Genomic DNA, 57,671 nt, shown 5'->3' with positions numbered 1-57,671 from the left:
GACGTTCGACCGGCGATGCCCCGCATCACTGCGATCGCGGCCTGCGAGCCGCGGCGTGTGGCGATCGATCATTTTTCTACCCCGTTTTCAGTCTGATGCTTGTTCCGGCAACCGGACGATGCCGGTGCCCCGACGATCAGGCGACAACGTTCCATGCTCGCCGGAACGCGGCTGCTGCGCCGCGCTCCGCCGCCGCATCCCCGCGGACTGCGTCCTGGCCGGTACTGACAGGATTCGCTGCAGAACCGGCCGGACCTCGCGTCGTCGACTTTCGTACGTTCATATCCGCAAGGAGCGGGCCAGCTTCGCGCGAGCCCATCCGCACAAGGGGTTCGGCGCGCGGGACGACGGCCGGAACGGGCGCGGAATGCCGGAAGTTGCGAATCTGAAACATGCGGCGCGCGGCATGTGCCGGCGCGTGGCGGTCGAGCCTTGCGGGATAAGGCTGAACAATCGACATGAAATTTTTACCGGCCGGCACCGTTCCGATCGGCCCGATTCGCCGCGGAAATTCGCCCGGTTGCCGACGCGAAACGTTTCATGCGCTTTACATGCCGTCGGCGGCATCGGAGCCGCCGGTCGTGCGCGGGCCGGCCTCGTCGTCACGATGCTGCTCGCGCACGGCACCGCGATGCTCGGGCTTGCGCGCATGGAGCGTCGTCGCGGTCGTGCTGTGCGTGCCGCCCGTCACGTTCGTGCTGCATCGGCTCCGGACGTATCGCTGAACCCCGACACCGAACCGGTTCACGCGCTTGACGCGCCGCTCACCCGACGCGCTGATGCCCCGCGTCGCCGGACGGCGCGCCGTCGTGCCCGCCGTTGTTGTCGTGATCGTTCAGCCCGTGCTCGATCATCATCCGGTAGAGCGTCACGCGCGAAATGCCGAGTTCGGCGGCAGCCTTGTTGATCCGGTGATCGTTGCGCAGCAGCGCATTCTCGATCGCGGTGCGCTCGGCGAGCGCCCTCGCCTGTTCGAGCGTCACGGGTTCGGTTTCGCCCGGCGTCTCGAGCCCGAGATCGTGCGGCGTCAGCAGACGGCTCTCGGCCATCACGATCGCGCGCCGCACGCGGTTGATCAACTCGCGCACATTGCCGGGCCACTCGTAGCGGCGCATCGCGTCGAGCGCGGCCGACGTGAAGCCGCTGATCTTGCGGCCGCTGTCGGCCTTGAACTTCTGCAGCACGTAATGCGCGAGGATGTCGATGTCCTTGCCGCGCGCGCGCAGCGGCGGTTCGTGAATGCGCAGCACGCACAGGCGGTGATAGAGATCCGCGCGGAAGCGCCCGGTCTCGACCGCGCCGTCGAGATCCACGTGCGTCGCCGAGATGATCCGCACGTCGACCGAGATCGATTCCTGTCCGCCGAGCCGCTCGATCTTCCCTCCCTGCAGGAAGCGCAGCAGGCTCGCCTGGCTCTCGACCGGCATGTCGCCGATCTCGTCGAGAAACAGCGTGCCGCCGTTCGCCGATTCGATCCGGCCCACGCGCCGCTGGTTCGCGCCGGTGAACGCGCCGCGCTCATAGCCGAACAGCTCCGACTGCAGCAGGTGATGCGGAATCGCCCCGCAGTTGATCGCGACGAATGGCCCCTTGCCGCGGCCGGAGCGCTCGTGAATCGCGAGCGCCGTCAGTTCCTTGCCGGTGCCCGACTCGCCGGAGATGAATACGCTCGCGTCGGTCTTCGCGACCTTGCGGATCGTGCTGAACAGCTGCTGCATCGCCTCGCAGTTGCCGATCATGCCGTGCTCGCCGATCGACGCCGCATAGGCTGCGCCGTCGACGCGGTCGAGCGCGGCCATCCCGCGCGCATGGCCGAGCACATGCGAAATCCATTCGTAGGGCAGCGGCAGCGTCACGTAATCGAAACAATAGCTGCGGATCAGTTCGCGCACGGCGGGACCGATCGTGATGCCGGCCTGCGCGATCGAAATCCAGCCGATCGCAGGCTGGCTCAGACACGCTTTCAGCGCCGGATAGTCGCGCGACGTGAACCCGGTGAAATCGACCAGCCCGGCGGCCACGATTACGCCGGACGTCATGTTCTGCGCGGCGCCGGCTGTCTTCGCGACCGTGATCTCCCAGCCGAGCCCCCGCAGTTGCGCAAGCAGCGGCTCGTCGGGCGTACGCATGATCACGAACAGCTTGCGGCCGGCCTCTGGAGCGGTGACGGACACGGGCGTCGTCTCGGGCGCCGCATTCCCGTTTGCGTCGGGTGACCTTGCAACCATCGTTGTTCCCCGCTTGGCGTTGGTATCGTGCGCCGGCTCGCCGACGCATACGACGGACCACGATCAAACTGACATATTGGCCGCATTTCCGTCCGAATAAAATCCCCCTGCGCATGAATCGTGCATGAGATTGAGGTTGTCATGAACGGTATATCGACGCGGCCGGCCTGCGGCTAGATGGGTGTTATCCCGGTGGCGGGCGCGGCGCGAACCCGGAACGGGCAGGCGCGCTGTGCGCAAAGCCGCGCCGGTGCTGGCGCGCGGCGTTAGGGTGCGATGCGGCGCACGCAGAATCGGTACGCCGGCGGGGGTGTGCACCGCCGGTCGGCCGGACAGCCGGATGCCCGCGCAACCGGTTCCGGTTGATTTCGGTCAATCGTCGGAGGAAGCCGGCATGATGCAGGAACGCAACATGCGCGGCCCGACGCCGTCCATGGCAGCGCGACGGCTCGTGTCAGAAACGGATTGTGTCAGCGGCCCGATGCGACCGGCGCCAGCGCGTTCGCGCGGCCGCGGCCGACCGGCGTGCCGCCGTGTTCGCCGTAGGTGGCGACGAGCGCGTCGACCCGCGCGAGATGGTGATGGTTGTCGTGATCCCACGGATGGAAGCCCGGCCGGAAAAAGCTCAGCCATTCGCCCGCGATGCGCGGGAACAGCCCGCGGCGCGGCCCGTACAGGAACGCGATCGTCCGCAGCATCCCGTGCACCTGATGTCCGGCGCCGCGATCGCGCCACAACAGCGTCGCGTGCATCAGGAACACGGCCGGCCAGAACGTCAGCGTCGTCAGCAGATACACGCCGATGCGGATCAGGTAACGCCGCAGTCCCGGCTTCATCACGGCATTCCACACGTCGAACGACACGGCCTTGTGCTCGGTTTCCTCGAGCGCGTGCCATATCCACATCTGCCGGTAGCCTTCGACCGAGCCTTCGAGGCGCGTCGGGTCGCGCAGCAGCCATTCGGCGAGCATCGCCGTATAGTGCTCCGCCGCGACCGTCTGCGCGAGCTGCACCGAATGCGGCAGCTTGCGCTTCATGTAGCCGAGCACCGCCCACACGCGCTTGTCGAGCTTGCGCGCGGGCAAACGGTTCGCCTGCATCAGCTCGTTGTATTCGACGTGCTCGCGCGTATGCATCGCTTCCTGGCCGATGAAGCCGAGCACCTGCTGCTTCAGCACGGGATCGTCGATCCGGTCACGGTAATGGCGCACCGAGTCCATGAAGAAGCGCTCGCCGGCCGGAAACAGCAGCGACAGCGCGTTGAAGAAATGGGTCACGTGCGACCCGAGGCCATGCCAGTCCTTCGCGCGTTCGACCGGCAGATCGAAGCGCAGGTCGCGGCGCACCGGCATGATCCCGGCTGCGGTAGCGGAAGCGGCTGACTTCATGTTCATCGTTCTCCTGTTCCGGAGCGGCCCGGCGCGTCGTCCGACGCGGCCGGCGCAGGCCCCGGCGGCGCATCGCGCACCGCCAAAATCTTGACATCGATAAATGTAAAGATAGGCCGCCCGCGCCGACGCGCGCAAGCCGCGCGGTAGATGCCCGCTTCCAAACAGGGCACGGTCGGAAAGGCGGGAAAAACGACGTTCGAACAGCGCCCGGGCGGGCCGCGATTCGAACGGCCTGCAAGCGACGCGAGGCGCTCGGCGCCGCGACTCGCCATCTGCCCGAACGCCCCGCGCGACGGGCGTTTCGACGAATCCGGCGGCGGCGCGCGGCATATGGCATACCGCCCCGGTAGCACCGATTCATACGCGCGGCGCACTCGCACGATGCAACCTCGGTCGCGCGGCCCGCGAAAAATTCAAACGCGCGTTCCATTTGCATTTTCGGCGATCGCGGGCGCGGCGCCTCGCAGCCGTCCGCGACACGCGTGCCGGCGGGTGAAAGCCACGTGCGACGGCCCGCTGCGGGCTCGCCTACAATAGCGGTCTTACGCAACCCTCTTTCAGGAGTAGTCATGTCTGTCATCACGACCGAATCGGGCCTCAAATACGAAGACCTGACCGAAGGCACCGGCGCGGAAGCGCAAGCCGGCAAGACCGTCAGCGTCCACTACACGGGCTGGCTGACCGACGGTCAGAAATTCGATTCGAGCAAGGACCGCAACGACCCGTTCGCGTTCGTGCTCGGCGGCGGCATGGTCATCAAGGGCTGGGACGAAGGCGTTCAGGGCATGAAGGTCGGCGGCGTGCGCCGCCTGACGATCCCGCCGCAACTCGGCTACGGCCCGCGCGGCGCAGGCGGCGTGATTCCGCCGAATGCGACGCTCGTGTTCGAAGTCGAACTGCTCGACGTCTGACGACGCACCCGGCCGTCTCCTTCCGATGGAACGCATCGCCTCCCCCGCCATCGCGCTGCGCCGCTACGACACGTGCGAAGCGTCGGACGTGCACGACTTCCACCAGGTCGTGCTCGGCGTCGATGGCGCGATGGTGATGGCGGTGGACGGGATCGGCCGGCGCATCGACCGGCACGCGGCGTGGCTGATTCCGGCCGGCGCGCGCCACGACTATGCGGGCCTCGGCGACAATCGCCAGCTCGTGATCGACCTGCCCGCGGCATCGCTCGCGGTGCCGCAGCGGTTGTTCGACCGCGCACGCGCCGTGTCGATCGATCCGGCCCTGACGTCGCTCGTCGCGCAGGTCGCAGCGGCCGCCGCGCAACTCGATGCGCCGGCCGGCGACGCACGGCAGGCAGCCGCGCACCGTTTCCAGTGGCAGGCCGCGGCACGCCTGTGCGGCGCGCTCATCGACGATGCCGGCATCGCCGCGCCCGCGTCTGGCCTCGATTTCGCGCGCATCGACCGCTGGCTGCGCGCGCGGCTCGCCGAGCCGCTGCGCATCGCCGATCTCGCCGCGCACTGCGGCTACGGGATGCGCCGGTTTCATCAACTGTTCGTCGACGCGTTCGGCGAAACGCCGCATCGCTATTTGCAGCGGCTGCGGCTCGACGCGGCGGTCGTACTGCTCGCAGATGGCCGGCATCCGCTCGTCGACATCGCGGGCATGGTCGGCTTTGCGGATCAAAGCACGTTCACGCATGCGTTCACGAAGCGCTTCGGCGTTGCGCCGGGACGCTGGCGCGGCGAGCGGCATTGAGCGCGAATCCGTCGCCCTGAACACGCGTCAATCCACGTAGCCGCACGGTTCGGCAAACCGCGTTCGAGCCGGTCCGGCCGCAACCTTCGTCGCCCCCGCTTCGTTTCCGCTCGCCATCCGCGCCATAGCGCGTCGTGCTCACCGCCGCGTCGCGCCCGCTTCGTCGCCGACCTTCCTCACGACCGTCTCGGCCGCCTTCACGGGCCGACCATCGTCGTGCCGCAGCGCGAGCTTGCGGATCGCGCGCCCCGTATTGCGGTCGACCAGCACCGAATGCGGCTCGCCGCGCGCGAACAGGTTCGCCTCGCCCCACTGCCGCAGCATCACGATGACCGGAAACAGCCCCTCGCCCTTTTTGGTCAGCGCGTACTCCTGATACGCGGTGCCGTCCGACGCCGGCACGACGTCGAACACGCCGGCGTCCACCAGCATCCTGAGCCGGTCGGACAGGATGTTGCTCGCGACGCCGAGGCTCGCGCGGAAATCGCCGAAGCGGCGCACGCCGTCGAACGCATCGCGCACGATCAGCAGCGCCCAGCGATCACCGACGATATCGGTCGCCCGCGCCACCGGGCACGGCGAATCCGCAAGACTTTTCTGCCTGGCCATGTTCCTCTCCGCAGTCTAGCCGGCCGCCCTCGCGGCAGTGCCGGCCGTCCGTGCGCGGGCCCGTCGCCCGCCGCACAACAGGTTGCATTTTAAAACTACTTTTCCTACACTCATACAAGTTTCAAATTGCAACTACTTTGCGTAAGGAAACCGATGGCGCCTTCCTGTCATTCAAGCACCGTTGCGTCGAATGCAGCGAATGCATCGCACACGGCGCATCCGGCCGGCGACGGCCGCCTGTCCGCGGCCCGCGTCTCGCTGCTGGCCGTCTGCTGCGCGGCGAGCGTCGCGAACGTCTACTACGCGCAGCCGCTGCTCGATTCGATCGCGCGGGATTTCGGCGTGTCGCAAGCCGCGGTCGGCGCCGTCATCACCGCCACGCAGCTCGGCTGCGCGCTCGCGCTGCTGTTCGTCGTGCCGCTCGGCGATCTGCTGAACCGCAAACGCCTGATCGCCGTGCAGCTTCTGCTGCTGACGGCGGCCTGCATCGGCGTGGCGGCGGCATCGACGCGCATCGCGCTGCTGGCGGGGATGGTCGCGGTCGGGCTGCTCGGCACCGCGATGACGCAAGGGCTGATCGCGTGCTCGGCCGCGCTCGCGGGCGCCGGCGAACGCGGGCGCGTGGTGGGCGCCGCGCAGGGCGGCGTCGTGATCGGGCTGCTGGCCGCGCGCTCGGTGGCCGGCGTCGTCACCGATCTTGCCGGCTGGCGCGCGGTCTATCTCGTCTCGGGTGCGCTCGCGATCGCGATGCTCGCCGTGCTGTCGCGGCTGTTGCCCGACACGAACGGGCCGCGCGAACGCATCGGTTACGCGGCGCTGCTGCGATCGATGGTGTCGCTGCTGCGCGACGAACGCGTGCTGCGCGTGCGCGGCGCGATCGCGTTGCTGATGTTCGCGGCGTTCAGCATCTTCTGGAGCGCGCTGGTGCTGCCGCTGAGCACACCGCCGCATTCGATGTCGCATACGCAGATCGGTGCGTTCGGCCTCGTCGGCGCACTGGGCGCGGCGGCGGCCACGCGCGCGGGCCGGCTTGCCGATCGCGGGCGCGGCGAAGCGACGACCGGCGCCGCGCTCGCGCTGCTCGCGTGCTCGTGGCTGCCGCTCGCGTTCGGCAATACGTCGATTGCTCCGCTGATCGTCGGCATCGTGCTGCTCGACGTCGGCGGGCAGGCCGTCCACGTCGTCAACCAGAGCATGATTCTCGGCACGCGGCCCGACGCGCATGCACGGCTCGTCGGCTGCTACATGCTGTTCTACTCGGCCGGCAGCGGGCTCGGCGCGATTGCGTCGACGATGATGTATGCGCGCGCCGGATGGACGGGCGTCTGCGCGCTCGGCGCGGTCGTCAGCGTGGCCGCGCTCGGCGTGTGGGCCGCGACGCTCAGGCGCGCGTGACGCGTGCCGGCGATGTGGATCGGAAGGGGAAAGCCGGCGCGCCCGTAGCGGGCGGCCGGTGCGCGAACCGGCCGCGCACGCGCACCGGTTCGACCTTCGGTACGGCACGCACGGTGCGCGCCGCGGGCGCTCAACCTGCCGCCTGGATCGCCTCTTCGTACACGCCGGCGACGCGCCGCGCGATCACCGCGTTGTCGAAATGATCGCGCGCATAACGCTTGCACGCGGCCTCGTCGGGCAGCGCGATCGCACCCGACAGCGCGCCGCCGAGCCCTTCCGCGATCGCGTCCGCGCCGGTCGACGGCAGCACGAGATCGTTGGACAGCCCGGCCACCGCCTCCGGCAGCCCGCCGACCGGCGTGACCAGCACGGGCGTGCCGGACGCGAGCGATTCGACGGTGATCAGCCCGAAGCCTTCGAGCGCGACCGTCGGCACGACACTGACCGTCGCCGCGCGGTACAGCGCCGCGAGATGATGGTCGGGCACGAAGCCGAGCAGCTTCACGTTGTCCTGCAGCCCCGCCGCGTCGATACGCTGCTGCAGTTCCTCGCCGATCTTGCCCTTGCCGGCGATCAGCAGCAGCACGTCCGGGTGACGGTGCTTGACGAGGCCGATCGCGTCGATCAGGTCCTCCAGCCCCATGCGCCGCACCAGCCGGCGCACGGCCAGCACGATCGGCCGGTCCTGCGGCAGTTGCAGCTTGTGCCGCGCCTCGGCGGGCGTGAGCGGCGTGTCGAACTGCGCGGTATCGACGCAGCCGGGAATCACGCGCACGCGCGACGGTTCGATCCCGTAGCGATTCGTCAGGATCTGGCCGAACGCCTGCGACAGCACGATCAGCCGCGACGAGCGCGTATAGACGGCCTGCTCGAGATAGCGCTTCGCGCGCTGCCCGAGCGACGCGGCGCCCTCGACCTGGCTTTCGTCGGCCCACGGCCCCTGGAAGTGCGACACCTGCGGAATCCCGCGCGTCACGTCGAGGCCCGGGAACGTATACAGCGCAAAGTGCGAAGAAATCACGTCCGGCCGCTCGCTGCGGATCTCCTCGCGCAGCGCGCGCCGCGCGGCGAGCATCCGGCGCGCGAGCGTCTGCGACGCGGGACCGAAGCCCTGGATCGCGCCGCCCGTGTCGTCGGCGACCTTCGGCGAGCCCGCGACGAGCCCGCGCACCTCCACGCCCGCGCCCGGCAGCGCGCCGACGAGCGAGTAGTACATCCGGTCGAGGCCGCCCGCACGTTCGGGGAACCAGTGCATGCCGATCTGCAACGATTTGATCGGCCGGGAAGATTGGGACATCACGATTGCTCCTGCGTGACTGCATGCTCGACCCGCTCGAACGCGGACGGCTGCGTGGGTTGGCCGATGCGCCGGTAGAGCGCGACATACTGGGCACCCATGTGCGCCCAGCCGAAACGGGTCATCAGTTCGCGAGCCGCGTCGCCCATCGCGCGGCAGGTGTCGCGCGACGCCGCGAGCGAACCGATCGCCTGCGCGAGCGCGGCCGGATCGTCCGGATCCTCCAGCACGATCCCGCATTCGCGCGTGATGATTTCCGCGCCGCCCGCGGTGCGCGCGGTGACGACCGGCAGTCCGGCCGCCATCGCCTCGAGCAGCGACAGGCTCATCGCTTCGTAGCGCGACGGGAATACATATGCATCGACCGAGCGCATCAGCGTCGGCATGTTTTTCACGAGGCCGAGGAAATGCACGCGCGAATCGATGCCGAGCGCGCGCGCCTCGTCCGGATACGGGCTGCCGGGCAGATAGCCTGCCACCGCCAGATGGACGTTCGCCGGCAGCTTCGTCAGCGCCTTCAGTACGGTGCCGAGGTTCTTGCGCGGCGTGCGCAGGTCGCCGACGAACAGCAGCAGGAACGCGTCGTCCGGCAGCTTGAACGCCGCGCGGTCGGCCTGCGCACCCGCGAACGCACTGCCGTCGACGCCGTTGTAGATCACGCTGATCTTGCGGCTGTCGATGCCGAGCGCGGCGATCTCGTCGGCCACCTTCTGCGACACCGCGGTGATCGCACGCGAACGCCGGTATGCCCAGCGCTCGAGCGCGGTGTTCACACGCGTATAGACGTACTGGTAAGCCGACCACATCCCCTTCGTGAGCCCGAACGGATAGTACGGGCTCCTGAACCAGCCGCCGTGCACGAAGTGCGCGGTATTCACGTCGGCCTTGATCCACGAGATGAAGCCGTTCACGTGCAGCACGTCGTACTCGCCGCGATGCGCGCGCAGCCACCACGCGCTCTTCAGCGCGAACACCTGCTGCTTGACGAGATTCGACGGCCAGAAGCGCCCGACCTTCACCGGCACCCAGCGCACGCGCGGATCGGCCAGCAGCTCGGGCGCGACGTGCGACGCGACCAGCGTGACTTCGTAGTTCTCGGCCAGCGCCGCGCGCGCGATTTCGTAATTGACGCGGCCCTGCCCGTCGTTATGCCGCACGACATGCGTGACGATCGCGATTCTCAAAGGTCGCCTCCCCGTGAACGCGCGGCGGCCAGCAGGCGTTGCGCCTTCTGCCAGTGCGCCGCGGAAAGTATCGAAAAAATGGCTGTAAACATCAGCAGGCCGCCCGTGCCGATCAGCGAGTTCGTGAACACGAGCATCGCGAACGTCGACAGGCACAGGCTCAGGCACGCGCCGACGAACTTGTCCTTGCGCAGCTTGAACGCCGCGCGCAGCGTGCGGCCGAACAGCATCACGACGCCGGCGAGATACAGCAGCGTGCCGGGCCAGCCGAGCACGAACGGCACGTTCATCACGCCGCTGTCGAAGCTGCCGTACTTGCCGAGCTCGCCGCTGTCGCTCGACAGCTTCGTCGATGCGCCCGTCGCGCCCATCCCCTCACCGGCGACGTCGGTAAACGCCGTCTGCGCGAAGGTTGCGTAGAACTTGTTGCGGTCGTCGTAGCTGCGGTCGTCCTTCAGGTTCACGATCGACTGGAGACGCTGGCCGAGACGATCGGCCACCGGCCCGACGGTCAGCAGCGGCACGCATAACCCGACCAGCACGACGCCGCTGATGAGGATCCGCATCCGCACGCGGTTGTTCGACTGCGCGAGCTGGATCGCGAGCGCGATCACCCAGCCGCCCCACGTCGAACGCACGAGACACAGCGCGAACGACACGAACCCGGCCGCGCCCGCGAACCAGCGGATCTTCTGCGGCGCCGCGAGCACGAACACCAGCGCGCCCATCATCGCGAACGCGAACGGCCCCGACGAGTTCATCGTGCTGAATACCCGCACGCCGTACGGCACGGGCTCGCCCTGCGAACCCATGTCCGAACCGATCATCCACAACACGTCCCACTGCGGCATCACGAAGTACTGCACGACGCCGTACACGCCCATCACGAGCATGCCCCACATGAACGTGGACAGCAGCACGTCGCGGTACTCGGGATAGTCGCGCGCGTTGACCATGATGTGAAAGCCGATCAGCACCGGGTACACCCAGTTCGCGAGGTCGTAGGTCGCAGCCATCACGCCGCTCGACACGATCCCGACGAGATAGGCGTACGCGAGCCCGAACAGCATCAGCAGCACCGGAATCCCGCGCCGCTGCGCGAGCACGCGGTAATGCCGGATCAGCCCGAAGCCGGCGATCATCGTCACCGCGAGCGGCGCGACCTGGATCAGGCTGGTCGGCGTGAACGCGCCCTTCGACCAGTCGGCGAGACGCCGCACTTCCGGGCTCAGGAACCACACCCACCACATGAAGCCGACATAGCGCGCCGGGCTCTTGAAATACAGCCAGATGCCCACCGCGATCGCCAGCACCGGAAACGCGAGCGTCAGCACCTTGCCCTGGTGCGCGGCGATCAGCACGGCGGTGAACGACCACAGCCCGGCCTGCCCGGCCCAGTGCTTCGGTTCGGCAAACCAGCTGCGGTTGCGCGACGGTGCGCGTTCGGCGGCAATCGTACTCATCGATCCGCTCTCACCGCGACGACGGACGCGAATCCGCAAGCGGCATCGCCAGGCCCGCGGCGGCCGGCGTGCGGCGCCGTCGCAGCAGGTCGCGCGTGATCCGCACGTGCTGCTCGGCGAACGCCTGCGTGGTCAGGTCGCGCTCGCGCAGGCACGCGGCGGCGGCCCGCGCGCAGCCGAGCGCCGCGACCGGATCGGCGACGAAGCGATCGGCGGCCTGGCGCATCGCCTGCGCGTCGAACGCCGGCACATAGGCGGCCGTATCGTGCGGGAAGTAGTCGCTGAGGCCGCCGACGTCGGACACGATCATCGGCTTGCCGACGGCCGCCGCCTCGAGCATCACGGTGATGCCCGACGCGTGGAAGTTCGGCCGCAGCGGCACGACGATCACGTCGGCCCATGCGTACAGCTCGTGCTGCTTCGCGAGCCCCGACGCCGAGCCGATCTTCACGTTCGGCGCATGCCACTCGCGCGGCACGCGGCGCCGCGTCGCGAGCCGTACGTCGTAGCGTTCGTCGCCGCCGAACGCGGCGAGGAACGTGCGCCAGTCGCGGTCGCGGTCGTTGCCGATCGCCGCGATCCGCAGCGGCCGGTTCGGTTGCCACTGCTGCGGCTCGGTAAGCGGGAAATCCTGCGTGTTCAGCCCGTAATAGACGAACTCGGCATCGCGCCCGAGGTAGCGGCGGCACAGCTCGGCGTTGTCGCGGGCGAGCGTGGTCAGCGCGTCGGCGCGCGCGAGCAGCTTGCGGTACAGCCAGCGGCGCGCGCCGCCGAAACTGCCCCACTTGTCGAACAACCACACGCTCTGCGCGAGCAGCAGCGGGCGCTTGCCCTGCGCGCCGGCGAGCTTCAGGATCAGCGCAGCGGCGAGATGCTCCTGCTCGGTGTGCGTCCAGATCACGTCGGTGTTCAGCAGCGCGGCGCGGTTGCGCCATGCATGCACGACGTCGAAGCCGAGCGCCGCCTTCAGCGCGCGGCGCGCGAGGCTGGCGACCCGGCTCTCGCCGCCGTCCTGCGAATAGGTCAGCCGGAATTCGTCGGATTCGGCATGGTGATAGCCGTACAGGCAGCCGATGTTCTCGCCTTTCCGGTAGGTACGCGGATCGGCGCCGTAAAACAGGTGGACGTGGACTTTCGTTGTGGTCATGTCAGCCTCCGCCGGGCCGCCCCAAGGAGGCTGACCGCCCCCTCGGGGGGCAGCGCGCAAAGCGCGCGTGGGGGTTGTTTCATTTCGAGCCCTCCGGGGGTGGCCGCGCGCGATGCGCGCAGCCCGTTCAAGACGTCACCGGCGGCATCGCCGCACGGTGGGGGGCAAGGTTCGCGCGGCGTGCGTCGCGCGCGCCGCGGCGCACCGCGCGCCAGTGCTCGCGGATCCGGCTGCGCTGCGCCGTATGCAGCGACAGCAGCACGTGCGCGAAACCCGGATAGACGCGCGTACCGACCAGCGTCCACCACCACCACGCGATCTCGCGCCGGACCGGCGGCAGATGCTCGCGCAGGATCAGATGCAGGTTGTACGCGCCGTTGCTGATCGCATTCAGCGAAGCGGCGTCGCGCCGGTCGTCGTCGAAGCGCTCGGCCGGGAAATGATCGACCGCGATCGCCGGGTCGTAGACGAGCTTCCAGCCGTCGCGCTGCACGCGCATGCTGAACGCCATGTCGTTGTGCACCTGCGCACCCGCGCCGCGCAGCCGCGTATCGAAACGCAGCCGTTCGATCGCGGTGCGGCGGTAGCTCATGTTCGCGCCTTTCAGCATGTCGACTTCGCGCGCGCCGCCGACGCCGAGGTGATGATTGCCGACGATCTTGCCGGACAGCGTGAGCTGGCCGACGAGTTCGCGCGATTCGTCGAGCACGCGGCCTTTCTCGTGCACCCAGTCGCGCCCGCCGACCGCGCCCACGCGCGGATCGGCCTGGAATGCCGACTCGACGCGCGCCAGCCAGTCGGGGTGCGGCGCCGCATCGTCATCGGTGATCGCGACGATGTCGCCGTTCGCCGAGTCGAGCCCCTTGTTCAGCGCGGCGACCTGCCCCGGCACGTCGACCGGCACGATGCGCAGCGGCAGCGCGCCGCCGACCGCCGGATCGGCGAGCCGTTCGTGCGTGGCGTCGTCCTCCGGGCGCGCGACGACGATCACCTCGTCGGGCAGCCGCTGCTGCCGCTGCAGCGCCAGCAGGCAGCGCGCGAGGTCGGCTGGGCGCCGGTAGGTCGGGACGAGCACGGAAATTTTCATCGATGGTTCTCCAGTCGGCCGGGCTGGCGCGCTGCGCGCCGGCCCGGTTTCGCACACTGCACTCAGGCGCTCAGGTATTCGTGCACGGCCGCGTAGCCGCGGCCGTAGCCGCGCGCCTTCGGCGGCACGCCGTTGAAGATCCCGCCTTCCAGATCGACGCCCGCGGTGCGCAGGCGCTTGATCGCGTCGGCGATCTCGCCTTCGGTGTGCATGCCCGAGCGCAGCACGAGGAACGTCGAGCCGGCCATGCGGCCGATGATGGTCGCGTCGGTCACCGCCAGCACCGGCGGCGAATCGATCAGCACGACGTCGTAGCGCTTGCTGAGCCCTTCGAGGTATTGCGGCAGACGCGTCGACATCAGCAGTTCCGACGGGTTCGGCGGACGCGTGCCGGCCGCGATGAACGACAGGCCCTGCACCGGCGTTTCGCGCACGGCATCCTCGAGCGGCGACTGGTCGCTCAGCAGTTCCGACAAGCCCGGCTGCGCGGTGAGGCCGAAGTAGCGGTCGAGCAGGCCGCGACGCATGTCGGCGTCGATCAGCAGCACACGCTTGCCCGAATGCGCGAGCAGCACCGCGAGGTTGACCGTCAGGAAGCTCTTGCCGATGCCGGGCGTCGGGCCCGTCAGCACGATCACGCGGTTCTTCGCGTCCATCATCGCGAACTGCATCGCGGTGCGCAGGCTGCGCAGGCTCTCGACGCTGAGATCCTTCGGACGCAGGCTCGCGAGAATCGGCCGCGCGCGGCCGCCGCCCTTCTCGGCCGCGGCGTCGAGCTTCACCTGCTCGGCGCTTTGCGGCACCAGCCCGTACAGCGGCAGGTTGAACGCGCGCTCGATGCGGTCGGGATCCTCGATGCCCTGGAACAGGTTGCGGCGCAGGAACACGACGCCCGTGCCGAGGATCAGCCCCAGGAACACGGCAGCCGACAGGATCAGCACCTTCTTCGGCTTGACCGGATCGCCCGGGCGCAGCGCCGAATCGACGAGGTGGATGTTGCCGCCCGTGCCGGCCTTCTGCACCGACAGCTCCTGCACGCGGTTCAGCAGCAGCACGTAGATGTCCTCGGCGACCTTCGCGTCGCGCTGGAGCTGGACGGCCTTCACTTCGGTCGCCGGCAGGCTGCGGAAGCGGTTGCTGAACTTGTCCTTCTCGCCCTGCAGCTCCGAGAGCTGCTGCTTCGCGGCGATCACCATCGGGTGCGAATCGGTGAAGCGCTGCGCGAGCGACGCGAGCTGCAGGCGCTGCGCGGCGATCTGCTGCTCGTACTGCACGCTGCCCTCGAGGTAGACCTTCGCCTCTTCGCTCGCGTTGATCGAGCCCGACGTGCGCTGGTACTGCGTCAGCGCGGCTTCCGCGCGTTCGAGGTCGGCCTTCAGGCGCGGTTCCTCGCCCTTCAGGAAGTCGAGCATCTTGGTCGCTTCGGCCTGCTTCGCGACCACGTGCTGGTTCAGGTACGACTGCGCGAGCGCGTTCGCGATCGCGGCGGTTTGATCCGGGTCCTTGCCTTCGAGCGAGATCTGCACGACGCCCGTCTGCTTGCCCTGCTCGCTCACCTGGATGCCGGCCTGGAAGCCGCCGATCGCGTCGAGATCGTTGTAGCGGACCACCGTGAACTGCGTGCCGGGGCGCGCGACGAGCTTCTTCACGAGCAGCGTCACGCCGCCGCCCTGCGCCGATTCGCCGACCTGGCCCGACAGCAGCCGGGTGCCGTTCTGGTCGACGAGCGAATAGGTGTCGTTCGGACCGGCCGTCAGCGTCAGCTTCTTGCCTTCGAGCGCGGGCACGACGCTGATCGAATCGACGTCGGCGACTTCACCGCCCCACGCGTACGACTTCAGGCCGAGCCACGGCCGCGCCGGCGTGCCCGGCGTCGCGACGCGCGCGGCGAGGCTGCCGATCACGGGCAGCGTCTTCGGCACGACCGAGAAGTTCAGCTTGAACTGCTCGACGACCGGCGCGACGACGCCGCGGCTCTTGATGATCTCGATTTCCGCATCGGTCTGCGCCTGCTGCGGACCGGTGTTGATCGTCGCGCCGGTCTGCGTCTGCGTGAGCGCCTGCGACGTGTTGTCGTTGCTCTCGACCCGCACGTGCACGTCGGCCTGATACACCGGCTTCGCGACGTAGCAGTAAAGGCCGGCGAGCGCGACGACCGTCACCGCGATGCCGAGCAGCAGCCAGATGTCGTCCATGATTACCTGGAGCAACTGGCCGAGGACGACGTCCTCTTCCTCGGTTTTCACGGACAGATCCGCGTAGGAGTGTTTCGCTTGCGTGTTCACCATTCGTTCCCGCTTGAGTGGTGCCGGGGGGCAGGCGCCGCCCCGGCGGGCTATCAGCGCGTGATTTGCCGCATGTAGAAGATCGTCTGGATCGTCGGCAGCACCTGCTGCAGCACCCGGTTGAACTGCACCGAGCTGGCCGTGCTGACGTAGACCACGTCGAGCGGCTGAAGCGGGAAGCGGCTCGACAGCATCAACGCATCGGGCTGCGTCATGTCGAGGCGGAACACTTCAGGCTTCGTCGGGTTGTCGCGCATGCCGCGCATCACATAGATCTTGCGCGGGTTCGCATCGGTGTCGAGGATGCCGCCGCCCGCCGTCAGCGCGTCGGCGATGGTCAGCCTGCCCTTGAGCATCGGCACCGTGACCGGCGTCTTGACCTCGCCCATGATGAACACGCGGCTGTCGCTGCGATCCGGCACGTTGACGATGTCGCCCTGCTGCAGCATCACGTTCTGCCGCACTTCGCCGCGATCGAGCACGCCGTTCGCGTCGAGCGTGTACAGCTTGCCGTCGCGCGTCAGGCGCACGCGCTGCAGGTCGGCCTCGTTGGTCGAGCCGCCCGAGCGCGAGATCGCGTCGACCAGCGTCAGCGGCACGTCGCTCATCGCGAGCGGGCCCGGCGTCTTCACCTCGCCCGTCACCTGCACCTTCTGGCTGCGGAACGACAGCACGCGCACGTCGAGCTGCGGGTTCTTCACATAGCGCGCGAGACGCGTGGCCAGCTCGTCGCGGGTCTGCGCGATCGTCTTGCCCGCCACGTGGATGCGGCCGACGAACGGGAAGAAGATCGTGCCGTCGGCGGCCACCGTCTGGCCGTAAGGATCGGCCTGGCCCGGCAGCGACGACGAATAGGGCTGCTGCAGCGCGCCCGCGATCGTCTGCGTCGTGTTGCCGCCGCTGGAGAACGACTGGCCCTGCGGCGTCGTCAGTTCGGGGTGGTCCCAGACGGTGACGCCGAGGATGTCCTGCGGGCCGATGCGGTACACGTACTGCGACGGATCGGTATAACGTCCCGGCGGCAGCGGATGGTCGACCTGCTGCTTCTGCAACTGGTCCATCACCACTTTGGCGTCGATGTAATGAACCGGATAGGTCTCGGCCGCTTGCTGGCGGCCGTCGTCCTTCAGGTTCGACGAGTCGAGGTAGTTGCCGGGCGCGGTTGCACAGGCTGACAGGAAAGTCGTCAGCGCGACGGCAAGCGCCACCGGGCGCATCGGGCGTTTCAGCATAGTTTCTGTAGCCATCCTTGAACCAGACGTTCGATCTGCGAGTAGCTCTCGCGGTATTCGGCCTCGGGGCCGCCGTGCGGATCGGCAATCTCGGCCCCTTCCCACTTGCCGAGCAGGTGGACCTTGCCGCGCGCGAACGGATCGACCGATTCGACGGCCGCGATCTGTCCGCGCTCGCTGACGAGAATCAGGTCGGCGTCGCGCACGATCCGGCGCGACAGCCGCCGCGAGCGGTGGGTCGTCGCATCGACGCCGCGCTCCGCGAGCAACTGCCGCATCACCGGATCGATGCCGTCGCCGTCGTTCGCATGAACGCCGGCCGAATGAAACGTCGCGCGCGGGCCGCCGCGCGACGCGGCGTGCGACTTGAACAGCATTTCCGCCGCCGGGCTGCGGCAGACGTTCGCGTGGCAGACGATCAGGATGTTCCGGAACATGGCGTCTCGTAGCGGGTGACGGGAAACAGGGTTACGCGCTCGCGCGCGCGGCGCCCGGCACGCGCGCGGCGACGGCCTGGCGCGAGCCCGGCCGGCCGATCGGGTGGTATTCGATGCCCTGCTCGCTCATCGTCTCCGGCTCGTACAGGTTGCGGCCGTCGAAGATCACCGGCGTCTTCCACAGGCGGCCGAGCGCGACGAAGTCGGGGCTCTTGAACGCCTTCCATTCGGTGACGATCACGAGCGCATCGGCGTCGCGCGCGGCCTGCGCTTCGTCGTCGACGAAACTCAGGCGCTCGAGCCAGCTCGGGTGATCGGCGAGATCGAGCGCGATCACGCGGCGCGCCTCCTGCTGCGCGACCGGGTCGTACGCGGCGATGCGCGCGCCGCGCGACAGCAGCTCGGCGATCAGCTCGCGGCTCGGCGCCTCGCGCATGTCGTCGGTGTTCGGCTTGAATGCCAGGCCCCAGATCGCGAACGTGCGGCCCGTCAGGTCCTCGCCGAAGCGCGCGACGATCTTGTCGGCAAGCACGCGCTTTTGCGTCGCGTTGACCGACGACACGGCCTTCAGGATCTGCAGCGATTGCCCGTGCTCGTCGGCCGTGCGGATCAGCGCCTCGACGTCCTTCGGGAAGCACGAGCCGCCGTAGCCGCAGCCGGCGTACAGGAAGTGATAGCCGATGCGCGGATCGGAGCCGATCCCGCGGCGCACGGCCTCGATGTCCGCGCCGAAGCGGTCGGCGAGGTTCGCCAGCTCGTTCATGAACGAGATGCGCGTCGCGAGCATCGCGTTCGCCGCGTATTTCGTGAACTCGGCCGAGCGCACGTCCATGTACAGCGTGCGTTCGTGGTTGCGGTTGAACGGCGCGTACAGCTTCTTCATCAGCTCGCGGGCGCGCTCGCCCGGCACGTCGTCGTCGCAGCCGATCACGATGCGGTCCGGCCGCGTGAAATCGTCGACCGCCGCGCCCTCCTTCAGGAATTCCGGATTCGACACGACCGAGAACATCTGGTCGCCGCCGCGCTTCGCGAGCTCCTCGGCGACCGCCGCGCGCACGCGCTCGGCCGTGCCGACCGGCACCGTCGACTTGTCGACGATCACCTTGAAGCCCGTCATGTAGCGGCCGATGTTGCGCGCCGCCGCGAGCACGTATTGCAGGTCGGCCGAGCCGTCCTCGTCGGGCGGCGTGCCGACCGCGATGAACTGCACGTCGCCGTGCGCGACCGCGGCCTCGATGTCGGTCGAGAAACGCAGGCGGCCGGCCGAGCGGTTGCGCGCGATGACTTCCTTCAGGCCCGGCTCGTGGATCGGCACGCCGCCGTTGTTCAGGATGTCGATCTTCGCCTGGTCGACGTCGAGACAGAACACGTCGTGCCCGATGTCGGCGAGGCATGCGCCGGTGACAAGACCTACGTAACCGCTGCCGATGATAGTCAGATTCATGATGTGTCGACCTCTTGACCAATGATTCGAAATTCGTAAAACCGGAATGCCCGCGGGCACTGTGTCAGTACGCGTTGCTGCCTGTGAAGCCTTTCCACAGCGTCAGCGCGACGATCTTGATGTCGAGCCAGAACGACCAGTTCTGCATGTAGTACAGATCGAGCTTCACGCGTCCCATCATCTTCTCGATCTGGTCGGTCTCGCCGCGAAAGCCGTTGATCTGCGCCCACCCGGTGATGCCGGGCTTGATCCGGTAGCGGAACATGTAGCCCTTGACCAGATCCTTGTAGATGTCGTCGTGCGCGAGCGCATGCGGGCGCGGGCCGACGACCGACATCTCGCCCTTCAGCACGTTGATGAACTGCGGCAGCTCGTCGAGGCTGGTGCGGCGCAGGAACCGGCCGACCGGCGTCACGCGCGTGTCGTTCTTGGTCGCCTGCGTCACCGTGCCCGCGGCTTCCTGGTGCACCTTCATCGAGCGGAACTTGTAGATCTCGAACTCGTGCCCGTCGATGCCCTTGCGTTTCTGGCGGAAGAACACCGGCCCGCGCGACGTCAGCTTGATCAGGCCCGCGATCAGCAGCATCACCGGCGCGAGCGCCGTGAGCGCCGCCAGCGCGAACAGCCGGTCGAACACGAACTTCGGCAGGATCCGCACGTCGGTGATCGGCGACGCCGCGAGGTTGATCGCCGGCACGCCGAGCACCTCGACCACTTCCTGGTTGAAGAACGACAGCGTGCGCACGTCCGGAATGAAACGGATGTTCACGAAATCGTGGCGGAACACCGTCACGATCTGGTGAATCCTCGGTTCCTCCGAGATCGGCAGCGTGAGCCACAGCTCGCGGATCGCGCGGCTGCGCACGAGCCACACCAGCGATTCGAACTGCCGCTCGATGCGCACGTCGTCGAGTGCGACATCGCCCGGCGCTTCGCTTTCGTCGTACACGCATACCGGGTTGAAGCCCGCTTCCGGCCGCGCCCGCATCTGCGCGATCAGCCGCCGCGCCGCCGGCGTACCGCCGACGATCGCGACCGCCTTCAGGTTGTAGCCGCCGCGGCGCAGTTGCCGCAGCACGACGTGCACGCAGGCCTTCGAGCCGGCGAGCAGCGCCATCGTCACGAGCGCCCAGTAACCAAGCCACAGCCGCGACAGGTCGCCCGACTGGTGAAAACTGAAGCTCATCAGGATGCCCGCGAGCTCGACCACGAGCCACGCGAACGCGACGCGCCCCATCAGCCCGACGAGACGCTTGCCTCGCCACGACTGGTAGATGCCGATGGCCGGAAAGAACACCACGACCAGCAGGCAGTCGAACAGCACCGTCGTGCGCTGCAGGTCGTTGAGCCAGATGCTGCCGTCGTGCAGCGCAGCGGCGATCAGCGCCCCTGCCACGACCATCGCGATATCGATGACTCTCGCCAGCACGCTCAACATGTCTGCTTCCTCTTTGAACAGGCGTTTGCCGAACAGCTCCTCGTGCAGCCCGTGCTGCACATTCGATTCAAACGTTGCATGACGCTATTGAAGCGACAAGAAAATCGCCCCTCAAGCGCACAAGTATTTCGAAAAATAATCGGAAATTCTTGCCGCGAAGTTTTTGATTTAATTCGGCAGGTTTTCCCGAATCGATCGGAAATCGAGAAATTTTCGGAAATTTTCCCTTCGCCGCGAGCCCTTTGCAGGCACGGGATGACCAACAATGCCCGGAATTATTTTTTATTTTTTTATTTACGTCCGATGCGATCGCGGAAAATTTTTCCAGATGCATGCGTGGCGAATATCAGTCAATGGTCCCGGTTTTATTGTCGATTTACTTCATGCTACAACGACAGGCACTGACTTCAACCGTGGAGAGTGTCACCATGAATGCTCCGGCAGTGGCAGCCGAAACGCGCCAATCCTCTTCCGCCGCTCCCGCCGCCGGCACGCGCCTCGCCGTGCAGCCGGTGATTCTTGCCGGCGGTTCCGGCACGCGCCTGTGGCCGATGTCGCGCGAACGCTTTCCGAAACAGCTGATCGGCCTGCTCGGCGATCGTTCGCTGCTGCAGTCGACCGCGCTGCGCCTCGACGGCCTGGCGGCCGACCACCCGCTGAACGACGACGTGCTGATCGTGTGCGGCGAGAATCACCGCTTCACGACCGCCGAACAACTGCGCCTGACGGCCAAGCCCGCGACGATCATGCTCGAGCCGCTCGGCCGCGACACCGCGCCCGCGCTGACGCTCGCCGCGCTGCGGCTCGTCGCCGACGGCAACGATGCTGTGATGACCGTGATGCCGGCCGACCATGCGGTCGCCGACCTGCCGCGCTTTCACGCAGCCGTCGCGGCCGGCGTGCACTGCGCGGCGCAAGGCAGGATCGCGACGATGGGCATCGTGCCCACGCACGCGGAAACCGGCTACGGCTACATCCGCGTCGGCGCGCCGCTCGGCGACGCCGCGACGGGCGACCTCGACGTGCGCCGCCTCGACCGTTTCGTCGAGAAGCCACACCTCGAACTCGCTCAGCAGTACGTCGCATCCGGCGAGTACTGGTGGAACAGCGGGATCTTCATCGTTCGCGCGTCGGTGTGGCTGAAGGCGATCCGCCAGCTCGAACCGGCGATCTACGCGGCCTGCGAACAGGCTGTCGCGCAGGGCAAGGCCGATGGCGACTTCTTCCGCGTCGATCGCGACGCGTTCGCCGCATCGCCTTCGAACTCGATCGACTACGCGGTGATGGAGCCGCTCGCGAGCCTGCCGCAACTGTGCGAGAGCGTCGTCGTGCCGCTCGACGCGGGCTGGTCGGACGTCGGCTCGTGGGACGCGATCTGGCAGATCTCGCAGAAGGACGAGGCCGGGAACGTCGGCCGCGGCCACGTGCTGTTCGAAGGCGCCGAATCGACCTTCGCGCATTCGGAAAGCCGGCTCGTCGCGTGCGTCGGCACGCAGAACCTCGTCGTCGTCGAAACGCCCGACGCCGTGCTCGTCGCGGACAAGTCGCGCGTGCAGGACGTGAAGAAGATCGTCGGCCGCATCAAGGCGCAACAAGGCGCGGAAGCCACCGATCACCGCAAGGTGCATCGCCCGTGGGGCCACTACGACTCGATCGACATGGGTGAGCGCTTCCAGGTGAAACGCATCGTCGTGAAACCGGGTGCGCGACTGTCGCTGCAGATGCACCACCATCGCGCCGAACACTGGATCGTCGTGCGCGGCACCGCGCGCATCACGCGCGGCGACGAAACGTTCCTGCTGTCCGAAAACGAATCGACGTACATCCCGCTCGGCGTATCGCACCGCCTGGAGAACCCGGGCATGATGCCGCTCGAACTGATCGAAGTGCAGTCGGGCGCGTATCTCGGCGAGGACGACATCGTCCGCTTCGACGATACCTACGGCCGGCAGTGACGCGGCAAGCGCCGGGGGCTCCGCTTCGACAGCGGAGCCCCCGGCGTGGCAAGCATGGAAAGACGAGGCTTCCGCGCGGGCGTCGTGGCACACGACGGCCCGCGCGTTGCATTGGAACGGCGCTCAACCTACGCGGTACGCGTATTCGCGGCGCTCCGACTGCACGGGATCGTTGCGGCTTTCCGACAGCGCACCCGCGTGACGCTCGGCGATGAAGCGCTTGATGTCCGACTCCGCGCGCGCCAGCGCGGACAAACCGGCCAGCACCTCGCTTTGCGGCGCGCGCGCCGGCTCGTGGCTCGCACCGTGGCGATCGATCCACTGGCGCGCCCAGTCGAGCGCGAACTGCTCGGCTTCCTCGGCATCGGTGAAACGCGGACCGATGAGGCCCGAGCGCTCGACGCGCCGGTCGTCCTGCGAGATCTCGGCCCACGCGCGATACATCAGGTTCTGCACGGGCTGCGCGATGCCGCAGATCGTATAGCCGCGATACTCGTCGACTTGCGGTTCGGCCGCGGCGAAGCTCGCCGACGACGCACGCGCATGGCGCAGTTCCGCCGCCGGCGTACCGGGCACCACGAACGACGTGCGGGCCGGATCGGCCACTGCGTCGTCCGGCATCGCGCTCAGCGACGCGCCTTCGCCCTCCCAAACGTTTGCCTGCGCGACCGGCAATTGCCACGACTCGGGGTTTTGCCAGAACACGCCGCGCAAGCGATCGTTGTCGGGTGCGGGCTCCGCGCGACGCGCAGGCACGACCGGCACCGGCGGCGGCGGAATATACGCGAACGTGCGCCCGCTGAACTGGGTCAGCACGTCGATCATCTGCAGCAACGTGCCGCTCGCGAGCCACTCCTCGTAGCGACGACGGCACGTCGGCCCGGACGGATAACGACCGGGCAGCTTGGACCAGGCTTCACCGGTCGTCAGGATCCAGAGCACCGCGTTGGCAACGACGCGCGGTTCGGCTCGTGGACGCCCACGGCGATTCAGCCGGATGGGTTCATCGGCGATCAGCGTTGAAAGACGAAACCACTCTTCATCGTTAAGCTCATCGAAGAACATAGCAGATCTCTCCACGCAGCCAGGCCGGGCTGCGATTGGCGGCGCCGTCGCGACACATCGCGTCGCGGGGCGGCCAGGTTGCACATTATGCTTATCGGTGTTGTGCACGCCGGCCGACACCGCACTTTCACGGTGCCGGAATTCCCGGCAATGGCGCACAAATCACGGTCTCACTCCAATGTGGGAATTTTTGTGCACGAAGCATACCATCATCAGGGTTTATCTCAATATGACAATGACTTAATGTTACGCACTGAAACAACCTGCCACGGATACGCAATCCATTTACGCTTGAATTTTTTTGCGAGATCTTTATGCCCGGCGCTGCAAAGGCCCGTCTGGCGGGGCGCTTCAGGGTATGAAGAATGGCCGAAAATGGGCCTTTCCGGGCTGTTCTGACCCTTGCCTGCAACAATCCCCGGAATTGCCGACTAAAATCGGTAAATCAGGGAAAATTTCGTAACAAGATATTCACGAATCGGTAAATCATTCAATTCCCGTTCAAATGAATTATCTCCGTGCACAATCTCGTTATTGTTTCTCTGCGAGTGATGAAAGCACGGTGACGCGGAATGCACATTGTTTCTCCGCACGCAAGCGCGGGACGCCTGTTACATTTGCGCGGCGACAGGCGATCGCTCGCGCCGCGCTACTCGCGGAAAGCCTGCTTCGGGTCGGAACGAAAAAGCGGAATACACCGCGCAGGACGCGCGGCGGTCATGTCAGCGCAGGTCGCCGGCCAGCGACGCGGTCACGTCCGGATCCACGCGCTGAGGCGGCATCGTGTAGGCCGGGTGATCGCAGCCGATCGACAGCGCCGCCCCGTCCTTGAGCGCCGCGCGCATCGGCACGTCGAGTTCGAAACGCACGAAATGCACGGCCGACGTCTTCTCGTCGTTGTCGCGCTCAAGATCCTCGTCGGCGATCGCGTAGACGCGCGCGTGCCCGTCGACCTGCAGGTACACGCGATCTTCGATACCGATCAGCCGCGCGAGCGCCGCGCGCCGCTCGATCTCGTGCTCGTATTCGATCTGCATCGTCGCCTTCAGGTTGGTGCCGTCGGGCACGAGCGGCAGATACGCGTCCAGTTCGCCGTCGATGCCCGCCTCGTCGAAGATCTTCTCGATGTGCAGCATCTCCTGGATCTGATAGCGGATCGTCGTCTCGTCCTCGAACAAAAAGCGCAGGTGGTTGCCGAGTGCGACCGCCCGGCGGCGCTTGTACGCGACGAGCCGCGCGTGTTCGGTCCTGCGGATCTTCGCGTACGCTTCGAGCGTCAGCAGGGAGTCGCGGGTCAGCGTCATGGGATGTCCTCGTGAGTCGGCCGGCAGCGGCTCAGATGCCGTATGCGCGGCGCAGCAGCGTGAGCGGATGCGCGAGCGGCGCGGACGGCAGCCCCTTCTCGTCGATGCCCTGCACGATGTGATGGCCGGCCAGCGCGCAGTCCGACGACACGAAATCCGGCTGCGGCTCGGCCATCGCCTTGAACACGGGCGCGCCGATCCGCATCGCGTCCGCATGGAATTCCTTCTTCACGCCGAACGTGCCCGCATGGCCCGAGCAGCGCTCGACGACGTTCACGCGCGTATCGGGCACGAGCGACAGCACGTCGGCCGTCTTGCGGCCGATGTTCTGCACGCGCGCATGGCACGGCACGTGATACGACACGGTGCCGAGGCCGGTCTTGAAATCGGTCTTCAGCAGCCCGTCGCGATGCCGCGCGATCACATATTCGAACGGATCCCAGAATGCGTCGGCCACCGCGCGCACCGCTTCGTCGCCGGGGAACATCAGCGGCAGCTCGCTCTTGTACATCAGCACGCAGCTCGGGATCGCGCCGATCAGCGCATAGCCTTCGCGCGCATAGCGTTCGAGCACGGGCAGGTTCACCGCCTTCTTCGCGGCGACACCGGCAAGGTTGCCCTGCTCCAGCAGCGGCATTCCGCAGCATGCTTCGCGCGTGACGAGCTCGTACGGAATGTCGTTGTGCGCGAGGATCGCGAGCAGGTCGTGGCCGATGCCCGGCTCGTTGAAATTCACGTAGCACGTCGCGTAGATCGCGACCTTGCCGGGCGTGCGTTCGCCGTCGCGCGCGGGCGGGTTGTCCGAGCGCTTCGCGGCGCGCCGGAACTTGCGCGGCGCGAACTCCGGCAGCCACGCGTTGCGATCGACGCCGAGCGCCGCTTCGAGCGCATGGCGCGCGGGCGGCGTGCGGTTCACCGCGTTCACCGTCTGCGTGACGATCGGAATGCCCGCGAAATGGCCGAGCGCATCGGTGTTCGACAGCACCTTGTCGCGCAGCGTCGCTTCGCCGCGCTTGTAGCGCGCCGCCTTGCCGCGCAGCATCAGGTGCGGGAAGTCGACGTTCCATGCATGCGGCGGCACGTACGGGCATTTCGTCATGTAGCAGAGGTCGCACAGATAGCACTGGTCGACCACCTTGCCGAACGCGGCCTTCGGCACTTCGTCGATATCGCCCGTCGGCGTGTCGTCGACCAGATCGAACAGCGCGGGAAACGCGCCGCACAGCGACACGCAGCGCCGGCAGCCGGCGCAGATGTCGAACACGCGCGTCATTTCCGCATCGATCGCGGCCTGGTCGTAGAACGCATCGGACTGCCAGTCGAGCGGATGCCGGGTCGGGGCTTCGAGACTGCCTTCCTTGTGGGGCATGAGGCGCTCCAGCGTGGCGCGCATGCGCGCAAGCGCGCCGCCCGCGCGCTGCGGGCAGCGATGAATGAGCGGCGGCCGGCCGCTTGCGGGTCGCCCGGCCGGGCCGCGCGGCCTGCGGCGGCCCGTCAGTCGACGAGACTGTCCAGCGCCTTCGTATAGCGGTTCGCGTGGCTGCGTTCGGCCTTCGCGAGCGTCTCGAACCAGTTCGCGATTTCGTCGAAGCCTTCGTCGCGCGCCGTCTTCGCCATGCCCGGATACATGTCGGTGTATTCGTGCGTTTCGCCGGCGATCGCCGATTCGAGATTCAGCCGCGACGAGCCGAACGGCAAGCCCGTTGCCGGATCGCCGACGGCTTCCAGGTATTCGAGGTGGCCGTGCGCATGGCCGGTTTCGCCTTCGGCGGTCGAGCGGAACAGCGCGGCGAGGTCGTTCTGGCCTTCGACGTCAGCCTTCGAAGCGAAATACAGATAGCGTCGATTCGCCTGCGATTCGCCCGCGAATGCAGCCTTCAGGTTCTCTTCGGTTTTGCTGCCCTTGAGGTGAGCCATGTGCGCCTCCGTGCATTGTGCCGACGCAGCGATGCGTCGGACCGGATGACCGATTGTGGGGAACGATGCGCGCAGCGCGGCACCTGCCGCCGGCATCGTGTTGCGTAATCTAGGCGCTCGGAGGGACATCCCCCCAATTGGCTTTTTCAATGCAGTCGATAGCGATCGCCCGGTGCCGGGCGAACGATCGTGCGAATGTGCGCACGACACGATGCGCAACCGATAACGCAATCGCGCCGGGGCAATGACATCATGCCCCGGCGCGATGCGTGTTGCACGAGGCGTCGCCGACTGCGCGACGCCCCGCTCGCCCGGCCCGGTGCGTGCGACCGGGCAAAGGACGTTTACCGAACGTCGCCGGCAGACGACGGACGCACCATGTAGCTAACGATGCGCCCCGGACCGGACACGCGCCCCGCGCCGAACACGTTGCCGTAGCTGCTCGTGACGCCGGACAACCCGTTGTACAGGCGGCCCATCACGGAGACCGAATCGTCGCCGTGCAACGTGCCGTTGTTGGTCACGTTGCCCATGACCTTGACGGCGCCGGCCTCGATCGCGCCGCTGTTGGTCAGGTTGCCCATCGCGGAAAGCAACGTCTTCGCGCGCAGCGTGCCGTTGTTGGTCGTATTGCCCATGACCTTGACGTCGCCGGCCTCGAGCGTGCCGCTATTGGTCAGCTTGCCCATGACCCGCACGTCGCGCCCGCTGACGACGCCGCCGTTGGTCAGTCGGCCGTTGATCTCGAGCGCGCCGTCGCTGTGGAGCGTGCCGGCATTGGTCGCATCGCCTGCAATCCTGACGCTGCGCCCGCGCACGGAACCGTCGTTGTCGAGGCGGCCGGACACGTCGACGGTATCGGCGCTGACCGCGCCGTGATTGTCGAGTGCGCTCAGAACCGACACCGTCTGCGCTTGCAGCCGCCCGCTCGACGCGATCGTCGCCTTGCCGCTCGATGCAAGCGTCACACGGCCGGCCGACGCGTCGACCGTGCCGGCGATCCGGACGCCGGTTTTCGCGGACGCGCCGATCAACGCGATCTCGTCCGCCCGCAGGCTGCCCGATTCGGACACGTCGATCGCCGCGGCCGGCGCCTTGCCGCTTGCCGGACCGGAGAGCGTCTGCCGGTTCGCTTGCTCGATCGCGGCCGTGCCTTGATGCGCGACCGCGACCAGCGTCTCCGCGCGCACCGCCGCATCGACCTTCAGACCGCGCGACACGAGATCGAGCCGGTCCGCATTACGCGCGTCGAGCCCGGCGCCTTCGATCGCGATGCGTCCGTTCTCGGTCCGGAATCGTGCGATACGGCCGTCCTCGTCGAATTCCGTCGTGCCCGCGACGAGCGACACGCGGTTCGCGTTGATGAAGCTCGCGCCGTTCACGCTGATCCCGTTCGGGTTCGCGACGATCACGCGCGCCTGCTGCCCCGCGACTTCGGTCGCGCCGGCCAGCACCGACGCGTTGCCGCCCGTCACCTGGTTCAGGATGATCTGCGCCGAACGGCCGCCGAGTTGCGCATTGCCGTCGATGCTGCCCGCCAGTTGCGTATTCGTACGGTTCACGCTGTTGTTCAGCACGAGCCCCTTCGGGCCGACGTTGTAGTCGAGGAAGCGGTTCGAGGAAATGCCGGTGGCGTCCGGCGCGTTGATGTCGACGATCGGCGTGCCGTTCGGCGCGGCGCCGAGAACGGGGCGGTTGGCCGCGTTCGGATCGACGACGAGTTTCGGGTTCGTTTCGGCGATAGGCGGTGCAGGATCGACCGGCGGCTTCGTTTCGGCGACCGGCGGCTCCGGATTGACCGGCGGCTTCGTCTCCGCTACCGGCGGCTCAGGGTTCACCGGCGGTTTCGTTTCCGCTACCGGCGGCTCAGGGTTCACCGGCGGCTTCGTTTCCGCTACCGGCGGCTCAGGGTTCACCGGCGGCTTCGTCTCCGCTACCGGCGGCTCAGGGTTCACCGGCGGTTTCGTTTCCGCTACCGGCGGCTCAGGGTTCACCGGCGGTTTCGTTTCCGCTACCGGCGGCTCAGGGTTCACCGGCGGCTTCGTCGGTTCGTCATCGCCCCCCCACTCCCCGCCGTACTCCAGGCCGCCCGGCACCTTGAGTTTGTTCGCGTTCAAAAGACCGCCCTCCGAGACTCGGACCGTGCCATCCGACAGCAACTTGATCGTGCCGGTCAACGCCTCAACCTTGCCCGAGATATTGATGCCGACGCCCGCCGAATTGCCGACCATGACGATCGAATTATCTCCATGCACGCTGCCGAGTCGCGACACGTCGATCGCAACGCGCGGCAATTCGCCGCTATTCGACGCACTGTACGAGATTCCCCCCTGAGAATTCTCGATGGCCGCCGTCCCTTGCTGCGCGACCGCGACGAGCTTCTTCGCGTGCAACGCGGCATTCACCTTCAGGGTGCGCGACACGAGATCGAGTTGATCCATATTGCGCGCGTCGAGACCGGCGCCGTCGATCGTGATACGGCCGTTCTCGGTCCGGAATCGCGCGACGTTGCCCTGCTCGTCGAACTCCGTCGTGCCCGCGACGAGCGACACGCGGCTCGCGTTGATGAAGCTGGCGCCGTTCACGCTGATCCCGTTCGGGTTCGCGACGATCACGCGCGCCTGCTGCCCCGCGACTTCGGTCGCGCCGGCCAGCACCGACGCATTGCCGCCCGTCACCTGGTTCAGGATGATCGACGCTGCGTGGCCGCCGAGCTGCGCGTTGCCGTCGATGGCGCCCGCCAGTTGCGTGTTCGCGCCGTTCACGCTGTTGTTCAGCACGAGCCCTGCCGGCCCGACGTTGTATTCGGTAAAGCGGTTGGCCGAAATGCCGGCCGCATCCGGTGCGTTGATGCCGACGATCGGCGTGCCGTTCGGCCCGTTCGTGATACCGGGACGGTTGGTCGCGTTCGGATCGACGACGAGCGCCGATTGCGCAAACGCGGGCTGCGCCGCGAGGATCGGCATCGCGAGCGTCAGCGCCGCGGCGAGCGCGGTGCGCGCGGACGGCATCGCCGCGCGCGGGCGATGGTGTTGTTGATGTTTCATGGTCTTCTCGGTTTCCTGAAGATGAAAGGACGGGCGTGGCAGGCACCACGCCGAACCGGGCCGGTCCGTCGATCGGCCGATGGACGAGCGTGCGTACTTACATGGCGATTCCCTCCGTGACGTTCGGCGGGCGCGGACTCGCCCGCCGCGATCAGAAACGGCTCGTGAGCGACACATCGAACGTGGGTTGCGCGGTTCGCAGCGCCCCGGGCTTGCGAAGCGGCATGCCGAGCGCGACGTCGTAGCCGAGCATCCGGTAGCCGCCGCGCACGCCGAGCGCAGCGCCGATCAGCGTGCGCCCTTCCCGGCCCGCGCCTTCGCGCGAGCCCGCGCCCGTGACCAGGCCGGCGTCGAGCGCGACATAGGCCTCGTGCGCGCCGAACCACCGTGTGGCCAGTTCGTTGCGCCAGAACCAGCCGCTGTCGCCGGCGAGCGTCTGGTTGCCGTCGAAGCCGCGCACCGTGTAGCGGCCGCCGATCTGCAGGTATTCGGTCGACGGCAACGCGCCGGGCGCGTACTGGAACTGGAGGAATCCGCGATAGCCGAACGGCCGCGCGCCGATCCGGAACGGCGCGTCGGCGCCGAGCGCCGCGGTATACACGCGATAGCGGCCGTCCCATGCGGTCTGCCCGTTGACGCGCCCGGGGAACGCGCTCAGCCCGGCGAGGCTTGCGCGCATGCCGACGCTCGCGTCGACGGTTGCACGCGCGAACTTCTCGCGATGCGCCGCGCTCACTTCGTAGCTGACGATGTCATGACGGAACACATCGAGCTCGATCGGACCGAACCACGAACGGTCCTCGCGGCGGGCGAGCTTGAAGCGCAGCGTGGTCTTGCCGTGACCGGAGCGATACGGCACGTAGCCGAAGCCGGCTTCGTAGCGACGGGTCCGCTGGCCGAACGGCGGCACGAGCATGCCGGGCAGGTCGGCCACCAGCGTCTGCCGGCTCGACCACTCGCTGACGCCGAGCGAAAACGACGCATAACCGATCGGCACGTTCCATGCGGCGCTTTTCGCCTGCGAGCCGAGCGACTTGTTGCGCAGTGCGGCGTCGGTGTTGTAAGTGACGATCAGTTGATCGTAGAGCCGCAGCGGCGAATCGATCGAGACGATCGCGCCGAGCTGGTTGCGGCCGGTCGCATCGAGCCCGCCGTTGTCGGCCGTCGCGACGAAGCGAATGCGGCGCGCATCGTCCGGATGCCGGACGACGATGTCGGTGTCGCCCAGCGACGCGCCCGGAACCAGATCGAACGCGGTGGCCGCCTGGCCGGGCAGGCGGCGCACGTTCTCGAGTGCCTGATCGAGATCGCGCACGTTCAGCAAAGCATGCGCGCCGCGCGGAAACACGATCGGCGTCCAGCCGATCCGGCCGCGCGCATCGTCGATCGCGCCGATGCGGCCGGGCAGCACCTCGACGATCAGGCGTCCGGTCGACAGATCTTGCGGAGGAATGCTGACAAGCGACGTAATGTAGCCGCGCGCGATGAGACGCCGCCCGATCCATCCGCGCAGCAGGCTCAACCCGTCCCGGCCGATGCACGCACGTTCGATCGGGACGGCGTCACGCAGCCACGGGAAAGCATCGGCACCCCGCCACTCGATCGCGTGAATATCGAAACACGGCGTTTCCGCCGGGAAATGCAGCGTATCGGCTTCGCTCGGCGGCTTCGCGGACAGCACGTCCGGCCGGTCGAGCATCTGCTGCCTGAGCTCGTCGAGCTGTTGCGCCTGGTGGCGCTGCGCACTCAGCGGCTGCGTGCCGGACTCGGGCGTCTGCGCCGCGGCCGCAACGGCAAACGCCAGCAGACTCGCGGCACACAGCGCGCGACGGGAGAAGGCGGCTATGCGCTGTACATCGGCGGACCGGATTCGATCGCCGTCGTTTTTGTTAACTATCCTTAACACTCGCATTCCGCCAATCTCGCGATACATCAATCAAGCGCGGATTATGCGGAAGCGAATTATCGGATTTCAATTCAAAACAACGTCTTGAAATTAAATTCGTACTTGTCCCATTATTTTTAACCGAATGAATAGGACATTTAATTTATCTCATTAAAATATTGACCGATCCCGTCAAGTCGACTCGACTCGTGCACATCGGCTCGTCGCGTAGCGCCCAGCTCGCGCAGCGTGGCAAGTTGCCGGTCCGCCGTCACGGAACAACGCGCGAGCTTGACCGAATGGCAAGACACACCGGGCAATGCGATGAATTGCGCGAATGACGGAATACGTTCGAATGGCCGATCCTTGCCGATTTCACGCTGCCTGTCGGGTGCGGAATGCGAGCCGCGATCGTCGTCGCACCCGAATCAATCGGATTCGAAAGTAGTTCGCCAACCGCTGAGACGCGACGGCAAGCTTCCGCTCACGCATCCATCGCACGCTTGAGCAGCAATTCGCGCTCGCGCTCGTTGCGCGTCAGTTCCGCCGCGCGGCGGAACTCGAGCTTCGCCTCGTCGGCACGCCCGAGCTTCGCCAGCAGGTCGCCGCGCACGCTCGGCAGCCAGTGATAGCGCGCGAGCGCGGGATCGTCGCGCAGCACGTCGACGAGTTCGAGCGCCGCCGCCGGCCCGAACGCCATCCCCACCGCCACCGCGCGATTCAGCTCGACGACCGGCGACGGTGCGACTTCGGCGAGCGCGTCGTACAGCGCGACGATCTGCGCCCAGTCCGTTTCCGACGCGTGCCGCGCACGCGCATGGCAGGCGGCCAGCGCGGCCTGCAACGCATACGGCCCGCGTACGCCACCGAGCTTCGTCGCCCGTTCGAGCGCCGCGAGGCCGCGCCGGATCAGCAGTTGATCCCAGCGGCTGCGATCCTGGTCGAGCAGCAGCACCGGCCGGCCCTGCGCATCGGTGCGCGCATGCATGCGCGACGCCTGCAACTCCATCAGCGCGACGAGGCCGAGCACTTCGCTCTCGTCCGGCGCGAGCCCCGCGAGCACGCGGCCGAGCCGCAGCGCTTCGTCGCACAACGCGGGGCGCATCCAGTCGTCGCCCGCGGTCGCCGCATGGCCTTCGTTGAACACCAGGTAGATCACCTCGAGCACCGACGCGAGCCGCGCGGGCCGCGCATCGGCGGCCGGCACCTCGAACGGCACGTGCGCTGCCGCGAGCGTGCGCTTCGCGCGTACGATCCGCTGCGCGATCGTCGGCTCGGGCGTCAGGAACGCACGTGCGATCTCGCCCGTCGTCAGCCCGCCGAGCAGCCGCAGCGTCAGCGCGACGCGCGCGTCGGTCGACAGCACCGGGTGGCACGACGTGAAGATCAACCGCAGCAGGTCGTCGCCGATGTCGTCGTCGCTCGCATCGGCGAGCGCATCGGCGATGTCGGGGACGACATGCGCTTCGAGCGCGTCCATCTCGTGGCCGAGCTGGTCGCGCTTCGCCGCATGAAGCGACTCCTGCCGGACGCGGTCGAGCGCGCGACGCTTCACGGCCGTCATCAGCCAGGCGGCCGGATTGTCGGGCACGCCGTCGACGGGCCAGTGCTCGAGCGCCGCGACGAGCGTGTCCTGCGCCAGTTCCTCGGCCACGCCGACGTCGCGCACCACGCGCGCGGCGCGCGCGATGATCTTCGGCGCCTCGATCCGCCAGACCGCCTCGATCGCACGATGCGTCGCTTCATGCGTCACGACGCCTGCCCCTGCGCGGACGCGTCCAGCGGCATGGCCATCAGTTCCCATGCATGGCCGTCCGGATCGTCGAACCCGTGGCCGTACATGTTCGGGTACTCGCGCGGCGCTTGCGGCGCGGACCCGCCGGCCGCCAGCGCCTTTGCGACGATCGCGTCGACTTCGGCGCGGCTTTCGCACGACAGGCACGACAGGGCCTGCACCTGCGTTGCCGGATCGATGATGGTTTTGCCGGTGAACGTCTGGAAAAACGGACGCACGAGCAGCATCGCGAAGATCGTGTCGCTGATCTTGATGCAGGCGGCCTGGTCGTTGGTATAGGCCGGCACGACTTCGAAGCCGAGCGCCTGGTAGAACGCCTTCGAGCGCGGCAGGTCGGCCACGGGCAGGTTGATGAAGACCATCTTGTGCATGTCGGGTGCTCCCGGTGAGGTTGGATTCAGGTGGGCAGTCAATCAGGCGCTGGTACGGCCGACGTGGAGTTCGCGAAACCGCTCGACCGCGTCGCTCGGCGTGAGGTCGTCGAGCTCGAACAGCGGCCGCACCTCGATCTCGCAATCCATCTCGGCGCCGAACGGCGCGGGGAATCGGCGTGTCCATTCGAGCGCCTCGTCGCGCGAACGCACCTGGATCAGCGTATAGCCGGCGATCAGTTCCTTCGTTTCCGCGAACGGGCCGTCGACCACCGTGCCCTTGCCGCCCGTATAGCGCACGCGCCAGCCGCGCGCGCTCGGCCGCAGGCCATTCGCGTCGAGCAGCACGCCGGCATTGGCCAGTTCCTCGTGGTAGACGGTCATGGCCTCGACCAGCCGGTTGTCCGGCAACGCGTCGGATTCGCTGACGGCGTTCGCCCGGATCATGATCATGAATCGCATCGTTCACTCCTTGTCGTAGGTGAAAGGAGACGCCCGTTCATCGGCGCCTTATCCGGACGACGGGCGGAACACGGCCGGATCGACACGCGCCACGATAAATCAGGGTAAATACCGAGTCACGGCCTTCACAGGAAGCACGGGCCGACCGCGCGTACCTCGACCGTGCACCATTGCGCGGCCGGGCACTGGCGTGCGATCTCGATCGCTTCCTCGCGCGTGTCGACATCGACGAGGAAGAAGCCGCCGACCATCTCCTTCGCCTCCGCGAACGGGCCGTCGAGCAGGCGCGTCTCGCCGTCGCGCACCTGCACGCGCGTGCCGCGCTCGGAGCGCTCCAGCGACTCGACGCCGCGCAGCACGCCGCGCGCCTTCAGCGTCTCGGCGAAATCGACCATCCGCGCGTAAAGCGCCTGGCCTTCGTCGAGCGTGCGTTCCGCGCGCTGGTCGGTCGGTTCGACGATCAACAGCATGTAAGACATGGACTTCTCCTATAGGGACGGGGTGCGGCGGCGTTCGCTGCGCGATCGGCGTGCGACACCCGATGCGAAAGCGTAACAGCCGCGGCAGGGTCTGCCTGCATCGTTAGCCAACCGGCACTGGCCGGACGGCCAATTCGGCCGCTTCCTGGCATTTTGCCGTCAAGATGCGCTCCCGAACTGTCGGATTTTCTTCCAGTGGACCGTCCCATGTCACGCTTGCTTCCGCCGCTTGCCGTCGCGCTATCGCTCGCCCTCTCCGTCCGGCCTGCCCCCGCCGCGCTACCGGTCAGCGCCGGCTGCGGCGGCGCGACCTCGGCGATTGCCGACCTCCGCAGCGCTGGCGGCCCGTCGCCGCTGGCCGGGCAAACGACCTCGATCGAAGCCGTCGTCACCGCGGCGTTCGGCGGCGCCGACGGCTTCGGCGGCTTCTTCGTCCAGCAGGCCGACGCGCAGCGGCGGCACCGGCCGGGCATCCCGGAAGGCCTGTTCGTGTACGCACCGAACGCGCACGCGATCGCCGGCGATCTCGTGCATCTCACGGGCAAGATCGACGACAAATACGGCCGCACGCAGTTCGTGCTGTCGGGCGGCATCGCCGTCTGCGCACGCGGGCAGACGGTCACGCCTGCGACGCTCACGCTGCCGTTCGCCACGTCGGCCGTACTGGCCGCGCATGAAGGCATGCGGGTGCGCCTGCCGCAAACGCTGACGGTCAGCGATACCAACGAACTCGGCCGCTACGGCAGCGTCGTGCTCAGCAACGGCCGGCTGCGCATCCCGACCCACGTCGCGCCGCCGGCCGAAGCCGCCGCGCTCGCGGCGGCCAACGCGCGCAACCGCATCGTGCTCGACGACGGCTCGAGCCGCCGCGATCCCGCGACCGTCCGCTATCCGCCGCCCGCGCTGAGCGCCGCCAATACGCTGCGCGCAGGCTACACGGTGCGCGGCGTCGAAGGCGTGCTCGAACTGCGCTACGGCACGTGGCGGCTGCAACCGACAGCCGGCGCGGCGCCCGTGTTCGACGCCGCCGCGAATCCGCGTACCGATGCGCCGGACCGGCACCCCGCTGCAGACGTACGCATCGCGTCGTTCAACGTATTCAACTATTTCAACGGCGACGGCCATGGCGGCGGATTCGACGCGCCGGCCAACCGTGGCGCAAAAACGCACGCCGTCTTCGTGCGGCAGGAGGCGAAGATCGTCGCGGCGTTGCGCGCGCTGCGCGCCGACGTGATCGGTCTGATGGAAATCGCGAACAACGGCCACGGCGACGCGAGCGCGGTGCGGCGTCTCGCTGCGCAACTTGGCGACGGCTGGCGCGCTGTCGCCCCCGGCACCGCACGGCTCGGCCGCGACGTGATCGCGGTCGCGCTGCTGTACGACAGTCGCACGGTCGAGCCGGTCGGGCGCGCCGCGACCGTCGCGCTCGGCGGCCGGCACCGCCCGCCGCTTGCGCAGACCTTCCGGCGCATCGGCGGCACGCGCGCGTTCACTGTCGCGGTCAATCACCTGAAGTCGAAGAACTGCCCGAACGCGACCGGCGCCGACCTCGACCAGTCCGACGGCCAGGGCTGCTGGAATGCGGCGCGCACGCGAGCGGCCACGCGCATCGCCGACTGGCTCGCCGCTTCGCCGACGGGCGCCGCGGCCGACGGCGTGCTGCTGATCGGCGACCTGAACAGCTATGCGAAGGAAGATCCGGTCCGCGCGCTCGAATCGCGCGGCTATGCGAACCTGGTTGCCCGCTTCGTCGGCGATGCTGCGTACAGCTACGTATTTCGCGGCGAAGCCGGTTACCTCGACCACGCGCTGGCCACGTCGACACTCGCCGCACGCGTGAAGGCCGTGCACATATGGCACATCAACGCCGACGAACCGGTCGCCCTGCAACCCGTGCCCGATTACAAAACGCGTGTGCACCGGTCGTCTTATTACGCACCCGACGCATACCGCTCGTCGGACCACGATCCCGTCATCATCGATGTCGCGCTTGGCGACAGCGGCGCCGTGCCGGCCTCGGGCACGAACCGTGCTCCCCGACACAGCGTGGACTAGTGCATTTGCATCAACACAAGGCCTGCAACGGCACTATTTACCTGACGCCCCTGGCGACGCCATATTTACCGGACATTCGCTTCGTACCGCTGCTCCACACGCCGATTCGCCCGATTGCGAAATTTTTTCAACCGTCGCCCCGCCCCGCGCGACGGGGCTTCGCGGCGATCCTGCCAACGAATTGAAAATTTGTCTCGAAACTCAATTGGGGCAAGTGAATCACATCAATTGCTGGGATTCGTCTTATCTTCAAATTGGCCTGGAATCGAAGGAGGATAAACACCATGGCGCTCACCGACTCGATCGAACACAAACTGGACCGCGGCCTGGCCGACATCCGTCGCACCGGCCGGCGCGTGGGACGCACGACGCGCTCCGCCGCCCGCGATCTGCATGCCGACGTGACCGACGATCTGCGCGGGCTGGTCGACGAACTCGAAGACCTGTTGAAAAACGATGGCGACGGCGATATCGCCGCGCTGCGCAAGCGCGTGCAGTCGAGGCTCGACGAAGCGCGCAGCGCGCTCGACTACGCGTCGGGCAGCGCGGCCGCCCGGCTGCGCGATTCGGCCGAACGCGTGTCGCAGGTCGTGCACGACAACCCGTGGCAGACCGCCGGCGTCGTCGCGGGCCTCGCGTTCGTTGCGGGCCTGCTCCTTGCCCGCCGTTGAACGGGGCTGCCCGCACCGCTGCCCGCACCGTCCGTCCTCAATCAGACAACGAAGGAGAACCGCCATGCAGAAGTCCCTCGCCATGAAAGCCGCCGCCGCCGTGATGCTCGGCAGCCTTGCACTCGCCGGCTGCACGACCACGCCCGACAAACCCGAAACCGCATCGGCCAGCGCGTCGAAGCGCCAGTCGATCGACGCGAGCGTAAACGCGACGCTGTCGCGCCTCTATTCGACGGTGCCGGGTTCGCGTGAACTCGTCGCGAAATCGCGCGGCGTACTCGTGTTCCCGAACGTGCTGCAAGCCGGTCTCATCATCGGCGGCCAGTCCGGCAACGGCGCGCTGCGCGTCGGCGGCAGCACCGTCGGCTACTACAACACGTCGTCGCTGTCGGTCGGCCTGCAGGCCGGCGCGCAGTCGAAGGCGATCGTGTTCCTGTTCATGACGCAGGATGCGCTTGACTCGTTCCGCAAGTCGGACGGCTGGGCTGCCGGCGCCGACGCATCGGTCGCGGTCGTGAAGGTCGGCGCGAACGGCGCGGTCGACACCACCACGGCCACCGCGCCTGTCGAGGTGCTGGTCCTGACCAACGCAGGCCTGATGGGCGACCTGTCGGTGAACGGCACCAAGGTCACGAAGCTCAATATCTGACGGTACCGCACGCGGCCTTGCGCCGCGTTCGCTTCCCGGCAGCGCCGCGGCCCCGGCCGCGGCGTTTTCGCATGGGTCGCGCGCAGCGGTTATGATGGCGGCACCTTTGCGGGCATACTCCCGATGGGCCGCCCCGCCGCGTGTTCCGCAGCGAACCCGTGACGTTCGCGAGCCGATCGCGCCCGGGGCAACGAGATTCAATCAAACCAAGCATCAATCTGCGCGAATGCCACCCATGGATAGCGGACACGATCACCAAAAATTCTTCTATTTCCTGCTGTTCGCGGTCACCGTCGGCATGTGCGGGATTCTCGCGCCGTTCTCCGGGGCCGTGTTCTGGGGCACCATTCTCGCGATCCTGTTCCAGCCGGTGCAGCGCTGGCTCGCCGCGCGCTTCGGCAAGCGGCGCAACCTGGCCGCGCTCGTGACGATGACGCTGATCATCCTGATCGTGATCCTGCCGCTCGTATTCGTCGCCGGCACGCTCGTACAGGAAATCGCCTACGTCTATCAGGAAATCAAGACCGCGCAGCCGAACTATTCGCAGTACTTCCAGGAGATCATCCACGCGCTGCCGACCTCGATCCAGCGCCTGCTCGCGAAATACGGGCTGACCAACATCCCCGGCATTCAGAAAAAGCTGACCGACGGCGCCGCGCAGATCAGCCAGTTCGCCGCGGCCCAGGCATTCAGCATCGGCCAGAACACGTTCCAGTTCATCGTCAGCTTCGGCGTGATGCTGTACATGGTGTTCTTCCTGCTGCGTGACGGCGGCGAGATCGGCCGCCGCGTGCGCCGCGCGCTACCGCTCGACGAGGAGCACAAGAACCTGCTGCTCGCGAAGTTCACGACGGTCGTGCGCGCGACCGTGAAAGGCAACGTCGCGGTCGCGCTCGTGCAGGGCGCACTCGGCGGGCTGATCTTCTGGATCCTCGGCATCCAGGGCGTCGTGCTGTGGGGCGCGCTGATGGCGTTCCTGTCGCTGCTGCCCGCGATCGGCGCGAGCCTCGTGTGGATACCGGCCGCGCTCTACTTCCTGGCGATCGGCGAGATCTGGAAATGCGTGATCCTCGTCGCATTCTGCGTCGGCGTGATCGGTCTCGTCGACAACCTGCTGCGCCCGATCCTCGTCGGCAAGGACACGAAGATGCCCGACTGGGTCGTGCTGATCTCGACGCTCGGCGGGATGGCGCTGTTCGGCATCAACGGCTTCGTGATCGGGCCGCTCGTCGCCGCGCTGTTCATGGCGAGCTGGGACATCTACGCGCGCGCCGAACAGGGCGAATGACGCGGCGCGTGGCCGCGTGCCATACGCCCGGCCGCCACCGCTCCATCCGCACGCACAAGCCCTCCGTCACGGATGGCGAATCCTGATCACGACGGGCGCCACGGCGCCCGTCGCTTCATCCGCCGCGACGGTCATCACGCCGCCATACGGGCCCACACGATGAACGCGGCCCGACACCAGCGGCACGCTTCGATCGTCGCGCGCATCGCGCCACGTTGCGCGCACGCCGGAATCGGCATCCAGCGCGAACGGCGCACCGTCGGGCCCGACCAGTGCCACATGAGCACCCGGCAAACGCCGGCCATGCGCATCGAACCGGAGCGTCGCCGCGGCCCCGCTGCCCGCCGCCTCCCGTCCTTCGACAATCGCGCCCGACGGCGCGTCGAACGTCACGTCGTAGAGATCGACGAGCGCGCCGGTAAACCGCACGATGCCGTCCGACGCGGCCTGCCCCGCCGCCGCCGCATTCGACATCGCCAGCACGACGCCCAGCCCGATCGCCATCATCCGCACGGCGCCGACGCACCGCACCGTTCGATTGCGCATCGCTGCCGCTGCCGATGCCACCCGCTTCGCGTTGTTCCGCATGTTCCCTCTCCTCTGCCGCGTGACCAGAAAAAAGGCGGCGTGACGCGTCGGTCACGCCGCCTGTTCACTGGCGATCACTTTAGGGAGAGAGGCCGGGACAATATATGGGACAAGTCCGAAACTGAGAGCCGTTTGATCGAACTCATCGCGCTCGACAACACCTGACGGCAACGCGCGGCCGATATCGCGCGCCGCGCCGCAAGCCGTCACGCGTCCGAATCGACACGCAGCACGAGCTTGCCTCGATGGTCGCCGTCGAACAGGCGATTCAGCACGTCGGGCGCGTTTTCGAGACCGTCGGCAACCGTTTCCTCGGCCTTGAGCCGGCCGTCGCGCAGCCAGCCCGCGAGCGTCTGCACGGCTTCGCGGCTCTTGCGGTAGTCGAGGATCAGGAAGCCGCGCATCGTCAGCCGCTTCGAGATCAGCACGCCGACGTCGTCGGCCGCGCGGCCGCTGTTGTAGTTCGAGATCACGCCGCACAGCGCGACGCGCCCGCCGATCACCATCCGCGACAACACCGCGCGCATCACCTCGCCGCCGACGTTCTCGAAGTTCACGTGCACGCCGTCCGGCGTCGCCGCCTTCAGTTGCTGACGGAAATCGCCGGCCTTGTAGTCGACGGCCGCGTCGAAGCCGAGCGTCTCGGTCAGGTAGCGGCACTTGTCGGCGCCGCCCGCGATGCCGACCACGCGCGCGCCGTGGATCTTGCCGATCTGCCCGGCGATCGAGCCGACCGACCCGGCCGCCGCCGACACGACGAGCGTCTCGCCGGGCTGCACCGGCGCGATGTCGGTCAGCCCGTAATACGCGGTCAGCCCGCTCATCCCGCACGCGCCGAGCAGCGTCGGCAGCGGCAGGCCCGACTGCGCGGGCAGCTTCACGAGCTGCGCGGCCTGGTCGGCCGGCACGGCCGCATAGTCCTGCCAGCCGACGAGCCCCTGCACGAGATCGCCTTCCGCGAAACCGGCATGGCGCGACGCGACCACGCGCCCGATGCCGAGCGCGCGCATCACCTCGCCGATCGCGACGGGCGGCAGGTACTGCGGCACGTCGCTCATCCACACGCGGTTGGTCGGGTCCATCGACAGGTACAGCACGCGCACGAGCACCTCGCCGTCCGCGAGCGCCGGCACCGGCGTCTCGACGAGCGAGAAGTGTTCGCGGCCGACCCGCCCTTCCGGGCGCGTCTTCAGCAGCAGTTGGCGATTCGCGGGTGTCGACACGATGTTCTCCTCCGGTGGTTGTTATGCGGGATGCGCATCAGACCGCGCACATGCCGCCGTCGATCACGAGTTCGGCGGCCGTCACGAAGCGGCTTTCGTCGGATGCGAGATACACGGCCGCATGCGCGACGTCGTCCGGCTCGCCGAGCCGGCGCAGCGGAATGCCGCGCGCGAGCTTGCGCGTCGCATCGCGTTCGCCGAGCGTCTGGAACAGCGGCTCGACGATCCCCGTGCGGATGAACGCCGGGTGAATCGAGTTGCAGCGCACGTCGAGTTCGCGGCGTGCGCAATCGATCGCGACCGATTTCGTCAGCGACGCGACCGCCGCCTTCGACGCGTTGTACGCGGTGAAATCCGGCTCGACCTTGAACGCGGCGACCGACGAGATGTTGATGATCGATGCGGGATGGCTCGCGCCCAGGTACGACAGCGCATGCTTGCAGCCGAGCACGATGCTCTCGACGTTGATCGCCATCACGCGCCGCCATTCGTCCAGTTCGATTTGCGCGGGCGAGCCGATCGAGCCGACGCCCGCATTGTTGACGAGCACCGACAGCCCGCCCATCGCATCGTTCGCCTGCGCGAGCAGCGCCTGCCAGCGCGCTTCGTCGCGCACGTCCTGCGTCGCGGCGAACGCGACCGGCGTCGCGTGGCCCGCGTTGAGTTCCTGCGCGAACGCGTCGAGCACCGCCGCTTCGGCGATGTCGGTCAAGAACACGCGCGCGCCCTGCTCGACCATCCGGCGCGCAATCGCGCGGCCGAGGCCGCCCGCGGCGCCCGTGATGTATGCGCACTTGCCGGCGAGGCGCGAAGAAACGACTGTCATGTGAGCTGCTCCTGTCGTGAATCGTCGTCGCGGCATGCTGCCGCGACGGGTTTTCCGTGCGTGTCGCGGCCGACGCATGCCGGTCGACGGCGCGTCGGCTTCATAAGATGCCGCACGGTTTCCGCGAGTATATCGAGACGAGCGTGACGCGCGCCGGGCAGCCGGCCGCGGTCGAACGACAGCCAGCGTACGCGAATGACGCCAATCGATGAAATGAATAATCGTTATGCCCGGTCATAGATTCCGCTCATGACCGTCGTGCGGCTGCGCCAATGCGCAAAGCGGCACGGCCGATCCCGTGGACCGGCCGGTTCGTTGATTCCGGGAATGACGGACGATGCGTACCGCGACAGACAGGGAACGATCGGGAAGAGGAATCGCGCAATCACCGGGCGATCGCCGGCGGCAACCTGGCGGCACCGGAACACCGAAACACCGGGCCGCCGCAACCGGCAACCGTCAGAATCCGTCGCCCGACGGCGCGCGCACGAACGCGCAGAGTTGCGGCGAATGCGTATCGATCATCTGCTGGAACGGCGCACGGTTCCCGTAAGCGATGCCCGACACGAGCAGCAGGCAGACGGCCGCGATGCGCGGCGAGAACGCGCGCTGCCGCGCGCCGTCGTAGCCGCGCAGGAACATCAGCGCGACCAGCGCGCCGAGCATCCAGCCGACGACGACTTCCGGAATCGTGTGCGAGTGATCAAACACGCGTGCGACGGCCGTAACCGCGCCGACGGCCAGCCCGGCCGCGATGCCGGGCGCCTTGCCCGGCCGGAACGCCTGCCACAGCATCGACAGCGCGACCGTCCACACCGACGTCGACAGCATCGTATGGCCGCTGATCACGCGAAAATCGAATTGGGGAATCTCGATGCCGCACCCGGCATACAGGATCTTGGTTGCGCCGACGAGGCCCATGCCGGCGGCCAGCAACACGACCCAGCGCACGGCGACGCGCCAGTCGGTCAACGCCAGCCACGCCGCGCAGGTCAGCGCGATCGGCAAGGTCAGCGCGGCATCGCCGATGTTGCTGATTTCACTCCACATAACGGACTTCGGACGACGATCGAAAGGCCGCAGTTTACCGCATGCGCGCAGCGCGTCTGTGTCAGCCTGTGACAGGCTGTATCAGCCCGCGACACCGGTGATCAGCAGCAGGTTCGTGCCGGTGATGACGACGAACAGCGCCCACGCGGCGGCCTGCATCCCGCGGCCGATCGTGTGCTCGCCCATCACGTTGCGATCGCTGACCGACCGGATCAGCGGCCACATCGCGAACGGCAGTTGCAAGCTCAGCAGCACCTGGCTCCAGACGAGCAGTTGCCCGACCGACCCGTCGCCGAGCCACAGCACGCCGATCAGCGCCGGCACGAGCGCGAGCCCGCGCGTGATCAGCCGGCGCTGGTAGCACGGGATCTTCGTATGCAGGAAGCCGTCCATGATCACCTGGCCGGCGATCGTGCCGGTCAGCGTCGAGCTTTGCCCCGACGCGAGCAGCGCGATGCCGAACAGCAGTGCGGCAGCGCCGCCCGCGATCGGCGTAATCAGCTTGTAGGCCTGCTCGATGTCGGTCACGTTGTGCTGGCCCGTCGCATGGAATGCCGCGCCCGCAACGATCAGGATCGCCGCATTGACGAGCATCGCGACGAACAGCGACACGCAGGTATCGATGCGCACCAGCGCGAGCGTGTCGCGGACCACGCCGCGCGCGCCGCCGACGACATGCCGCGTCTGCACGACCGACGAATGCAGATACAGGTTGTGCGGCATGATCGTCGCGCCGACGATGCCGAGCGCGAGCACGATCGCGTCCTTGCGGTCGTGGCCCGGATCGCCGGGCACGAGCCCGCCGACCACCGCGTGCCAGTCGGGCGGCGTGATCGCGACCTGCGCGACGAAGCAGAACGCCATCGTCGCGATCAGCCCGAGCACGATCGCCTCGATCTGCCGGAACCCCTTGCCCTGCAGGCCGAGCACGATCATCGTATCGAGCGCGGTCAGCACGATCCCCCACGCGAGCGGCACGCCGAGCAGCAGCTTGAACGCAAGCGCGCAGCCGAGGACTTCCGCGATGTCGCACGCGATGATCGACACCTCGGCGGTGACCCACTGCACGATGCGGCCGAACCGGCCGTAACGATCGTAGCTGGCCTGCGCGAGATCCCTGCCCGCGACGAGGCCGAGCCGAGCCGCGAGCATCTGCAGGAAGATCGCCGCGAGGCTCGAGAACGCGACGACCCACAGCAGCGAATAGCCGAACTGCGAGCCGGCCTGGATGTCGGTCGCCCAGTTGCCGGGATCCATGTAGCCGATCGCGACGAGCAGGCCGGGGCCGAAAAAGCGCTTGAGCTTCTGCCAGCGCGGCGCGCCGGCGTCGATCGTGATGCTGCCCTTTACTTCCGACGGGCAGAAAGGGGCGGTGGCGGTAGTGGGGAGGAAGGGCATGTAAACCGGGAATCGAGATCGCGACAGGACGATTCTACGGGTATCCGTCCCGTTTTCTCCTGCACGCCGGCATACGCGGCGCAACTCGCCCCTCCGCCCTCGCACAACGCGGCTGCAGGTCGGTCGTCCGCATCGCACGACGCGGCATCGTGGCCAAGGATCTTTTCCCGCTCGGCGACGCGAAATTCGGTCGGCGACATCAGCAGGCGCTGACGAAACAGCTTCGCGAGCCGCTCGCCGCTGCCGAACCCCGTGCGGCGCGCGACCTTGTCGGCCGGCAGCGTCGTATGGATCAGCATGTGGCACGCGCGCTCGAGCCGCACATGCTGGACGAACGCGGTCGGCGTCACGCCGATCTCCTTCTTGAAGCGCCGCAGGAAATTGCGCTCGCTCATCGCGGCGGCCTGTGCGGCGTTCGCGATCGATATGCGGTTCACGCTCAACGCGCGCAGCCGCTGCGCCGACATCCGGATCGACGGGCTCGCGCTCAGTTCACGAAACGCCCACATCGACTGTGCATAGCGCTGCTCGACTGGCCGCAGCATGTTGCTGGCGATCTCCTGCGCGGCGCTGTCGCCGAGATCGGCGCGGAACATGTCGAGCGCGGCCGCGAACACGTCGGTCTCGCCTGCCTGCAGTTCGACCGTCGCGTCGGCACGGCGCCCGGCTTTGCCGGGCGACACGTGGATCGCCGCCGACGGCCGCTGCGTGGCCGCGAGCCCGGGCAGGTCCATCGCATCGACAATCCAGCGCGCGTGCCGGCGAATGTCGGTCAGGCGCCGCTGCAACGCATCGTTCCAGTTGACGGCCGCGCGGTCGCCGTGAAGATGAAAGAACGCGAGCGCACGGCGACCGTGCTCGTCGCCGAGCGGATCGGCCGCGATGCTCACGCCGGACGACGACTGCAACAGTCCCCCGCTTTCGGATACGTACTTCAACTGGTAATCCGCACTGAGCGCATGCAGGCGATTCGCCAGGTTGAAAGCCTCGCCGAGACGCGCGGCCTGGGCCAACGAAAACCCCGTACTCAAATAGATAACGACCCACCTCTGATCTGCTGCATTCACTGGCCAAGCCCCCGACTTGTTTCGACTTCTTCTAATACCGTCGAACTGTCAGGCTTATATTTGGTTTGAATGCGTGCGACAGGACGGCTATCCCGAAATATGAAGCGACGGCATCTTAGCCGAACGGGTAGCGCCTTTGGCACGAAATGGCCGACGTGGACAGCATGATGGCGGATTACTACAGGCTGTTGCGAGTCGATGGTATGCCCGCACGGAATCGCACCTGTCGATACAGCCGATCGGTGCGGTCGTCATGCGTCACGATGTGCGCATTTCGTTTCGTTGTGTTGCGTTGCGCATCGGACGAAGCTGCGGTCGCGTACCGGTCCGAACGGCCCCGACATGCATCGAACGCCGTCGATCGCCGCGCATGAAAGCCCGCGCATCCGTTGCCTGCTCATCCTTTAGAATCGATCCACCGTTCATCACGCCGCCCGCGCCCCGTGCCCGCCGATCACCGTCTCGACCTGAACCTGTTTCGCGTGCTCGACGCCGTCTACGTGCACGGCGGTATCGGCGCAGCCGCCCGCGCGCTGCATCTCACGCAGCCCGCGGTTACGCACTCACTCAACCGGCTGCGTGCGCATTTCGACGATCCGCTGTTCGTGCGCCAGGGCAACCGCGTCGTGCCGACCGAGCGCACGCGGTCGATCATCGCGGACGTGCAGTTGCACTTGAAGGGCCTGCAAGGCACCGTGCGCGATCCATCGGCACTCGATCCCGCGACGCTCGACCTGAGCATCGCGGTCGGCATTCGCGACGTGCTCGAATCGATCGCGCTGCCGCGGATCGTCGCCGCGTTCGCCGACGAAGCGCCGGGCCTGCGGCTCGTGAGCCGCCGCATCGCAGTGCCCGACATCGAGCGCGAACTCGCATCGGGCAATCTCGATCTCGCGGTCGACCGTCGCGTGCAGACGAGCCCGCGCATCGCCACCGAACACCTGCTCGACGATTCGCTCGTCGTCGCGCTGCGCCGCGATCATCCGCTCGCGCGCGATCCGCTGCGGCGCGGCGACTATTTCGCGGCGCGGCATATCGCGGTATCGTCGTTCGGCGAACCGCAATCGCTCGACGTATTGCTCGGCAGCGACGGGCGCTTCCGCGATATCCGGCTCACCTGCCAGCACTATTTCGCCGCGTGCCAGATCGCCGCGACCGGCGACCTGCTGGTCACGCTGCCGCACACCTATGCGCTGCGGATGGCCGCGCTGCTGCCGATCGTCGTGCGGCCGCTGCCGCTGCGGCTCAGGCCGTTCCCGCTGCTCGCGTACTGGCACGAATCGCGCGACACCGATCGCGCGCACCAGTGGGTGCGCGAGCGCATCGCCGCGCTCGTGCGCAGCAGCGCGGGCGTCGCCGACGCGTAACCACGCTGCGTACGCCGTTACGATCGAAACGATATGCTGACGGCTTCGCGCCGCCATGCGGCGCCCGCTTCCTTCTTCCCGCTTACCGGAGACTTGCCATGTCGCTCATCCATGCCGCCGCCGTCCTCGATGCCGACGCGCCCGATTACGTCGTCCAGCTGCAGGCCGGCACGCACGCGCTGACCGGCGACGAAGCGCCGCGCGAAGGCGGCCAGGATCGTGGGCCGGCGCCGTACGAGTTCGTGCTTGCCGGTCTCGCGCAATGCACGGCCGCGACGCTGCGCATGTATATGCAGCGCAAGTCGTGGCCGGCCGCGCGCATCGACGTGCGCACCGAGTTGCATGCCGATCGCGAAGGCGTGCAATACGTGCGCCGCGTCGTGACGCTCGACGGCCCGCTCGACGACGCGCAACGCCAGCGCCTCGCCGAGATCTGCGAGAAGACGCCGGTGACGCAGTTCATCAAGCGCGGCACGCGGATCGAGACGACGTTGAAGTGACGTGCGCGGCGAGCGGCGCGCGGCACACCATCAACGCCTGAAAAACAAAACGGGCGGGCCGCGCACGATGCGCGGCCCGCCCGTCCATCGATACAACCAGGCGCTTACAGTCCGAGCGCGGACAGGTCCAGCTTGCCGTCCTTCATCGGCGGGCACCAGAAATACGCGCCCGTCAGCGGCCGCGTGAAGCGGAACAGGCCGTCGACGATCCCGTCGTCCGCGCCGCTCATGCGGCGCATCTGCACGTCGAACGCGCGGAACGAGCAGCCGAACGCAACGAAGTAGAGGCCCGCGCGGCGCGCGTCCGACCACGGCGACGAACGGCGCAGCATGAACGCCTCCGGCTCGAAGCTTTCCTGCGCGGTGCGCTTCACGTGCGCGAACTCGGGCGCGTCGTCGAGTTCCTCGTTGTCCGAGCGGCGGCGCCCGATGATGTTGTCCATGTCGCCCGACGGGATGCGCTCCATCTGGTCGAAGTCGTGCAGCCACTGCTGGACCGCGACGAAGCTCGAACCGTCGAGCCCCGCGCCCTGCCCCGCCACGATCGCCGCGTCGAGCGCGTCGTCGCCGGTCGGGTTCTCGGTGCCGTCCTCGTAGCCGGACAGGTCGCGATCGTTCGAATAGCGGAAGCCGTCGACGGCGTCCTGCAGCGCGAACGCCGGCGCCAGCACGCGTTCGATCGCCCGCGCGCGCAGCACGATCTCGCCACGATCGTCGGCGCGCAGCCAGACCCACACGTCGGCCGGCGTCGCCGGCAGCGTGCGGTCCTTCACCGCGAACGCCGGATAGTCGGTCAGCCCCGGAACCGGGCGCCCGAGGTGCGCCGCCAGTGCCTGTCCGAAACCGACGACCGTGTCGCGCCCATCGACGATCTCGCGTAGTGCGGCCAGCGCCGCCGCTACATTGCCGTCATTCGAAATCGTGAAAGTGAGGTATCGGGCCGCCGTGTCGATCGGAGCCAGGATGCCTTGCTGAACGTCGCTCATCGTTTCCTCAGGAGTGTATCGGGGGTGAATCTTCGAGGGCCGCATCGGGCGGCCGCTCGTCGTGCCGGGCCGCGCCGGGACGCACGCACCGTGGCGTGCCGCGAACGCCGAAGTGTAATCGATGCGCCCGCCGGCCCCCCTGCGCCGCCGCTTCGCAGAAAGCCCTAAAAAGAAGGGCCGGAACCCTGAATACTAACCGTATCGACGCCGCAACGCCGCATTCGTCAGACGTTGCAGCGTGCGGAACACTGCTGATAAAATCTTTGCACGTCTTTTCGGCGTCCTTTCAACCGTTCACTTCAGGGGAGGTGCAGATGTTCCGAATGCCAGCAACCTTCCCGAACGTGGTCCCACGGCGCAGCTGATCCAGCCCGCCGTCCGCGCCGGCTCCCGAGTTTTTCGCTAACCCGTCAGCCGCGCTTTTCCCGACAGCCCGTTTCGTTCCGCCCGCGTTTTCCACGCGGCTCCGGCTGTTGCGTTTTCGACGTTCTCCGAACCGGAAAGTCCCGTCGCGCGATGCGCCGGGCAATGATAAATGACCAGAAAAACCTCCCATCTGGGCGGCCACGCATTCAAGGCCGTCTTCGGCTTCACCATCCGCTACTGGCGCAAGCAGCCGGCACGCATCGCCACGGTCGCGACCTTCGCCCTGCTCGCCGCGCTCGCCGACGTGCTCACGCCGCTGTTCGCCGGCCGCCTCGTCGACGCGCTGTCGACCGGCCTGACCGACCGCGCCGCCGCGTGGCATTCCGCCGTCGTCGCGTTCGGCACGCTCGCCGCGCTCGGCATCGGCGCGACGGTGCTGCGGCAAGGCGTCTACCTGAACATCATCACGCTCACGCTGAAGATGATGAGCGAGATCGCCGCCGCATCGTTCCACCGCGTGCAGCGCTTCTCGACCGACTGGCACGCGAACAGCTTCGCGGGTTCGACCGTGCGCAAGATCACGCGCGGCATCTGGGCGCTCGACCTGCTGAACGACACCGTGCTGATCGCGCTGCTGCCGTCGGTCGCGATGCTGGTCGGCGCAACCGTGCTGCTCGGCACGCACTGGCCCGTGATGGGGCTCGTCGTCGGCGCGGGCTCGCTGCTGTACATCGCGGTGACGGTCGCCGTGTCGCTCGGCGTCGTCGCGCCGGCCGCGCGGCTCGGCAACCTGTGGGATACGCGCATGGGCGGCGCGCTCGCCGACGCGGTGAGCTGCAACGCGGTCGTCAAGGCGTTCGGCGCGGAAACGCGCGAGGAAGCGCGGCTCGCGCGCGTGATCGGCAAGTGGCGGCAGCGCACGCGCCGCACGTGGGTGCGCGGCACGTTCAACGGCGGGCTGCAGGGCGCGATGCTCGTCGCGATGCAGGCCGCGATGATCGGCGTCGCGCTGCGGCTGTGGGCGAGCGACGAGGCGAGCGTCGGCGACATCGCGTTCGCGCTGACGATGTTCTTCATGCTGCAGGGTTACCTGCGCGACGTCGGCATGCACATCCGCAACCTGCAGCGTTCGGTGAACGACATGGAAGAACTCGTCGCGCTCGAACGCCAGCCGCTCGGCATCGACGATCGCCCCGGCGCGCCTGCCATCCGGATCGGGCAAGGCGAGATCCGCTTCGAGCACGTGACGTTCCGCTACGGCAACCATCCGGTGCCGCTGTACGACGATTTCTCGATGCGGATCGCGCCCGGCGAGCGCGTGGGCCTCGTCGGCCACTCGGGGTCGGGCAAGACGACGTTCATCAAGCTGATCCAGCGCCTGTACGACGTGTCGGGCGGTCGCATCACGATCGACGGGCAGGACATCGCGCGCGTGCGGCAGGATTCGCTGCGCAGCCAGATCGCGATCGTCCAGCAGGAGCCCGTGCTGTTCCACCGCACGCTCGCGGAGAACATCGCGTATGCGCGCCCCGACGCGAGCCGCGCGGACATCGAACGCGCCGCGCGTCTCGCCAGTGCGCACGACTTCATCGTCGCGCTGCCGGACGGCTATGACACGCTCGTCGGCGAACGCGGGATCAAGCTGTCGGGCGGCGAGCGCCAGCGCGTCGCGATCGCGCGCGCGTTCCTCGCCGATGCGCCGATCCTGATCCTCGACGAAGCAACGTCGAGCCTCGACAGCGAAAGCGAGCTGCTGATCCAGCAGGCGATGGAGCGGCTGATGGTCGGCCGCACGACGCTCGTCGTCGCGCACCGGCTGTCGACCGTACGTGCGCTCGACCGGCTGCTCGTGCTCGATCGCGGCAAGGTGATCGAGGAAGGCAACCACGACACGCTGATCCGCATCGACGGCGGCATCTACCGCCGGCTGTTCGAGCGGCAGGCGCTGGAGCTCGCGAAGGGGCTTGCCGATTCGCCGCGGCGCATGGCGGACGATAATGCCGGGCCGCTGGGCGAGCCGGCGGAGGCTTGACGCAAGCGTGTCGCGATACGGCCCGGCGGTGGGATCATCACCGCCGGGCCGTGTTGACCCGACCGGAATCGGATCGAGGCCGTGCCACGTGCACGGCCTTTTTTGCGTCCGCGAATATCGCCGGCCGCCCCTGAGCCGCGCGCCGCCGCGTCGCTTTTTCCGGGATCACTTATCATGTCGACCAGGAAATTTGCGACGAGGGTTCGATCATGTTTACAGGAATTGTCCAGGGCGTTGGCGTCATCAAGGCCATCAAGGATCACGGGGAGCTGAGAACCTTCAGCATCGAATTCCCCGAGCGGTTTACCGACGACATCGAGATCGGCGCCAGCGTCTCCGTCGACGGCGTGTGCCTGACGGTGACGACCATCCATTCGCCGGAGCTGATCGACTTCGACGTGATGTTGCCGAGCCTGAAGATCACCACGCTGGCCGATCTGGCGACCGGCGCGCGGATCAACGTGGAGCGGGCCGCGAAGGACGGCGCGGAAATCGGCGGGCATCCGCTGTCCGGCCATGTCGACTTCCCGGGGACCATCCTGCACATCGCGTCGTCCGAGCACAACCGGATGATTCGCATCGGCGTGCCTGCCGAATTCAAACGCTATGTGTTCGCGAAGGGCTATATCGCGATCAACGGCTGCAGCCTCACGGTTTCGGACGTCAATCGAGACGAAGGCTGGTTTGAAATCTGGCTGATTCCGGAAACGCGACGCGCGACGACCTTCGACGCGAAGGGCGTCAACGACAAGGTCAACATCGAGATCGAGCGCAGCACCCAGGTCGTCGTCGATACGATCCGCGAATCGGTCAAGGAAACGCTCGGGGAGTTGACCGGCATCGTCACGGCGCTGCTGGCGGAAAAAGACGTCGATATCGAGGAACTGCTGGCCCGCAACGTCGCGAAGCTGCCGAAGTAGTAACGGATGCCGGCGTGCCAGGTGATCCGATGGGTCACCGGGTACCGGCTTCCGTCGGCAAACACCTCGACCCACGGTTCCGCCTCACTCCGCCTCGGCCTGCGCCCCCTTCCCCACCGCCACGCGCTGCGCGCGATAAATCCCCGCGTGCCCCGAAAACAGATACGCGACGACGCACGCGACGATCGCATACACGCCGATATCCGCGCCGAACAGTTCGATCGCCATGATCGTCGACGCGATCGGCGTGTTGGCCGCACCCGCGAACACCGCGACGAAGCCGAGCCCCGCGAGCACGGGCACCGGCAGCGCCAGCACCTGGCCGAGCGCGTTGCCGAGCGTCGCGCCGATGTAGAACAGCGGCGTCACCTCGCCGCCCTTGAACCCCGACGCCAGCGTGACGACGGTGAACGCGAACTTGCCCGCGAAATCGTAGAGCGGCAGCGGCCCGTGAAACGCGGCCTCGATCGTCGGAATGCCGAGGCCGAGATACTGCGTCACGTTCAGCACGGTGGCCGCCGCCGCGACCAGCAGGCCGCCGAGCACCGGCTGCAGCGGCGCATAGCGGACAACGCGCCGGAACCACGCGGTCAGCGCATGCGTCGCAAACGCGAACAGCCGCCCGACGACGCCGAACGCGATGCCCGCGACGACCGTCACGGCCAGCCCCGTCGCCGACACGGCCGGCACGAACGGAATCGCATAGGCCGTGTGATGCACGCCCCACGCACGGCACACGACGTCCGCGACGATCGCCGACGCGACGCAGGTCAGCAGCGCGTCGTACCGCACGCGCCCGATCGCGAGCACCTCGAGCCCGAACACGGCGCCCGCGAGCGGCGTGCCGAACACCGACGCGAAACCGGCCGCGATGCCGCCCATCAGCAGCACGCGGCGATGCTCGCGGTCGAGACGGAACATGTGCGTGACGCGATCGGCGAGCGCACCGCCCATCTGCACGGCCGTGCCCTCGCGGCCGGCCGAGCCGCCGAACAGGTGAGTGACGACGGTCGCGACGAGCACCAGCGGCGCCATCCGCTTCGGCACGAGCGCCTTCGGGTCGTGAATCTCGTCGATCAGCAGGTTGTTGCCGCGCGCGACCGACTGGCCGAAACGATGATAGCTCCACCCGGTCGCGAAACCGGCGGCCGGCAGCCCCCACAGCAGCCACGGATGTGTCATGCGCGTACCGGTCGCCCAGTCGAGCGCGATCAGGAACAGCGCGGAAGCCGTGCCGGCCAGCGCGCCGAGCAGGGCCGAAAGCGCGAGCCAGCGGCACACGTAGCGCACGGTCGCGAGCAGGTCGGCAGAAGTCGTGAAAAACATGATTTCCAGATTCGACAGAACATCAAAACCTGGGCGGCAGAATACCGCATGGACGGCCTGCGACCTCCTGACAACCCAGGAACACGCAGGCATCATCAGCCGGGCAAACCGGCGGTTGAGGGCCGCGCCGCGCGCAACGCGCCGCAACGACCGCAGGGAGGCATGCCATCTCCGCAGGCCGCGATTGTACGCGACGCCGCGCATCGCACGCAATGCAGCGCCAGCGCACCGGGCCGAAACGGTGACGCGCTCCCCGACGCGCGGTCAGTCGCGCGGCACGCGCGCGATGCGCGAAATCAGCTGCGGAGCGATCCGTTCGAGCGGCAGGATCGCCGATGCCGCGCCGATCGCCGCGGCCGCCTTCGGCATCCCGTAGACGGCGCTGGTCGCCTCGTCCTGCGCGATCGTGTAGCAGCCTTTCGCGCGCATCGCCTTCAGGCCGAGCGCGCCATCGCGCCCCATGCCCGTCAGCAGCACGCCGAGCGCCTCTCCCTGCCAGCCGTCGGCAACGCTGTTGAAGAACACGTCGATCGACGGCCGGTACGGCGTCTCCACCGGATGCCGCGTATAGCCGAGCACGCCGCGCGGCGACAGGGTCAGGTGATCGTCGGTCGCCGCGAGCAGCACCTCGCCGGCCTGCGGCACGCTGCCCTGCCGCGCGACCCGCACGGGCAGCCGCGTATAGCCGTCGAGCCATTCGGCCATCCCGAGCGCGAACGCCTGGTCGACGTGCTGGACGATCACGATCGCAGCCGGGAAATCGGCCGGCAGCGCGCGCAGCAGCGCGGTGAGCGCGGTCGGCCCGCCCGCCGACGCGCCGATCGCGACGAGCGCCGGCTGGCCGCGCGCGGGCGTCGGCCCCGGCGGCACGAGCACCGCGGTGCGGCTTTCGAGCAGCCGGCCGATCTGGTCGATCTTCGCGAGCAGCGCCTGCGCCGACGCGTCGGTCGACAGCCCCAGCGCAAGCGTCGGCGTGTCGACCGCGTCGAGCGCGCCCGCGCCCATCGCCTCGTAGACCGACGACGTGTTCGCGCTGACGCTGACCGTCACGATCAGGATCGCGCACGGCGCGCGCGCCATGATCTGCCGCGTCGCCGCCACGCCGTCGACCTTCGGCATCACGAGATCCATCAGCACGAGATCGGGCGGGTGGGCGATGCAGAAATCCACGGCCTCGTCGCCGTCGGTCGCCACCCACAGCACGCGGTGGTCCGGCCGCAGCGCGAGCACGCGGCGCAGCGCCTCCACGGCCAGCGGCAGGTCGTTGACGATGCCGATGTTCATCCGCGCGCGCCCCCGATCAGGTCGTGCACGGCATCGAGCAGCGCCTCGTCGTGGAAGCTGCTCTTCGCGAGGTAGTAGTCGGCGCCGGCATCGAGCCCGCGGCGGCGATCCTCGTCGCGATCCTTGTACGACACGATCATCACCGGCACGCGCTTGAGCATCGGATCGCCCTTGATCAGCGTGACGAGCTCGATGCCGTCCATGCGCGGCATGTCGACATCCGTGACGACGAGATCGAATGCATCGCTGCGCACCGCGTTCCAGCCGTCCATCCCGTCGACCGCAACGGTCACGTCGTAGCCGCGCTTTTCCAGCAGCTTGCGTTCGAGCTCGCGCACCGTCAGCGAATCGTCGACGACAAGCACGCGGCGGCGCCGGTCGACGAGCGCGAACTGCGGGTCGCGCTTGAGCCGCGCGAGCTGCCCGCCGCGCACGAGCTTGTCGACCGAGCGGATCAGGTCCTCGACGTCGACGATCAGCACGGGGTCGCCGTTCTCGAGCAGCGCGCCGGCCGCGATGTTCTGGATCTTGTGCAGGCGGCTGTCGAGCGGCTGCACGACGAGCATCCGTTCGCCGAGGAAACGGTCGACGGCGACGCCGTACAGCTCGGGCTCGCCACCGACGACCACGACCGCCGTGCTCCCGCGCGCCCCGTCGGGTTCGCCCGCATCGAGCAACTGGTGCGCGGCGACGAGGCCCGCGCGCCGGCCGTCGAACGGAAAATGCGGCTGCCCTTCGAGCACGTCGATGTCGTCGTGCGCGAGCTCGAGCGTGCGACGCACGTGCGCGAGCGGGAACGCATACGGTTCGCCGCCGACTTCGACGAGCAGGCTGCGGATCACCGACAGCGTGAGCGGCAACTGCAGCACGAAGCGCATGCCCGCGCCCGGCTCGCTGAAGATCCGCACCGCGCCGCGCACGCCGCGCACCATCTCCTGCACCGCATCGAGGCCGACGCCGCGACCCGATACGTCGGTCACCGCATCGCGCATCGAGAAGCCCGGCAGCAGCAGGAATTCGAGCAGTTCGGGATCGGACAGCCGCGCGGCCGTCTCGTCGTCGGTCAGGCGCTGGCGCACGACGGCCGCGCGCAGCGCGTCCATGTCGACGCCCGGCCCGTCGTCGATCACGCTGACGAGCAGCGAGCCGGCGCTGTGGCGCGCCTCCAGCGTCACGCTCGCCTCGGCCGGCTTGCCGCGCGCGAGCCGCGCGTCGGGCGACTCGACGCCGTGGTCGATCGCGTTGCGCAGCAGGTGACCGAGCGGCGCGTCGAGCAGGTCGAGGATGTCGCGGTCGACCTGCGTGCCCTCGCCGACGATCGAGAAGCGCACCTGCTTGCCGAGCGAGCGCGCGAGATCGCGGACGATGCGCGGATACGCGCGCGTCGCATCGCCGAACGGCCGCATCCGGCATTGCAGCGCCTCGTCGTAGAGCTGCTCGGCGATATGCGTGCTGCGCCGCTCGAAGCGGTCGAATTCGTCCATGCGCTCGGCGAGCGAACGCTGCAGGTCATTGAGCATGTGCCGCACTTCGTTCATCGATGCGAGCATGCTCGCGTCGAGATCGTCGGCGAACTGTTCGTACATCAAATCGAGCGAACGGGCGGCGTCGCGCTGCGCACGCTTCACGCGCAGCATCGATTCGGCGAACGGCTTGAGCCAGCGCGATTCGACCAGCGATTCGCCGGACAGGCTCAGCAGCCGGTTCAGCGTATCGGCGCGCACGCGGCGCATCGCGCCGGCGCCGGCCACGCGGCCGGCCTGGACCGGATCGGGCACCGTGCCCGACACCGCGAGCGGCGGCACCGTGGCGCCGGCCCCGACGGACTCGTTCGCGGCGCCGTCGTGCTCGCGATACGGCACGGCCGACGGCGGCACGACGGCCGCCTGTATCGTCTGCGCGGCATCGGCGCCCGTCAGCGCCGCCGCGAACACGTCGATCTCGGTCGGCGACACGGGCGCCCCCTGCGGATCGCCGACGCGCACCAGCAGGTCGACGCCGGCGAGCAGCACGTCGACGTGCGTGGCCGTCAGCGCGATCGTGCCGGCCTGCGCGGCGACGAAGCATTCTTCCATCCGCCCCGCGATGTCGACGCCGAGCGGCACGCCGACGATGCGCGCGGCGCCCTTCAGCGAATGCGCGGCACGCATGCACGCCTCGAGCGCGACGGAATCGGGTTCGCCCGATTCGAGCGCGAGCAGCCGCTCGGACAGCGCCTGGGTCTGCGTACGCGTCTCCTCGCGATACAGCTCGAGCAGCGACAGGTGGCTCAGATCGTCGTCGCCGCTCATCGCATGCTCCGTGTCACGGCGTCGAACAGGCGATCGTCGTCGAGCAGGCCCACCGACTTGCCGCGCCACGACAGCACGCCGCGCGACAGGCCGGCGCTCGCGCGCCCGACTGTCGCCGGCACGGGCACCCAGTCGGATGCGCCGAAGCGCAGCACGCCCTCGACTTCGTCGACCGGAAACACGACCGGTTCGCCCTGGTGCGCGGCCACCAGCAGCCGCGTGAAACGGCCGTCGCCACCGCCGTTGCCGCCGTTGCCTGCGTCGAGACCGAGCAGCGCGCCGATCGAGATCGCGATGCGCAGCGTGCCGCGGATGTTGACCACGCCGCGCACGGCCGAATTGCGGCGATGCGGCAGCGAATGGATCGGGCGCGTGCCGGCGATCTCGCGCAGCACGCCGATCGGCAGCGCGAGCCATTCGTCGGCCACGCGAAACGCCAGCGCCGCGTGGCGCGTATCGCCGCCGTCGTCGCGCACGCGCGTCGCGCGGAACGCGCTCATCCGGCGTGTCGCGTCGGCCATCTCGGCATCGCCGAGCGGACGCTCGAGCAGCTTCGCAGCGTGATACGCGTAGACCGGGCAGTTCAGGCAGCGCTGGCAGTCGGCCAGCCGCTCGCACGAGCGGTCGCCGTGCGTGCCGATCCGGTTCCAGCAATCGTCGACGTCGATCGTCGTGTCGTCAGTGGCAGCGGCGTCGCGGTTCATGGATTCCTCTGGTCATCGCGGTGTCGGTCCCGTATTCGTGTCAGCCGGCCGAGCGCCGTGCGCGCTCGAGCAGCCATTGCGCGCCCGCGCGATCGCCGCCGACGTCGAGCAACGTCGCGAGATGGGTCAGCGCCTCGTGGTGCGTGGGCCGCAGGTACAGCGCCTTCCGGTAGAAGTCGCCGGCTTCCGCCGCGCGCCCGCGCGCATCCGCGATCAGCCCGTTCAGGTAGAACGCGTCGGCATGCGGCCCGACGCGCGCCGAGAACTGCGCGAGCACGCGTTCGGCCTCGTCGAACGCGCCGGCGTTCGCGAGCGCCTGCGCCTCCTCGAGCGTCGGCGCGACGCCGTCGGCGACCGGCGCGGCCGCTTCGACCGTCGCCACCCACCGGTCGGCCCGTGCATCGAGCGCGACCGTGCGCACGGCGGGCGCCGGCGGCGCGAACGGCTGCAGCC

At 67.9% G+C, this 57,671-nt stretch carries 46 protein-coding genes, 2 pseudogenes and 1 riboswitch; of the genes and pseudogenes, 13 read left to right on the top strand and 35 right to left on the bottom strand.

The genetic code is table 11. The features are described 5' to 3' along the window. Nucleotides 1-583: 583 nt before the first annotated feature. Nucleotides 584-725: pseudogene (locus ACPUER_RS18665) on the top strand (GtrA family protein); the annotation flags it as partial. 39 nt (nt 726-764) lie between these two features. Here the strand turns inward: ACPUER_RS18665 and ACPUER_RS18660 are convergent. Then, nucleotides 765-2,228: a sigma-54 dependent transcriptional regulator gene (locus ACPUER_RS18660; protein WP_347065516.1), complete on the bottom strand. Its 1,464-nt coding sequence runs from the start codon at nt 2,226-2,228 to the stop codon at nt 765-767. Between the two features lie 470 nt (nt 2,229-2,698). Next, the gene (locus ACPUER_RS18655; protein WP_425131829.1) at nt 2,699-3,616 is read right to left on the bottom strand and encodes a metal-dependent hydrolase; all 918 of its coding nucleotides are present in this window, start codon (nt 3,614-3,616) and stop codon (nt 2,699-2,701) included. Nucleotides 3,617-4,188: 572 nt separating this feature from the next. On the opposite strand from ACPUER_RS18655, the gene ACPUER_RS18650 reads away from it, so the two are divergent. Then, nucleotides 4,189-4,530, top strand: coding sequence for an FKBP-type peptidyl-prolyl cis-trans isomerase (locus tag ACPUER_RS18650; protein ID WP_006479474.1), 342 nt, complete (start codon nt 4,189-4,191; stop codon nt 4,528-4,530). Nucleotides 4,531-4,555: 25 nt separating this feature from the next. Continuing rightward, on the top strand, nt 4,556-5,329 hold the full coding sequence (locus ACPUER_RS18645) for an AraC family transcriptional regulator (protein ID WP_175958643.1): 774 nt from the start codon (nt 4,556-4,558) through the stop codon (nt 5,327-5,329). 138 nt (nt 5,330-5,467) lie between these two features. On the opposite strand, the gene ACPUER_RS18640 is transcribed toward ACPUER_RS18645, so the two are convergent. Beyond that, nucleotides 5,468-5,938, bottom strand: coding sequence for a winged helix-turn-helix transcriptional regulator (locus tag ACPUER_RS18640; protein ID WP_072439364.1), 471 nt, complete (start codon nt 5,936-5,938; stop codon nt 5,468-5,470). 153 nt (nt 5,939-6,091) lie between these two features. On the opposite strand from ACPUER_RS18640, the gene ACPUER_RS18635 reads away from it, so the two are divergent. Further along, nucleotides 6,092-7,333 carry an MFS transporter gene (locus tag ACPUER_RS18635; RefSeq protein ID WP_425131828.1) on the top strand — a complete coding sequence of 414 codons (1,242 nt, stop codon included), beginning with the start codon at nt 6,092-6,094 and terminating at the stop codon, nt 7,331-7,333. Between the two features lie 130 nt (nt 7,334-7,463). Here the strand turns inward: ACPUER_RS18635 and ACPUER_RS18630 are convergent, their stop codons facing one another. From ACPUER_RS18630 to ACPUER_RS18585, 10 genes are all read right to left on the bottom strand, one after another. Continuing rightward, nucleotides 7,464-8,630: a glycosyltransferase family 4 protein gene (locus tag ACPUER_RS18630; protein WP_175958641.1), complete on the bottom strand. Its 1,167-nt coding sequence runs from the start codon at nt 8,628-8,630 to the stop codon at nt 7,464-7,466. Then, nucleotides 8,630-9,814: a glycosyltransferase family 4 protein gene (locus ACPUER_RS18625; RefSeq protein ID WP_258283268.1), complete on the bottom strand. Its 1,185-nt coding sequence runs from the start codon at nt 9,812-9,814 to the stop codon at nt 8,630-8,632. The genes ACPUER_RS18630 and ACPUER_RS18625 overlap by 1 nt, the downstream gene beginning before the upstream one ends. Continuing rightward, nucleotides 9,811-11,277, bottom strand: coding sequence for an O-antigen ligase family protein (locus tag ACPUER_RS18620; protein WP_204422532.1), 1,467 nt, complete (start codon nt 11,275-11,277; stop codon nt 9,811-9,813). Before ACPUER_RS18620 ends, ACPUER_RS18625 begins: the two co-directional genes overlap by 4 nt. A 10-nt stretch (nt 11,278-11,287) precedes the next feature. Continuing rightward, nucleotides 11,288-12,424, bottom strand: coding sequence for a glycosyltransferase family 4 protein (locus ACPUER_RS18615; RefSeq protein WP_175958639.1), 1,137 nt, complete (start codon nt 12,422-12,424; stop codon nt 11,288-11,290). A gap of 127 nt (nt 12,425-12,551) precedes the next feature. Then, a complete protein-coding gene (locus ACPUER_RS18610) occupies nt 12,552-13,511 on the bottom strand; it encodes a glycosyltransferase family 2 protein (protein WP_425131827.1) in 960 nt (319 codons plus the stop codon). 62 nt (nt 13,512-13,573) lie between these two features. Beyond that, nucleotides 13,574-15,799: a polysaccharide biosynthesis tyrosine autokinase gene (locus ACPUER_RS18605; protein WP_175958637.1), complete on the bottom strand. Its 2,226-nt coding sequence runs from the start codon at nt 15,797-15,799 to the stop codon at nt 13,574-13,576. Between the two features lie 50 nt (nt 15,800-15,849). Continuing rightward, on the bottom strand, nt 15,850-17,028 hold the full coding sequence (locus tag ACPUER_RS18600) for a polysaccharide biosynthesis/export family protein (protein WP_175959185.1): 1,179 nt from the start codon (nt 17,026-17,028) through the stop codon (nt 15,850-15,852). After that, on the bottom strand, nt 17,022-17,465 hold the full coding sequence (locus ACPUER_RS18595) for a low molecular weight protein-tyrosine-phosphatase (protein WP_072439345.1): 444 nt from the start codon (nt 17,463-17,465) through the stop codon (nt 17,022-17,024). The genes ACPUER_RS18600 and ACPUER_RS18595 overlap by 7 nt, the downstream gene beginning before the upstream one ends. A gap of 31 nt (nt 17,466-17,496) precedes the next feature. Continuing rightward, on the bottom strand, nt 17,497-18,909 hold the full coding sequence (locus ACPUER_RS18590) for a UDP-glucose dehydrogenase family protein (RefSeq protein WP_034185153.1): 1,413 nt from the start codon (nt 18,907-18,909) through the stop codon (nt 17,497-17,499). A gap of 64 nt (nt 18,910-18,973) precedes the next feature. Then, on the bottom strand, nt 18,974-20,347 hold the full coding sequence (locus tag ACPUER_RS18585; RefSeq protein ID WP_175958636.1) for an undecaprenyl-phosphate glucose phosphotransferase: 1,374 nt from the start codon (nt 20,345-20,347) through the stop codon (nt 18,974-18,976). A 428-nt stretch (nt 20,348-20,775) separates the two neighbouring features. On the opposite strand from ACPUER_RS18585, the gene ACPUER_RS18580 reads away from it, so the two are divergent. Further along, a complete protein-coding gene (locus ACPUER_RS18580; RefSeq protein WP_425131826.1) occupies nt 20,776-22,302 on the top strand; it encodes a mannose-1-phosphate guanylyltransferase/mannose-6-phosphate isomerase in 1,527 nt (508 codons plus the stop codon). A 123-nt stretch (nt 22,303-22,425) separates the two neighbouring features. On the opposite strand, the gene ACPUER_RS18575 is transcribed toward ACPUER_RS18580, so the two are convergent. The 10 genes from ACPUER_RS18575 to ACPUER_RS18530 all read right to left on the bottom strand — a co-directional run bounded on the left by ACPUER_RS18575 (nt 22,426) and on the right by ACPUER_RS18530 (nt 34,627). After that, nucleotides 22,426-23,367, bottom strand: coding sequence for a transposase (locus tag ACPUER_RS18575; RefSeq protein ID WP_072439341.1), 942 nt, complete (start codon nt 23,365-23,367; stop codon nt 22,426-22,428). A gap of 722 nt (nt 23,368-24,089) precedes the next feature. Next, a complete protein-coding gene (locus ACPUER_RS18570; protein ID WP_072439339.1) occupies nt 24,090-24,671 on the bottom strand; it encodes a DUF3501 family protein in 582 nt (193 codons plus the stop codon). A 31-nt stretch (nt 24,672-24,702) separates the two neighbouring features. Beyond that, a complete protein-coding gene (locus ACPUER_RS18565) occupies nt 24,703-26,040 on the bottom strand; it encodes a heterodisulfide reductase-related iron-sulfur binding cluster (protein ID WP_175958633.1) in 1,338 nt (445 codons plus the stop codon). Nucleotides 26,041-26,165: 125 nt separating this feature from the next. Continuing rightward, the gene (locus ACPUER_RS18560; protein WP_034185149.1) at nt 26,166-26,588 is read right to left on the bottom strand and encodes a rubrerythrin family protein; all 423 of its coding nucleotides are present in this window, start codon (nt 26,586-26,588) and stop codon (nt 26,166-26,168) included. A 344-nt stretch (nt 26,589-26,932) separates the two neighbouring features. Then, nucleotides 26,933-29,635 carry a filamentous hemagglutinin N-terminal domain-containing protein gene (locus ACPUER_RS18555; protein WP_175958632.1) on the bottom strand — a complete coding sequence of 901 codons (2,703 nt, stop codon included), beginning with the start codon at nt 29,633-29,635 and terminating at the stop codon, nt 26,933-26,935. Nucleotides 29,636-29,786: 151 nt separating this feature from the next. Continuing rightward, nucleotides 29,787-31,439, bottom strand: coding sequence for a ShlB/FhaC/HecB family hemolysin secretion/activation protein (locus ACPUER_RS18550; RefSeq protein WP_425131833.1), 1,653 nt, complete (start codon nt 31,437-31,439; stop codon nt 29,787-29,789). 565 nt (nt 31,440-32,004) lie between these two features. Beyond that, nucleotides 32,005-33,273 carry an RNA polymerase sigma factor gene (locus tag ACPUER_RS18545; RefSeq protein ID WP_072439337.1) on the bottom strand — a complete coding sequence of 423 codons (1,269 nt, stop codon included), beginning with the start codon at nt 33,271-33,273 and terminating at the stop codon, nt 32,005-32,007. Beyond that, nucleotides 33,270-33,686, bottom strand: coding sequence for a VOC family protein (locus ACPUER_RS18540; RefSeq protein ID WP_301806198.1), 417 nt, complete (start codon nt 33,684-33,686; stop codon nt 33,270-33,272). Before ACPUER_RS18540 ends, ACPUER_RS18545 begins: the two co-directional genes overlap by 4 nt. 42 nt (nt 33,687-33,728) lie before the next feature. Further along, a complete protein-coding gene (locus tag ACPUER_RS18535) occupies nt 33,729-34,148 on the bottom strand; it encodes a YciI family protein (protein WP_175958629.1) in 420 nt (139 codons plus the stop codon). 125 nt (nt 34,149-34,273) lie between these two features. Further along, complete coding sequence (locus ACPUER_RS18530; RefSeq protein WP_034185206.1) at nt 34,274-34,627, bottom strand: YciI family protein; 354 nt, start codon at nt 34,625-34,627, stop codon at nt 34,274-34,276. 207 nt (nt 34,628-34,834) lie between these two features. On the opposite strand from ACPUER_RS18530, the gene ACPUER_RS18525 reads away from it, so the two are divergent. The 4 genes from ACPUER_RS18525 (at nt 34,835) to ACPUER_RS18510 (ending at nt 39,290) form a co-directional block, all read left to right on the top strand. Beyond that, nucleotides 34,835-36,682 (top strand): ExeM/NucH family extracellular endonuclease, encoded by a 1,848-nt coding sequence (locus tag ACPUER_RS18525; protein WP_425131825.1) that lies wholly within the window; start codon nt 34,835-34,837, stop codon nt 36,680-36,682. A 284-nt stretch (nt 36,683-36,966) separates the two neighbouring features. Beyond that, nucleotides 36,967-37,353, top strand: coding sequence for a DUF883 family protein (locus tag ACPUER_RS18520; protein ID WP_072439328.1), 387 nt, complete (start codon nt 36,967-36,969; stop codon nt 37,351-37,353). A 64-nt stretch (nt 37,354-37,417) separates the two neighbouring features. Beyond that, on the top strand, nt 37,418-38,002 hold the full coding sequence (locus ACPUER_RS18515; protein ID WP_072439326.1) for a BPSL1445 family SYLF domain-containing lipoprotein: 585 nt from the start codon (nt 37,418-37,420) through the stop codon (nt 38,000-38,002). 235 nt (nt 38,003-38,237) lie between these two features. Continuing rightward, complete coding sequence (locus tag ACPUER_RS18510) at nt 38,238-39,290, top strand: AI-2E family transporter (RefSeq protein WP_175958627.1); 1,053 nt, start codon at nt 38,238-38,240, stop codon at nt 39,288-39,290. A gap of 66 nt (nt 39,291-39,356) precedes the next feature. Here ACPUER_RS18510 and ACPUER_RS18505 read toward each other — a convergent pair whose 3' ends face one another. From ACPUER_RS18505 to ACPUER_RS18480, 6 genes are all read right to left on the bottom strand, one after another. Then, nucleotides 39,357-39,878 carry a thioesterase gene (locus tag ACPUER_RS18505; RefSeq protein WP_175958626.1) on the bottom strand — a complete coding sequence of 174 codons (522 nt, stop codon included), beginning with the start codon at nt 39,876-39,878 and terminating at the stop codon, nt 39,357-39,359. Nucleotides 39,879-40,084: 206 nt separating this feature from the next. Further along, nucleotides 40,085-41,101 carry an NADP-dependent oxidoreductase gene (locus tag ACPUER_RS18500; protein ID WP_425131824.1) on the bottom strand — a complete coding sequence of 339 codons (1,017 nt, stop codon included), beginning with the start codon at nt 41,099-41,101 and terminating at the stop codon, nt 40,085-40,087. Between the two features lie 37 nt (nt 41,102-41,138). Continuing rightward, entirely contained in the window at nt 41,139-41,927 is a 789-nt protein-coding gene (locus ACPUER_RS18495; protein ID WP_072439320.1) for an SDR family oxidoreductase, read from the bottom strand. 459 nt (nt 41,928-42,386) lie between these two features. Then, nucleotides 42,387-42,977 carry a phosphatase PAP2 family protein gene (locus tag ACPUER_RS18490; protein ID WP_034185138.1) on the bottom strand — a complete coding sequence of 197 codons (591 nt, stop codon included), beginning with the start codon at nt 42,975-42,977 and terminating at the stop codon, nt 42,387-42,389. Between the two features lie 81 nt (nt 42,978-43,058). Then, complete coding sequence (locus ACPUER_RS18485) at nt 43,059-44,375, bottom strand: Nramp family divalent metal transporter (protein WP_175958623.1); 1,317 nt, start codon at nt 44,373-44,375, stop codon at nt 43,059-43,061. Then, entirely contained in the window at nt 44,324-45,388 is a 1,065-nt protein-coding gene (locus ACPUER_RS18480; protein WP_083534082.1) for a helix-turn-helix domain-containing protein, read from the bottom strand. Before ACPUER_RS18480 ends, ACPUER_RS18485 begins: the two co-directional genes overlap by 52 nt. A 497-nt stretch (nt 45,389-45,885) precedes the next feature. Here ACPUER_RS18480 and ACPUER_RS18475 point away from each other — a divergent pair, with 497 nt between their 5' ends. Both ACPUER_RS18475 and ACPUER_RS18470 read left to right on the top strand, forming a co-directional pair. After that, entirely contained in the window at nt 45,886-46,809 is a 924-nt protein-coding gene (locus ACPUER_RS18475) for a LysR family transcriptional regulator (protein WP_425131823.1), read from the top strand. 98 nt (nt 46,810-46,907) lie between these two features. Further along, nucleotides 46,908-47,309: an OsmC family protein gene (locus ACPUER_RS18470; RefSeq protein ID WP_034185134.1), complete on the top strand. Its 402-nt coding sequence runs from the start codon at nt 46,908-46,910 to the stop codon at nt 47,307-47,309. Nucleotides 47,310-47,413: 104 nt separating this feature from the next. Here the strand turns inward: ACPUER_RS18470 and ACPUER_RS18465 are convergent, their stop codons facing one another. After that, nucleotides 47,414-48,295 (bottom strand): Dyp-type peroxidase, encoded by an 882-nt coding sequence (locus ACPUER_RS18465; RefSeq protein WP_425131822.1) that lies wholly within the window; start codon nt 48,293-48,295, stop codon nt 47,414-47,416. 535 nt (nt 48,296-48,830) lie between these two features. On the opposite strand from ACPUER_RS18465, the gene ACPUER_RS18460 reads away from it, so the two are divergent. Next, complete coding sequence (locus tag ACPUER_RS18460; protein ID WP_425131821.1) at nt 48,831-50,693, top strand: ABC transporter ATP-binding protein; 1,863 nt, start codon at nt 48,831-48,833, stop codon at nt 50,691-50,693. A 209-nt stretch (nt 50,694-50,902) separates the two neighbouring features. After that, nucleotides 50,903-51,613 carry a riboflavin synthase subunit alpha gene (locus ACPUER_RS18455; protein WP_425131820.1) on the top strand — a complete coding sequence of 237 codons (711 nt, stop codon included), beginning with the start codon at nt 50,903-50,905 and terminating at the stop codon, nt 51,611-51,613. 84 nt (nt 51,614-51,697) lie between these two features. Here the strand turns inward: ACPUER_RS18455 and ACPUER_RS18450 are convergent, their stop codons facing one another. The 5 genes and pseudogenes from ACPUER_RS18450 to ACPUER_RS18430 form a co-directional block, all read right to left on the bottom strand. After that, a complete protein-coding gene (locus ACPUER_RS18450) occupies nt 51,698-52,939 on the bottom strand; it encodes a voltage-gated chloride channel family protein (protein ID WP_175958619.1) in 1,242 nt (413 codons plus the stop codon). Between the two features lie 79 nt (nt 52,940-53,018). Continuing rightward, nucleotides 53,019-53,121, bottom strand: a riboswitch (Fluoride riboswitch). A gap of 82 nt (nt 53,122-53,203) precedes the next feature. Beyond that, nucleotides 53,204-54,223 carry a chemotaxis response regulator protein-glutamate methylesterase gene (locus ACPUER_RS18445; RefSeq protein ID WP_425131819.1) on the bottom strand — a complete coding sequence of 340 codons (1,020 nt, stop codon included), beginning with the start codon at nt 54,221-54,223 and terminating at the stop codon, nt 53,204-53,206. Continuing rightward, the gene (locus ACPUER_RS18440) at nt 54,220-56,514 is read right to left on the bottom strand and encodes a hybrid sensor histidine kinase/response regulator (protein WP_175958617.1); all 2,295 of its coding nucleotides are present in this window, start codon (nt 56,512-56,514) and stop codon (nt 54,220-54,222) included. Before ACPUER_RS18440 ends, ACPUER_RS18445 begins: the two co-directional genes overlap by 4 nt. Then, nucleotides 56,511-57,218 carry a chemotaxis protein CheW gene (locus ACPUER_RS18435; RefSeq protein ID WP_425131818.1) on the bottom strand — a complete coding sequence of 236 codons (708 nt, stop codon included), beginning with the start codon at nt 57,216-57,218 and terminating at the stop codon, nt 56,511-56,513. The genes ACPUER_RS18440 and ACPUER_RS18435 overlap by 4 nt, the downstream gene beginning before the upstream one ends. 40 nt (nt 57,219-57,258) lie before the next feature. After that, nucleotides 57,259-57,671 (bottom strand): annotated as a pseudogene (locus ACPUER_RS18430) (CheR family methyltransferase); the annotation flags it as partial.

The organism is Burkholderia sp. DN3021, assembly GCF_049805555.1.
GTDB classification, from domain to species: Bacteria; Pseudomonadota; Gammaproteobacteria; order Burkholderiales; family Burkholderiaceae; genus Burkholderia; species Burkholderia pyrrocinia_C.
The sequence above is the reverse complement of the archived record's forward strand: the minus strand, read 5'-3'. Positions and strand labels throughout refer to the sequence as shown.

Coding starts and splice junctions, on each gene's coding strand:
- ACPUER_RS18615 (WP_175958639.1), bottom strand. CDS start 12,424: ATGACCACAACGAAAGTCCACGTCCACCTGTTTTACGGCGCCGATCCG.
- ACPUER_RS18525 (WP_425131825.1), top strand. CDS start 34,835: ATGTCACGCTTGCTTCCGCCGCTTGCCGTCGCGCTATCGCTCGCCCTC.
- ACPUER_RS18655 (WP_425131829.1), bottom strand. CDS start 3,616: ATGAAGTCAGCCGCTTCCGCTACCGCAGCCGGGATCATGCCGGTGCGC.
- ACPUER_RS18605 (WP_175958637.1), bottom strand. CDS start 15,799: ATGGTGAACACGCAAGCGAAACACTCCTACGCGGATCTGTCCGTGAAA.
- ACPUER_RS18515 (WP_072439326.1), top strand. CDS start 37,418: ATGCAGAAGTCCCTCGCCATGAAAGCCGCCGCCGCCGTGATGCTCGGC.
- ACPUER_RS18660 (WP_347065516.1), bottom strand. CDS start 2,228: ATGGTTGCAAGGTCACCCGACGCAAACGGGAATGCGGCGCCCGAGACG.
- ACPUER_RS18460 (WP_425131821.1), top strand. CDS start 48,831: ATGACCAGAAAAACCTCCCATCTGGGCGGCCACGCATTCAAGGCCGTC.
- ACPUER_RS18575 (WP_072439341.1), bottom strand. CDS start 23,367: ATGTTCTTCGATGAGCTTAACGATGAAGAGTGGTTTCGTCTTTCAACG.
- ACPUER_RS18645 (WP_175958643.1), top strand. CDS start 4,556: ATGGAACGCATCGCCTCCCCCGCCATCGCGCTGCGCCGCTACGACACG.
- ACPUER_RS18585 (WP_175958636.1), bottom strand. CDS start 20,347: ATGTTGAGCGTGCTGGCGAGAGTCATCGATATCGCGATGGTCGTGGCA.
- ACPUER_RS18485 (WP_175958623.1), bottom strand. CDS start 44,375: ATGCCCTTCCTCCCCACTACCGCCACCGCCCCTTTCTGCCCGTCGGAA.
- ACPUER_RS18630 (WP_175958641.1), bottom strand. CDS start 8,630: ATGTCCCAATCTTCCCGGCCGATCAAATCGTTGCAGATCGGCATGCAC.
- ACPUER_RS18440 (WP_175958617.1), bottom strand. CDS start 56,514: ATGAGCGGCGACGACGATCTGAGCCACCTGTCGCTGCTCGAGCTGTAT.
- ACPUER_RS18565 (WP_175958633.1), bottom strand. CDS start 26,040: ATGCCCCACAAGGAAGGCAGTCTCGAAGCCCCGACCCGGCATCCGCTC.
- ACPUER_RS18510 (WP_175958627.1), top strand. CDS start 38,238: ATGGATAGCGGACACGATCACCAAAAATTCTTCTATTTCCTGCTGTTC.
- ACPUER_RS18590 (WP_034185153.1), bottom strand. CDS start 18,909: ATGAATCTGACTATCATCGGCAGCGGTTACGTAGGTCTTGTCACCGGC.
- ACPUER_RS18560 (WP_034185149.1), bottom strand. CDS start 26,588: ATGGCTCACCTCAAGGGCAGCAAAACCGAAGAGAACCTGAAGGCTGCA.
- ACPUER_RS18555 (WP_175958632.1), bottom strand. CDS start 29,635: ATGAAACATCAACAACACCATCGCCCGCGCGCGGCGATGCCGTCCGCG.
- ACPUER_RS18530 (WP_034185206.1), bottom strand. CDS start 34,627: ATGTCTTACATGCTGTTGATCGTCGAACCGACCGACCAGCGCGCGGAA.
- ACPUER_RS18650 (WP_006479474.1), top strand. CDS start 4,189: ATGTCTGTCATCACGACCGAATCGGGCCTCAAATACGAAGACCTGACC.
- ACPUER_RS18635 (WP_425131828.1), top strand. CDS start 6,092: ATGGCGCCTTCCTGTCATTCAAGCACCGTTGCGTCGAATGCAGCGAAT.
- ACPUER_RS18470 (WP_034185134.1), top strand. CDS start 46,908: ATGTCGCTCATCCATGCCGCCGCCGTCCTCGATGCCGACGCGCCCGAT.
- ACPUER_RS18505 (WP_175958626.1), bottom strand. CDS start 39,878: ATGCGGAACAACGCGAAGCGGGTGGCATCGGCAGCGGCAGCGATGCGC.
- ACPUER_RS18490 (WP_034185138.1), bottom strand. CDS start 42,977: ATGTGGAGTGAAATCAGCAACATCGGCGATGCCGCGCTGACCTTGCCG.
- ACPUER_RS18495 (WP_072439320.1), bottom strand. CDS start 41,927: ATGACAGTCGTTTCTTCGCGCCTCGCCGGCAAGTGCGCATACATCACG.
- ACPUER_RS18540 (WP_301806198.1), bottom strand. CDS start 33,686: ATGCACAAGATGGTCTTCATCAACCTGCCCGTGGCCGACCTGCCGCGC.
- ACPUER_RS18445 (WP_425131819.1), bottom strand. CDS start 54,223: ATGAACATCGGCATCGTCAACGACCTGCCGCTGGCCGTGGAGGCGCTG.
- ACPUER_RS18520 (WP_072439328.1), top strand. CDS start 36,967: ATGGCGCTCACCGACTCGATCGAACACAAACTGGACCGCGGCCTGGCC.
- ACPUER_RS18580 (WP_425131826.1), top strand. CDS start 20,776: ATGAATGCTCCGGCAGTGGCAGCCGAAACGCGCCAATCCTCTTCCGCC.
- ACPUER_RS18455 (WP_425131820.1), top strand. CDS start 50,903: ATGTTTACAGGAATTGTCCAGGGCGTTGGCGTCATCAAGGCCATCAAG.
- ACPUER_RS18620 (WP_204422532.1), bottom strand. CDS start 11,277: ATGAGTACGATTGCCGCCGAACGCGCACCGTCGCGCAACCGCAGCTGG.
- ACPUER_RS18435 (WP_425131818.1), bottom strand. CDS start 57,218: ATGAACCGCGACGCCGCTGCCACTGACGACACGACGATCGACGTCGAC.
- ACPUER_RS18640 (WP_072439364.1), bottom strand. CDS start 5,938: ATGGCCAGGCAGAAAAGTCTTGCGGATTCGCCGTGCCCGGTGGCGCGG.
- ACPUER_RS18595 (WP_072439345.1), bottom strand. CDS start 17,465: ATGTTCCGGAACATCCTGATCGTCTGCCACGCGAACGTCTGCCGCAGC.
- ACPUER_RS18465 (WP_425131822.1), bottom strand. CDS start 48,295: ATGAGCGACGTTCAGCAAGGCATCCTGGCTCCGATCGACACGGCGGCC.
- ACPUER_RS18570 (WP_072439339.1), bottom strand. CDS start 24,671: ATGACGCTGACCCGCGACTCCCTGCTGACGCTCGAAGCGTACGCGAAG.
- ACPUER_RS18450 (WP_175958619.1), bottom strand. CDS start 52,939: ATGTTTTTCACGACTTCTGCCGACCTGCTCGCGACCGTGCGCTACGTG.
- ACPUER_RS18610 (WP_425131827.1), bottom strand. CDS start 13,511: ATGAAAATTTCCGTGCTCGTCCCGACCTACCGGCGCCCAGCCGACCTC.
- ACPUER_RS18600 (WP_175959185.1), bottom strand. CDS start 17,028: ATGCTGAAACGCCCGATGCGCCCGGTGGCGCTTGCCGTCGCGCTGACG.
- ACPUER_RS18535 (WP_175958629.1), bottom strand. CDS start 34,148: ATGCGATTCATGATCATGATCCGGGCGAACGCCGTCAGCGAATCCGAC.